This window comes from Blautia sp. HCP3S3_C12, assembly GCF_052064155.1.
In the GTDB taxonomy this organism is placed as follows: Bacteria; Bacillota; Clostridia; order Lachnospirales; family Lachnospiraceae; genus Blautia_A.
This window is the reverse complement of sequence record NZ_JBQHWC010000025.1, coordinates 1-48,146: the sequence shown is the minus strand read 5'-3', so window position 1 is coordinate 48,146 and position 48,146 is coordinate 1. Positions and strand designations below refer to the sequence as shown.

Below are 48,146 nucleotides of genomic sequence, written 5' to 3'. Positions count from 1 at the left end.
ATCATTAATTCGACAGCAAAATTTTACATATCTATTTCTTATCAGAAAGATTTACTTTCCATAGACACAAGAATTTTTACACCCTCTTTTACTACATTAAGTTCATCAATACATGTATTATAAAATGATGTATTTACCTCATTCCCTGCGAGATAGTGATTGAAAAATTCTTCTTCTGTCATTTCAAACACATATTTTAGTTTTCCGAATGTGTCACGTAACTCTCCATCAGGATTTATTCTCCATACATTTTTAGCTTTTAGTGAATACCCCGGTGCATGTACATCTCCAATGTGAATTAGTAAATCAATATCGTCTAACAACAAAGATTTACAAATCGTTTGCTGTGCCATAACATTAGCAAATACACGGTATTTTCCTTTGTAGTTACTTGTATGATCACAAAGAACTATACTATTATGCCTCTCGCAAAAGAAATCTACAGCTTCGGTAAGAGAATTGTTCCATTTCAAGTGAGAACCTACAAAAATCGCCACTCTTCCGTTTACTAAAGCAGGAAACTCGTCTTTTGCTTCGACCCTGTAAATTGCTCTAATATTAGGCAATTGTTTAACGGAATAATCTGTACTATAGTTTGTTTCAAGATTGATATGAACTGGGCCACACCCTCTATGATTCAACTCTAGTATTGCTTTATTGACCATAATTACATCATTCCACTCGCTTTCACGATCATAGACAAGTGGCACCTGTACGCTTATTTTCGCAACATCTTTTGGTAATTGAGTTCTATCTGTTACCTGATCTATATTATGTCCTATTCTATAGTTTCTTCTTGAACAGGTAATAACAAGGACTGGCAATTTTCTATAAAAAGCTTCTGTCATAGCTGGTAAATAATTTCTTGATGCAGTTGCCCCGGTACACGTAATAACAACAGGTTCACCGCTTTCTGCAGCTAATCCACATGCCATATATCCAGCTGAACGCTCTTCTGGAGCTGAGTACATTTCAAAATACGAATCTCTCTGCATACTTGAAACTAAACAAATATTTGTAGTCCCTGGGCTGGCTATAATCTTTCTAATACCGTGAGCTTTCAATAAAGCTATAACAATCTGTGCATTGCGTTCGTTAGTATAGTAATAAGGCATAAATATTCCTCCGTAAGTAAATTTTTACAAACAATTTCTAAGACCAAAATAAAACAATCCATCAACTGAAAATATGTGAACTCTTTCCTAGAACATTCACTGTGTCAGTCATCAATATTTATTACTATAAATGAGCATATTTTCAGTTTGCACAAAGGAAGACGCCATTTGTCCATAAGTAAAAGACAAATAATTCGCTTTAATCCTTGTATTGAAAACAAAATTGTGCAGTATCACAAATTTACTCATTTATAGTTTATTACTTTAGAATAAGATTCTAAAAGATTTCAGGTCCTAATTATTTGTCTAATATCATTTTCAAATTGATTATTCTTTGATTTAGCTAAGTATCCCATCTGTGGAAAATCAATATTAATTATATCTATATCTTCGGTAGCAATGCATTTTTCAACATCTTTAATAAATTCTGGATTAATTCTTGTTGAGACTGTATAAGGATATCTAATATAACTTATTAACAGCTTTACAATACTTTTTTCTCTTTTATACCCCTTTACGCTTTTGCAATGTTCATTTAGTACTTGACTAGCGTTTTTTTCATCCTCATTATTATAAAAATAAAACAAATAAATATCATTATCTTTCCACAACTGTTCCATTCTTTTATAAACGCCTACCAAACCTAATCTTTCGGTGCTGGTATTAGTGAAAATGCTTAGAAATAGTACATATAAGGTAGGGTGGGAAGAATGGTAAACCAATCTACCAGACCATTCTTCGCCAATGAAATGTAATCATTCCAACTACCCTCGCTACCATAATGGGTATTTGCAACACCATTTCTTCTATTGTTGTTAAAATCAGTTTCGGTATCCACCTCAAAAGACCCCCCATATTTTTCTCTGTATCTATGTATGCTGCAAATATCGTCAGTCCGATTTGCACCAAAGCATATCCGACAAACGCCACCGAAAAAAAAGGAAACATATTCTTGTCTATCAGCAAAACCGTATAAATCACCCAAAATATCGGTCCAAGTAATTCAACCATAAGCTGATAGCACATTGTTACGAGTCCCAATAGTCCATAGCGTGGGTTGGCAATCAAATTATGGTGCTTGATGAGACAATCCATCAAGCCTCTTTGCCACCTGTCCCTTTGATGCAATAATCTTTTGATGCTATGTGGCACTCCGGTATAACAGACAGCAGTTGGTTCATAAACAATCTGTTTCTTTGATTGCTGAAAGCCTTGCTTTTGCAATCGCAGAACTAGCTCCATATCTTCCCCAACAGTATCGATATCGTATCCATTCATTCCCAGAAGAGTGCTTTTGCGAAAGACCCCAAACGCCCCTGAAATCAGACACTGTGCGTTTAACCTGGCAAATATCCGCCTGGAAAGCTGAAATGCCTTCATATATTCACAGAACTGAATTGCTTCTAGCTGAGAAGAATCTTCTCTTTTGACGAGTAAGCGTCCACCGACAGCAACCACTTCATCATTACGGAAATGCTTTACCGCCTCAGAAAGAGCGTCTTCCTGTAAGACACAATCAGCATCAAGCACACAAATCAAATCATTTCTTGCATGCCTTATTCCTTCATTCAAGGCGTTTCCCTTTCCCTTTTTTCGGATATAAATCTCTCGCAGCAAAAAAAACGAATCCTGATAAAAGACATCTTTTTCAGCCACGTCTGTGCCCTGCGGAAGGTCTTGGATACCATTTCTGAGAATCAAAATCTCGCAATTCGGGCATTCCTGTCGCATAACAGATTCTATTGTTTCGTTTACGATTCTGAGTCCGGTTAAAGGAATCAGAATACTTACCGAAAAGCAGATTTATTTATCATCCTTATCTCCTCTGCTATAGTTTAACGACATTCCGGATCAAACAGTGGATAGGTTCTCCCCGTCCGCTATCATCATTTTCTCACACCGATCCATCCTTTCTAATCACCACCATTACTGTCTTCAGCAATATCTTCAAATCCAACCCAATATCCCAATTCTCAATATACTCTTTGTCTAACTTCACCACTTCCTCAAAATCCGTAATATCACTTCTTCCACTAACCTGCCACATTCCCGTAATCCCCGGCTTTATCGCCAGCCGTGCCCTGTGATGTAATTCATAGAGATTCGTTTCTGATATTAACGGTGGCCTGGTTCCCACAATGGACATATCACCTTTCAGTACATTGAAGAACTGAGGAAATTCATCAATACTTGTACGCCTTATAAAATCACCAACCCCCGTCTTCCGAGTCCCATCCGGCAAAATCTTATTCCCAATAACCCGAGGATCGAAATCCAGCTTAAACATTTTTCCATCCCCTAATTTGTTATCCTTCATCAGTTCTGCTTTTCGTTCTTCCGCATCCATATACATACTGCGGAATTTATACATCTTAAACTTCTTTCCGTTCTTTCCCACACGCTCCTGAGAAAAAAAGATGGGTCCCGGTGATGCAATGTAAATAGCCGGTGCGACAAAAACAAACAGGATGGCAGTAAAGATGCATCCTACCAGTCCTCCTGCTATATCCATCAATCTTTTTAAACAAAGCTGGCGGGCTGACGCATAATTGATGCTTGTAGTCAGTACTGTATAATTACCGATTTTTTCCACAAACTGCCGTTTCCCTGATTCGCTGTTGATCTTTGCCAGATTCAGGTGCACGGTCACACCAGTTTCTGAAAACTGTTCCAACAGTTTGTCCGGGTAAGGGATTTCTTCTGGTGTAACCACCAATACCTCATCGATCCATTCCCGGCATACGTATTCCGCAGCGTTTTCTGCATTAGCTACAACCTGAATTCCCGCAATCTTCTGACCAGTCAGATCACGGTCAAGCAGAACTACTCCGGAGATCACATATCTGGAGTAGTTCTGCTCCTGAACATTATGGATTACTTTTGAAGCCATCTTCTCAGTGGTTACAATAAGCAGAGAATGGTTTCCGACTTCCTTTCTCCTGCTCTGCAAAAATCTTTTCCACAGGATTCTGGTAATGTAAGCCAACAGAGTATACAACACAAATGTCGAAATCATAGCCAGTCTGGAATACATCTGCCCTTGCTGTATGAGGAACAGATAAAGGACAGACACAGCTCCCATCACGATACTCTGATAGGCGGTGATCAGAAACTCCCTGTAATACCCTCTCTTCAGCACATTTCTTAGAGTGCCAAGCAGAAAAAGAACTGCAAGGTCTGCCACTTCTATATAAATTGACATATTCCGATAAAGCATGGTCTGATAGGGATTAAACCCATATCCGCTTAATCCGTAAGCCAGCACAAAAGCCAGCTGCAGACAAATCATATCCAACAGGATAAAATCCCAATGCTTCAGCCATCCATCCGTATCTTTTCTATACACGTTTTCATATTCTCCTTCTTGTTACGTTTTCTCCCTCTTTATGATTGCGTCTGACACAGTCATTTAACTTTTGGAAATAATTTCCAGACCTACATAGAGTGTCTGTGTACCCTCTCCAGCCGGCACTTCCAGCCTGGCCAGTCTCTTGTGTCGGTCAATTTTCCTGATCAGGGATTCCTTGCCCTGCAGGGGTCCCTGGGTAACATAGGTCTGCCCCTCACGGATATGCCCTTTTGACAGTGACATATGCTTTTCCTCTCCACTTACACGGTGTGATTCTGACAAATTCAAGAATACCCCGGCATTCCTGCTGCTATATGACTAGAATCCTGCGCCAAATCTCACTTATGTTAGACCTGATTACACTATAAAAGGCACCCCCGCAGGATTACATTTCCTGCAGGCATGCCTCTGTGTTTTTCTCTTTATTTTTTTCGATAATCTCCAGCCCTACCTTCATATCCACCGTCCTCCCGAACATATCCAGTGACAGCACTGCAATCCGTTTGTGTCTGTCAATTTTCCGGATGGCTCCTTCCATTCCCTGGAGGGGGCCGCTTATGATATGTACCTGGTCGCCTTGGATGATTCCCTGGGAAAGCCGTACCAACTGTTCTTTGTCTCCGCCCATGCGGATAAGCAGCTCCACTTCCTGGTCTGTAAGTGGGACGATGGTTTCTCCTGTGCCGATGATTCGGGTCATGCCTATGACATGTTTCAGGTTTTCCATAAGGGGTTCCAGATTTTCGGCAATTAAAAAGACATATCCGGGAAAGAGGATTCTTTCCTGAATATGCCATTGGCCTTGAAATCGTTTTTTCTGTTGATAGTAGGGGATAAAACAGCGCTCTAGAATGCGTCTGTCTATAGTCCGCTGACATTGGCAGCGGATATTTTCTTCGGTGCCTGTGCGCACCTGCATCACATACCACATAAACAGTTTTCCTCCATTTTGGGTATGCTTCGCCATTTCGTCTGCCACAGGGCAGGCGAATCTTTTGTTCAAGATATGTCCATCCATACCTTTAAACGCGGCAAAGCGACGATTTAAAGAACATAGATTTCAGGATATGGACAGGAAGCTTTTCAGAACGATTCCTGTCACTTCATGTTGTATTATAATCATATTTGTATGATAATGCAACCTTTTGTGGAAAATTTGTGAACTTTTGCAGAATTCTGTATCATTATTGCCTGTGTTCACGTTCACTATTACTCCACAGTCACACTCTTAGCCAGGTTTCTTGGCTTGTCTACATCCAGGCCTTTGGCTACGCTGACGTAGTAGCCCAGAAGCTGTAAGGGAATCACTGCCAGTGAGGTGGCGAAGTGTTCGTCTGTTTTGGGGATGTATACGGTGAAGTCTGCGGTGTCTTCGATGTTGTAGTGGCCGAAGGTGGTCAGGCCCATAAGGTAGGCACCGCGGCTTTTGCATTCTACCATGTTGGAGATGGTTTTTTCATACAGGTGGTTCTGGGTCAGGATGCCGATTACCAGGGTTCCCTCCTCAATGAGGGAGATGGTTCCGTGCTTCAGCTCTCCTGCTGCATAGGCCTCTGTATGTACATAGCTGACTTCCTTCATTTTCAGACTGCCTTCCATACTGATGGCATAGTCAATGCCTCGGCCGATGAAAAAGGCATCCTTTGCATTGGCCTGTTTGGCTGCAAACCACTGGATCCGCTCTCTGTCATCCTCCAGGATCTTGCTGATCTTGTCCGGGATGGTCTGTAATTCTGTGATCAGTTCCTGATATTTTTCCTCGTCAAGCTCTCCTCTTACCTTACCGAACTGGATAGCCAGTGCATAGGCTGCGATCAGCTGGGTGCTGTAGGCCTTGGTGGTGGCTACGGAGATTTCCGGGCCTGCCAGAGTGTAGAATACGTTGTCTGCCTCTCTGGCGATGGAGGAACCTACTACATTGACAATTCCCAGGGTGCGCAGACCATGCTTTTTGGATTCACGGAGTGCTGCCAGGCTGTCTGCAGTTTCTCCGGACTGGCTGACAATGATCACCAGACCGTTAGGATCCAGGATGGGATTTCTGTAGCGGAATTCAGATGCCAGCTCCACACGTACCGGGATTTTGGCCAGGTCTTCGATTACATACTGAGCTGCTATTCCCACATGATAGGCAGAACCACAGGCTACAATATAAATCTGGCTGATCTTCTGGATATCCTCATCTGTAAGGCCCACCTCTGACAGATCGATAGCTCCGTCTTTTAATACGGAGTTCAGGGTATCCCGGACTGCCTTGGGCTGTTCGTGGATCTCTTTCATCATGAAATGCTCAAAGCCTGCCTTCTCTGCTGCCTCTGCATCCCACTCAATGGTCTTTTTCTCTTTCTGAATCTCATCTCCGTCCAGGTTGTAGAAGGTGATGTTACCTTTCTGTACACGGGCCATTTCCATGTTTCCGATATAATATACGTTTCTGGTGTATTTCAGGATAGCCGGCACATCGGAGGCGATGTAGGAGGCTCCCTCCTCTACACCCAGGATCATAGGGCTGTCCTTACGTGCCACATAGATTTCCCCAGGATAGTCCCTGAACATAATAGCCAGTGCGTAGGAGCCGCGGATGCGGACCATGGCGTGGTTGATGGCATCTACCGGTGTGCCCAGATATTTTTTGTAATAATAGTCTACCAGCTTGACTGCTACCTCTGTGTCTGTAGAGGAATAGAACTCATAGCCCTTGCGAATAAGCTTATCCTTCAGCTCCTGGTAGTTCTCGATGATTCCGTTGTGGACAGCTACTACATTGCCATCATCACTCATATGGGGATGGGCGTTGATCTCAGAGGGTTCTCCGTGGGTGGCCCATCTGGTATGTCCGATTCCACAGGTACCGGGTACGGATTCTCCATCGTTGGTTTTCTCTGCCAGAACCTTCAGTCTGCCCTTTGCTTTGATGATTTCTGTATTTTTGTCGCCGTCACGGACTGCTATTCCTGCTGAGTCATAGCCTCTGTACTCCAGTCTGGAGAGACCATGGAGCAGAATTGGCGCTGCCTGACTGTTACCTGTATATCCTACAATTCCACACATTTTTTATTCCTCCCTGTCTAAATTGAAGCGTGTTTGTAAAATCATTCCCACAAATTGTGACGCACATCTTGTGGAAAGTATTTTTCAAACATACTCTAGTCAAACCTATCTCGTTATTCGTATTCTAATTCTACACCGGATCAGATATTTACGATTTGTCCGATGGAAATATCGGAATTTATTCTATCACGTTGAAGTACAAATAGCAAGAAAAAAGCTCCGGAGTCCTTCAGGATTCCCGGAGCTTACCTGTTTCTTTAGCTTTTGCAAGCAGTTTTTTGTTCTTTTCATTCATTGTTCCGAAGTCTGTAAGTGGACAAAGTACTGCCTCACACTCTCCCATGATCTGCAGGGCCTTTTCAAAGTTTTCATCAGAAATGATCTCAAAAGGCTTCTCTGCCACTACGGTTCCTGCCAGTGCGCTGGCCACCTGATAGTCTGCATCGTTAGTATGAAGTACTCCTGCTGCAAATGGGATTCCCAGACGCTGCAGTCTGCGGTATACAGGGATGCCGCTGCCATTTCCTCCAATGACAAATACCTGTGGTTTACCTGTAGGCGGCTCCATTTCCACACAGCCGAAGGAGGCATTGTAGCTTCCCTTGGTGATTCCGTAGAGTCTGCGGATATATTCGGAAGTGAAAATTTCTTCAGGTGTACCGTATTTTTCTATATATTCTCCGTGTACGCAGATCACTTTGTCGGAGATTTTCTGAGCCAGATCCAGTTCATGGAGGGACATGATCACAGTAAGCTGGTTTTCCAGTACCATTTTTTTCAGGATGGTGAGAAGCTCCAGCTTGTGACGGATGTCCAGGAAGGAAGTGGGCTCATCCAGTACGATAATCTCCGGCTCCTGGCAGATTGCCCTGGCCAGAAGGATCCTCTGACGCTGGCCGTCGCTGATGGCTGTGAAATCCCTGTCCTTCAGATCCCAGGCATGGACGGTCTCCATAGCTGCTCTGACCTTCTCTTTATCTGAGGCAGAAAGAATTCCCAGAGTGCCTGTATAAGGATAACGTCCGGTTGCAACAATATCCTCGCAGGTCATAAGCTCCGGCCGCATGCGTTCCGTGAGAACTACAGCCAGCTTTCTGGATACCTCTTTGTTGGACATGCGGGCCATTTGCTGCTGTTCCAGATAGACAGTACCGCTGATGGTTGCCAGCTGTCTGGTAATGCTTTTGAGGATAGTAGATTTGCCGGCACCGTTAGGACCTATGAGTGTAAGGATTTCCCCTTTGTTCAGCTGGATATTGATCTCTCTGATCAGAGGCTTGCCCTCATAGCCTACAGTAAGCTGGTCTGTATGAAAAAAATAGGATTTATTTGTATTTTCCATAGTCTTATATCCTCTTCTGTCTGTGAATCATAATGTAAATAACCACCGGTGCGCCGAACACTGCGGTTACGGAGCTGATGCTGAGCTCTGTAGGTGCAAATACTGTTCTGGCGATCAGGTCACAGAACAGGCAGAATACTGCACCGCCCATAAAGCATGCAGGGATCACTAACAATGGTTTGGCTGTTTTTAACAGGCTTTTCACAATATGGGGCACTGCGATTCCCACAAAGGAAATAGGGCCTGCAAAAGCTGTGACACAGGCGGACAGTACGCTGGATAAAAGGATCAGTCCAATGCGGAAAAGCTTAATATTTACTCCCATATTCTGGGCATAGACTTCCCCCAGCTGATAAGCGCTGATGGGCTTTGACATGAAAAATACGATGATCATGGCCAGGATCACTACTGCCGCCATAACTTTCACATTTCCCCAGGACATACCGGAGAAGCTTCCCAGTGACCAGTTATGGAGATTGACAATATTGGAGTCATCTGCAAAGGTGACTACGAAATCCGTGATGGCAGAGCAGATGTATCCGATCATAACACCGCTGATGACCAGCATGGACATATTGTGGACCTTTTTTGCCACCAGCAGGACAAAACTCATGGAGATCATGGAGCCGATAAAGGCTGCAACGATCATGGCTGCGGATCCCATGGAAATGCCTCTGCTAAGGAAAAAGATCATAAGCATTGCCACTACCAGCTTGGCTCCTGAGGAGATTCCCAGTACAAAGGGGCCGGCTATGGGGTTATTGAAAAAGGTCTGCAGGAGAAATCCGGATACGGACAGGGCTCCTCCCAGGATGATGACAGCCAGGATCCTGGGCAGACGGATTTCCCATATAATATTGTAAGCGGTATCTGTTCCCTGATGCCTGAATATGATATTCAGGATCTCTCCCACTGACAGTGGGATGCTGCCGGCATTTACGTTCCATATGAAAAGGATCACCAGCAGCACTGCCAGGATAATAAAGGCAAAGCCGTACCGGGCTGTGCGTTTTCTGTCGTTCATAGGTTTCTTACTCCTGCAATTATTTAAGTTTATGCATATAGTTTAATTCATCCAGTGAATCATCCTCTGTGGTGAGAATGGTGTGAATGTCCTCAATCATGGTTCCCAGCCCTGTGGTTTCCTGGAAAAGGTTTTTGCCGGTACACCATACATTGCCATCTTTCACTGCTTTGAAATCTGCCAGCAGCTCGCTTTTTGCCAGCAGTTCACTGACAGAGGTCAGTTCTCCGTCAATGGTGCTGTTGTAGATAATATAATCTGCATCCTTTGCCTTGGCGTAAAATTCTTCCATCTGCATGTTCATAGTGGACAGGGCATTGTCACTTTCACCGGTATCAGGTACATAGGTGCCTCCGGCCAGATGGATCATCTCAGATACATAGTCATTGCTTTTACGCACATTGACTGCACCTGTGGAATTGATGTAAAAGAAAGCTACGGTTTTGCCGGTATCCTTGTCATCAGAGGACAGAACCTTGTCCAGCTTGTCGGTCTGTTCCTTGAATACCTTCTCTGCCACATCCTCCTTGCCCAGAAGGACTGCATAAAGCTTCATCCATTCTGTTCTGCCCAGAGGATGGGGCTCATAGCTGGAGCGCTCTACCATCACAGGGATGCCGAACTGTTCCAGCTTCTCCTGTACTTCCGGGTTGTGATGAATCATAGTGGACTCAATAGCCAGATCGCAGCCTTCGTTCAGGATCAGTTCGTAATCCGGGGCATTGTATTTGCCTGCGTAGATCATATGGCCGGCTTCCATGGCATCTTTGGCTTCCTGGATATACCAGCCATTTTCCTTGGTGCCTGAAAGACGGATATTGTCGATGCCGTCAATAGCCCGGAAAAGATCCATGGCTGAGGTTGCTACCAGATAAATATTGTCCAGTGGCTGCTGCAGTACTGTTATGTTTTTGTCCAGTCCCTCAGGGGCTTCTTTGCCCTCTGGTACCAGCAGGTACTGTCCCTCATCCACAATGGTGATCAGTGTATATCCGTCGTTATAATAGTCTACACTGAATTCCTGGGCATAGCTGAGCTCCATACTGTGGTCATAGGTCAGACCCGGGAGCTCTGCCGGGGTCTTGTCCTCTGCTGCAGCCTGTACGGTGAAGGTACAGGCACAGAGCAGAGTAATGGCTGTGAATAGGTATAGTAGATATTTTTTCATAATTATTCTGTATTTCTTGCTTTCGTTTATTCTTGATGATTTTTACTTTTCTGCTTTCTTATCTGCTTCCTTTAATGTAGAGGAATCAAAGTTCAGGGTATAGTCGATTTCATGAGGGGTGCTCATGGCTGTGGTATCGGCAGTTACTGCCAGCTCTGTATCGAAAGCACTTACCGGGATCTCGAAGGTGGAATTACCGTCCTTGTTTACAGGCTCGTATTTCTGGTTATCCACTATCATATAGTCATAGTTCGGGCTGCTCCATACGATGGTAGCTGTAGCCTTGTCGCCCTTGATGCTGATGGCTGCAGGAGAATCCACGGTGGCTCTGCCGGAACCGCCTGTGAGAGTTACCTCTGCAGTATAGTCTCCGTCCTCAACACCAAGATCTGCTATTTTCTTACCTGTATACTCTTTTTTGGAATCTTCGGCATCGCTGCTTTCTGCAGAGTCATCCTTTACAGGATCCTTGACGCTGACCTTGTGGTCATACCATTTTCCTTTTTCTCCAAGAATGGCAACGTCAAACTCCTCATCAATGGCAGGTACAGGGATATCGAAGCCGTATACTTCTTCTGTCATTCCGTCACTGTATTTTACAGTATCTGTGGTAGGATCAAGGATTTCGGCTCCGTCTTTGGCAGCATCTTCTGCAGATCCAGCAAAGAGGTTGACGATCTTTTTGGATACCAGGCTCACATGGATTGTCATTTTGCCGTCTTTTACAGTAAGGGTTCCCTTTTTGTCATTGGCTTCATTTACATGGAACATACTGCTGTCTGTATCAAACTCAGCTGTGTAAACCCCATCCTCCAGAACTGCGGAGTCTGCAGTATCCTTGGCATCACTGTCTTTGGTATCTGCGTCTTTGACATCTGTCTCCTTGCTGTCCGCTGCTTCTGTGGTTTCTTTTGTTTCTGCCAGTACAGGGCTGGTACCGATCAAAGCTGCTGACATGGTCAGAGCAGATAAAAATAATACGAATGAACGTCTTTTCATAATAATGTCTTCCTTTCTGTTACCTGTCTGTTACATAAAATGTCTGGGTAAAATGTATCCGTCCCAGACTTTGCCTCAGACTTAATATCTACATAATACATCTGCCCGGAAACTATTGCAAGTATCCGGGCAGATTCTGTTGCCTGTACCGGTTATCCGTCAGGCCTGATTTTATTTAATTTGATTATTCAGCATCTGCTTCTTCTGTTGCTGTTTCATCTGCTGTTTCATCTGCTGCTTCATTTTCTGATGCAGTTTCATCATCTGCTGCTTCAGCGTTCTCATCTGCAGCTGCATTATCTGTTGCTCCCAGGGAGTCGATTGCTGCTTTTGTATGAGCTACATACAGATCTTCTACTGCTGCAATTCTTCCAAGTCCTTCAATCTGGTAGTCAACACTGTCGAAATCTCCGGATGCTACAAACTGGCTCTTCCAGGAATCTTCATCATCGCCGGCCATATCGTTGTTTGCATGGTCACCTGCAACAACCATCAGAGGACGAAGGATTACATTCTTGAATCCTGCTTCTTTTACCTTTTCAATTACTTTATCGCATGCGGTATCTTCCGGTTCACCTTCAACAGTACCGATGAAAGCGTTTGTGAATCCAAGATCATCCATCTGTGTCTGCATCTGGTCGTAGGTTACATTTGCTGTATGGGAAGTACCATGTCCCATGAATACAAATGCTGTACCAGCATCTGCGGCTGCCTTCATATCATCGAATCCGGCTACCTTGCAGGCTTCATCTGTAATTGCCTGGGCAACTGCTTTCTTGTCATCGTTGATCACGGTAGCGTCATCGCCAACTTCACCAAGCATTGGCTCTGCGATTGCTACAGATTCAAATTTATCTTTGTATCCATCAATTGCTTCTGTCATTTCATCGTACTCAGCACCATGCATCAGATGAGTAGGCTGCACAACCAGGTTCTTAACACCGTTAGCTACTGCACGGTCCAGTGCCTGCTGCATGTTGTCGATTACTTCGTTATCTCTTGCCTGTACATGGTTGATGATGATCTGTGCTGTAAAAGCTCTTCTTACAGACCAGTCCGGATATGCTGCTGCCAGTGCATCCTCAATACCTTTGACATCTTCTGCACGGCTGTCGTTAAAGGAGGTACCAAAGCTTACTACTAAAAGCTCGTTTTCACCGATTTCATCCTGGTTGCGTGGATCATCCTTGGAAGCATCTCCTGTGTCACGGCCGAAGTAGTCAGGATCTGCATTCTCGCCAGTTACCAGTTCCTTCTGTGCATCTGTCAGCTTATCCCATGCTTCTTTGGCTGCCTTACAGTCATCATCTGTTGTGTCTGTTCTTTCCTGAACATAGATTTTATCGATCAGTGCGCCAACCTCATCAGCTGCCTTCTGGTCATCGGAAGAAGCATCAGCATCTGCGGAAGCATCATCTGTAGCTTCTGCAGCATCAGCTGCTGTATCATCTGTAGCTTCTGCGTCATCTGTAGCAGCTGCGTCATCGGCGGATTCTTCTGTAGCTGCGTCCTCAGCAAATGCAACTGTGCCGGTAGCTGCTGTCATAGAGCAAGTCATTGATACTGCTAACAATAAGGCTAACATAGATTTTCTTTTCATGGTGTTTATCCTCTTTTAATAATTAAATATTTCCGGACAGATGTATGCAAAGAAAAACAGCCGCATCTCTGCAGCTGTTACTTTTCTCATTATACACGGTTTGTATCGGATTTCGTAAATACCGGACATAACATAAACATCCGGCAGGATACGATAAGAACTATGTAAGTCATGAGAACAAAGGTACTGTAAACCGCAGACCCCAAATTCCACGTCAAGGCAGATCTCCTGACTTCGTTCATCGCTGCTTATCCCTTCCCGGTAAACCAGTGGTTCTGAAAAACAGCTCCCTTACACAGTGACGGTATCGTTCCGGATTCTCACCGGATTCCCTTTTGCACATCCATTAGGATGTAACCTTAACGTTATAACTCTTGCACATATTCAATTCGGATACTCTTTTTTTACCACAAATTTTACAGATTGTCAAGAATAAGACGAAAATTACCAAAAAACATTTCGCATTTTTCAGACATTTTCAATCCTGATACAATGGCTTGAAAAAGCAGGTTCGGTTTCCGGTGTGGCAGGCAGCTCCTACCTGGTCTACTTTTGCCAGGATGGTGTCGTTGTCGCAGTCCAGGGTAAGGGATTTCACATATTGGAGATGTCCGGAGGTCAGACCCTTGGTCCACAGTTCATTGCGGCTTCTGCTCCAGTAGGTCATTTTTCCTGTCTCCACAGTGGTATTGTAGGCCTCTTCATTCATATAAGCCAGCATTAGTACTTCACCAGTCTCATAGTCCTGTGCGATTACAGGTACCATTCCGTCGCTGTTCAGCTTGAAATCTGCCCAGGTAAAGGCCTTCTCCTCAGATTGTGCAGGATGGATTTTCTTATTCATATGTGCCTCCTTTATGCCAGACTTCCCTTTGTGGAAAGTACATCTGTGATCCGTGGGTCATAGGAGGTAGCTGCGTCCAGTGCCTTGGCGAAGCTTTTGAACATGGCTTCTGCCACATGATGATTGTTGCCGCCGCTTAAGACTTTGATGTGCAGGTTCATGCCGCAGGAATAGGAAACAGCGTAGAAAAACTCCTTCACCATTTCTGTAGACATATCTCCGATCCGGTCAGCGGTAAACTCTGCATCCCAGGCAAAATAGGGTCTGCCGGACAGGTCAATGGCGCAGAGCACCAGGGATTCATCCATAGGAAGGATGCAGCTTCCGTAGCGTTTTATGCCCTTTTTGTCACCGATTGCCTCTTTTAATGCTGTTCCCAGTACAATTCCGGTGTCCTCAATGGTGTGGTGGTCATCTACCTGCAGATCTCCCTTTACTTTTACGTTCAGGTCAAAAAGTCCGTGTCTGGTAAAGCCGTCCAGCATGTGGTCAAAAAATCCTACGCCTGTCTCAATATGAGAACATCCGGTTCCGTCCAGACTGATCGTTAATTTAATCTTTGTTTCTTTTGTATTTCTCTCTACCGAAGCTTCTCTGGCCATTGTATGTCTCCTTCTGATTAGTTTTCTTCTTCCTCAAAACGTACTGCAATGGAGTTTGCATGTGCAGTCAGCTGTTCAGATGTTGCAAACTGGACAATATCCTTGTGGATGTCCCTGAGTGCAGCTTTGGAATAATAGACAATGCTGGATTTCTTGATAAAGTCATCTACAGAAAGGGCGGAGAAGAATTTGGCAGTTCCGTTGGTGGGAAGTACGTGGTTTGGTCCTGCAAAATAATCTCCCAGAGGTTCAGAGCTGTATTCTCCGATAAAAATAGCTCCTGCATTCTTAACCTTCATCATATCCTCAAAGGGGTTGGCTGTAACAATCTCCATATGCTCCGGTGCAATCTCATTGGCTGCCTCAATAGCCTCATCCATGTCCTCTGCGATCAGGATGTAGCCGAAATTATCCAGGGACTTCTGGATGATCTCTTTTCTGGAGAGAACTTCTACAAAGCCCTTTACTTCCTGGTCCACCTTATCTGCAAATTCCCGGCTGGTAGTGATCAGGATGGCGCAGGCCAGCTCGTCATGCTCAGCCTGAGAAAGAAGGTCTGCTGCCACATAGCGTGGGTTGGCAGTTTCATCGGCCAGCACCAGGATCTCACTTGGACCTGCAATAGAGTCAATGCTTACATAGCCATATACTGCTTTCTTTGCCAAAGCTACGAAAATATTTCCAGGGCCTACAATTTTGTCTACCTTTGGAATGCTTTCTGTACCATAAGCCAGAGCTCCCACTGCCTGGGCTCCTCCAACCTTGTAGATTTCATCTGCTCCGGCCTCTCTTGCTGCTACCAGTGTGGAAGCACATACTTTGCCGTCCTTTCCCGGAGGGGTGGTCATTACAATATGGGGTACTCCTGCAACCTTGGCAGGCACAATATTCATAAGTACAGAGGAAGGATAAACTGCCTTTCCGCCTGGAACATAGACACCTACGCGGTTTAAGGGAGTTACCTTCTGTCCCAGCATGGTTCCGTTTGTAGTACTTGTAAACCAGCTGTTCTGGATCTGTTTTTCATGGTAGGTACGGATATTTACCAGTGCCTTGCGGATCACATCCAGCAGTGCAGGATCAATGGTGTCATAAGCTTCCTTGATCTCTTCTTCTGTAACGCGGATGGTGTCCTTATTGATTTCTACCTTGTCAAACTGCTTTGTATAGGCGAAAAGGGCTTCGTCCCCTTCACTTTTTACCTTTGCCAGAATTTCTGCTACTGCAGATTCAAATTTTCCGTAATTATTAGGGCTTCTTTTCAGCAGATTTCCCAGAATATCTCTGGTAGATTCTTTGGTTAATGTTACTTTACGCATTTTTATTTTCCTCCTGCAGGACTTTACGCAAGTCGTGGATCAGCTTGCGGATTCTCTCATTTTCCATTTTCATGCTTACCTGGTTTACTACCATTCTGGCTGACAGAGGGCATACCTCCTCCAATACCTTCAGACCGTTTTCCCTGAGGGTGCTTCCTGTCTCTACAATGTCTACGATCACTTCGGACAGGCCTACGATAGGTGCCAGCTCAATAGAACCATTTAATTTGATAATGTCTACCGTCTGGTGCTTTTTATTATAGAAGTAATCCTTGGCAATGTTTGGGTATTTGGTTGCCACACGGATCAGCTGGTTATTCTCCAGTACTTCTCTGGCGCTTTCCGGACCGCAGACACACATTCTGCATTTGCCAAAGCCCAGATCCATAACCTCATACAGCTTGCGGCCTTCCTCCAGAAGGGTATCCTTTCCCACAATTCCGATGTCAGCTGCACCGTACTCTACATAGGTAGGTACATCCGGACCCTTAGCCAGGAAAAATTTCATTTTCAGTTCTTCGTTTACAAAGATCAGCTTACGGGTATCCTTGTCCCGGATCTCCTCACAGGTAATTCCGGCTTTTTCAAGTACATCCATTGTTTTATTGGCTAGTCTGCCCTTTGTAAGGGCAAATGTCAGGTATCTCATTTATCTGGCCTCCTTTTTCAAGCGTAATGCCACGCTGTGTCCCTCTGCACGGAGCTTCTGGGCTTTTGCAATGGCTTCGGTCCGGTCTGCCGGTCCATATTGGATCACTGACCGTTTTTCTTCTTCTTCGGAAATGATCTTCTGGCTGGAAAGAGCCAGAAGCAGGTTGTCTACCTCAATGGCAAAGCCAATGGATGCGGCAGGTTTTCCAAAGTGCTTCATCAGCCCGTTGTAACGTCCACCTTTGATCATAGGTTCTCCGGTTCCATAGGTATAGGCCTGGAAAATAATACCTGTATAATACTGATACTTGCTCAGCATGCCGAAATCAAAGGAAACATATTTTTCGTATCCATAAATTTTCAGGATTTCATAAATCTCACGGAGTCTGGCTACTGCCTCCAGAGCCCTTGCATTGTTGGTCAGCTTTCTGGCTTTTTCCAGAACCTCTGTGGAACCAAACATCTGTGGGATCTCCACAAAAGCTTTTGCTATGCCTTCCTTTAATTTCTGTTCTTCTACAAACTCCTCCACACCAAAGGCATTTTTCTGGGAGATCAGGGAACGGAGACGTTCTTCAGCCTCTGCATTAAGCTCTGCCTCCTTCAGAAGGGATTTGAAATAATCCACCTGTCCCACACTGATCTGAAACTCAGTCAGACCTGCAGCCAACAGGCACTCCACTGTCATTGCCAGAAGCTCTGCATCTGCATCTGCAGATTCGTCACCAATACGCTCCACACCCATCTGGGTGGTTTCCTTTAATCTGCCTCTGTAGCTGGAATTATTAATAAAGGTATTGCCTGTATAGCACAAACTTACCGGCTCCTGGTCCGGTGAAAAGTAAGTGGCACAGGCTCTGGATACGGAAGGGGTAAAGTCCGGTCTCAGCACCAGGGTATTGCCCTCCCTGTCAAAAAATTTATACAGCTCTCTGGATGGAATAGTTCCCACCTCCCGGCTGAAAACTTCAAAATATTCAAAGGTGGGTGTCTCTATATCTTCGTAGCCATACTGATGGAAAACACGGTGGATCCTCTCCTGTACCTTCCTCTTCTGGCTGCATTCGCCATTGTAAATATCCCTTACACCCTCTGGTGTATGAAAAATACGCTCCATTGCGTGATCCTCCTTGTCTTCCATTCTACTTTAGTATGCTACCATGCTACTACAATGATGCATAAACTAGATAAAATTATACTGGTTTATTCTGAAAATGTCAATCCTGTATTTTGTTATTATTATTGTTACTGTTTATTGTTACTGTGAGCGGAGTGAACAGTAACATCAGTCTCTGTGATCCAGATCTTTCTGCAGACCCTCCAGATAGGGAACCAGAAATCCCCCTCTTTTTTCCAGATAATATTCCGGAGATAATTCTTCTCTGCGGAAGCTTTTCCTGCCCCCATCCTCCATCCTCTGCCAGAAAACCATCAGATCCCGCAGGGGCAGATAATAGAAAAGATTTTCATGGCTGAAAAAGATAAGAAAAAAAGCCACCCCTCCCTGCTTCTCAAAGCTCTCCATGAACTCTACCTGATGAGAATGGATATTTGCCAGCGGAAAGGTATCCGTACAGCATTCTTTGGCATCAAAGCAGACAGGGATTCCCTGTACTGCTCCGATATAATCCACGGTACTGCGCTGTTCAAAATATGCCAGGGTGATGTGCCTGTTTTCCTTGTCCATGCGGACAGGGGTAATGGGAGTGGGGATTTTCTGAATCAGTGCCAGTCCCTTTTCCCTGTATTGTTCATTTGTACGGTTTACCAGCTCCTCCAGAGTGGAGCCGCGCAAGCCTCTGCTGTTCCAGGTTGCCAATGGTTTTTCCTCGTGATTTTATGTATTTTTTTCTGCAGGTTTCCCAAGAATCTTCAGGGAAGGATAATAACGGAAAAATGCCTTTCCCACAAGTTCATCCCAGGTTACATAGTTGCTGGTCTTCCAGAGCCGGGAATCCTTGGAATGATTCCGGTTGTCCCCCAGGACAAAATAGCTGTTCTCCGGCACCTGATATGGTCCGAAATCTCCCTTGGGTGTTTCCGGTACAAAGCTGTCATCCAGCGGTGTCCGGGAATCGTTAATATATACCTTTCCATCCAGGATCTGTACCTTCTCCCCGGGCAGACCGATCACTCTCTTGATGTAAAGCTTGCTTTCATCATCTGGATACTTAAAGATCACGATGTCAAATCTTTCCGGATCTCTGAATTTCTTTGTATAGTTATGTCCAAAGAAATCTATATTGATACCATAGGCCAGGCGGAAGCCAAAGATCCTGTCACCGGTCATAATGGTTTTCTCCATAGAAGGTGATGGAATTTTGGCATTGATCAGAACTATATTATTGACCACAGTTACGATCACCACTACCAGGATGATCATCCTGGCATACTCCCACACTAATTTCCAGATTTTCATAATAGCTCCCCTTTAAATGCTCCTCATTTAATATGCTTTCAAACAGCTGTGGTACTTTTGCCAAAAAGGTTTGTCCTGTCTGTGGTATTTCCAGCTTGTATGCATGGAGCAGCTGATTTCTGACTCCGAATTTTGTGTAAGCTCTGTTAAAATCTCTGTCCCCGTATTTGGCATCTCCCAAAAGGGGATGTCCGATACTTCCCAGGTGGGCACGGATTTGATGAGTTCTTCCTGTGATCAGTTCTACTTCCAGCAGGGTTACCCGTCCATTACTCCCCAAAGGACGGTACCCTGTCTCTATAGGCAGAGAATCCTCAAACTGTTTTTCTGACACTGTCACTTTATTTGTTTTTTTGTTTTTATGCAGATAGCCTTTAATATGTTCCCCTTTTTCAAGTCTGCCCTTTACCAGGCAGAGATAATATTTATGGAGACTTCTGTCATGAAAAATCCCGGAAAGAAACTGAAGACCTGCCAGGCTTTTGCCTGCGCACACCAGCCCGCTGGTATTGCGGTCCAGCCTGTTGCACACAGATGGTCGGAAGGTCTTTAACTGTTCCTCAGTAAGCTCTCCCTTTTTCAGCAGATAGCCGGTCACATATTCTACCAGTGAAGGCTGTCCGTCATCTGCAGGCTGGGACAGCATACCAGCAGGTTTGTTGATGATAATAATGTCCTTGTCCTCATATACTACGTCCAGATGGCAATAGGCCCTGGGCACCTGGGTATTCCCTGCAAATTTCTCAAAGGTTTCATCACTGAGAAAAAATTTAACAGTATCCCCCTCCAGAAGCTTTTCATTTCCGGTAGCCTTTTTGCCGTTCAGGGTGATATTTTTCTTACGGAGCATTTTGTAAAAAAAGCTTTTGGGTGCTTCCTTCAGCACCTTTGCCAGATATTTGTCAAAGCGCTGTCCGGCTTCGTTTTCCTTTATAATTAATTCTTTCATATATATAACTTTCTTCTTATACAATTATAATCAATTCTATTATGCTGAATTATATGATGGAAGATCTTCCTGTTTCTGTTTTTTAGTTACTGTTCACTCCGTTCACAGTAACGTTTTTTACAGGCAAAGTGCAAGAATGGTCTGTCGGATCAGTTCATTTCTGTAAAGCTCAGGATATTTCTCATCAGGAGTAAATTTGATTCCCTCTTCCAGGGTATCCTTATGTGCATTCATAGAATCCAGTCTTTCCAGAAAAGGTCTGAGATCTGTAAAAATCTTTACAGTAGCCTTGTATCCGTTTTTACGAACAACCTTCTGACAGTTTTCCTCCATATAGGACGCATGGATCTTTGGGTCACTGCTGTAGGCAGCTACTGTATTTCCGCAGACTGCCAGTGCATCAATATAGGCACTTTTTTCATAAAAGGTCATATACATCTCATAGGCCATGTCCAGCTCTCCCTGGTGTTCCCGGATCTGTTCATAAAGCTTTCTGTCCATAGGTCTGCATTTCAGGATCATGATCAGCCCCACCAGAGATTTACAGGCAGGGAGACATCCCACTACCGTAACCACTGTCCAGATGGTCATTCTGGTTTTGAAATAGATCCATGATGTAAAAAAGATAAAAAGAGGTACAGCAAAAAGAATGGCTGTAATGATTAGCTTTCGCTTCTTTTCACTTTGAAAATATCCCAAATCTCCTTTTTTCACTTTCTTTTCTGAGGTATTCTGTCTGCTTTTGGTATTTTGAGTCATCTCCTGCCTCCCCTGGTTTTCTTTTTTTCTGCAGTGTTCTTTCTAGTGTTGGTTTGTGTTCTGACATTGGCTTGTTTCCCACCGATTCTGTTCTTTCTGTCTGCAGTCTTGGTTTTTCCGGAATATCTGCGGTTTTTGTCAGAACGGCTTTCGGAAGATGTATTTTTACGGTGTTCCCGGATAGGACGTATCAGACATTTCGGTCCGTAGCCTACCAGATCCATTCTGCCTGCCATTTTCAATCCTTCCAGCACCAGTTCCCTGTTCTCAGGATTTTTGTACTGCATGAGAGCCCTCTGTATGGCTTTCTCATGAGGATTTCTGGGTACATAAACCTTCTCCCCTGTGAGAGGATGGATCCCTGTGTAATACATACAGGTAGAAAGGGTGGATGGGGTTGGATAAAAATCCTGTACCTGCTCCGGTGTAAATCCCAGGTCTCTCACATATTCTGCCAGCTTTACAGCTTCCTTCATGGTACAGCCCGGGTGGGAAGACATAAAATAGGGAACTGCATACTGCTGTTTTCCGGTCTTTTTATTGGCGGCATCATATTCATGAAGAAAATTCTCATAGACGCTGTGGCTGGGCTTTCCCATATATTTCAGCACCTGGTCGGAAACATGCTCCGGTGCCACTCTCAGCTGGCCGCTTACATGATGTTCTACCAGCTCTCTCAGGAAGGTCTTATCCCTGTCTGCCACTACATAATCAAAACGTACTCCGGAACGGATAAATACTTTCTTTACTCCGGAAAGCTTTCGCAGCTTACGGAGAAGTGAAACATAATCCGAATGATCCACAGTAAGGTTTTTGCAGGGTTCAGGGAAAAGACACTGTTTATTTTTGCACACGCCCTTTGTCAGCTGCTTCTGACAGGAGGTCTGGCGAAAATCTGCAGTAGGACCTCCCACATCATGGATATATCCCTTAAATTCCGGATCCTTTGTCATTCTCTCGGCTTCCCGGATCAGTGACTCATGGCTTCGGGTCTGGAGAATCCGTCCCTGATGAAAGGTAAGAGCACAGAAATTACAGCCTCCGAAGCATCCTCTGTTGCTTGTCAGGCTGAATTTAATCTCCTCCAGAGCAGGAATACCGCCCAGTTTTTCATACATAGGATGAATCCGCTCTGTGTAGGGAAGGGCATATACATCATCCATCTCTGCCTGGGTCAGAGGCTTTGCCGGAGGATTCTGCACAATATAGCCTCTGCTTCCATAAAATTCTGCCAGTGGTCTGGCTGTGAAAGGATCTGTATTCTCATACTGGACAGCAAAACTTTCTGCATAGGTTTTTTTATCCTCCTTCACTTCATCAAAGGAAGGAAGCAGAATAGGTTCATATACTCTGCCCAGATCCTTGCATTTAAAAACAGTTCCTGGAATATAGGTAATCTCCTCCACAGGAATTCCGCTTTCCAGGGAATCTGCGATCTCCACAATAGAGTGCTCTCCCATTCCATAGGAAATCAGATCAGCACCTGAATCCAGAAGTACGCTGTGTTTAACCTTGTTTTCCCAGTAATCATAGTGGGCAAGCCTGCGCAGGCTTGCTTCAATACCGCCCAGGATAATGGGCGTTTTTTTGTAGGTCTGACGGATCAGATTGCTGTAAACGATCACAGCACGATCCGGTCTCAGCCCCATCTTACCTCCAGGTGAGTAAGAATCCTTTTGTCTGTGCTTTTTGGATACCGTATAATGGTTCACCATGGAATCCATATTTCCGGCAGAAACCAGAAATCCCAGCCTGGGTTCCCCAAAGACCTGGATACTTTCCTTTTTTCTCCAGTCCGGCTGACTGATGATCCCTACCTTATATCCCCTGCTTTCCAGCAGCCGGCTGATAATTGCCGTACCGAAAGAAGGATGGTCCACGTAGGCATCCCCTGTCACATAGACAAAGTCTGCCTGTTCCCATCCTCTCTCTTTCATTTCTTTCCTTGTTACGGGTAAAAAATCCTGCATTTATATTTCCTCGTATGTATACTTATGATTTTATCTAATCTGCCCTGAGAACGGTTTATACATGATGATAAACTGCCTGTGCCCTGTAACCCTCAGAAATGATATCCAGCTGCCTGTGGAAACGCTCCAGCTGCTGCAGATCCTTGGTACGGAACACTCGCAGGAACTCATCCTGAATCTTCATGATTTCCCGCTTATTAGCAATCTTATACAAGTTCTCAATATTGATCAGAATATCCTTCACCAGATTGGACTGCAGCTGAGATGAATTCTGGGCATCCATAATCTCATTACGCACAGAAGACATCTCCCGGTCCAGGGCGTTGATAGCATCTGCAGCCTTGCTCAGACGCTCTGCCACATGCTCCGGCATATCCCCTTTATATTTATATTGCAGGGAATGCTCAATGGTAGCCCAGAAATTCATAGCCATTGTACGGATCTGAATCTCAGCCTGCAGCTTCTTTGGGCCCTTTACCGTATCAACGGTATAATAAATGATCAGATGATAGCTCCGGTATCCACTCTGTTTAATATGCTTCAGATAATTCTTCTCACTCTTTATGGTCATATCGCTGCGCTTCTGTATCAGAGAGGCTACTGTCTCAATATCCTCCTCAAACTGACAGATAATACGCACACCGGCAATATCCTCAACTTCCTCTTCCATGCGTTCCATGGGAATCTGCTTACGCTGCATTTTCTCCAGAATACTGCTGACACTCTTCACCCTGCCCTCAACCTGCTCAATGGGACAGTAGATATCATTTTCCTTGCATTCATCAATAATATGGTTAAATTTCACTTCCAGCTCTCTCACAGCCAGCTCATAAGGGCATAAAATGCTTCTCCATAACTGTATTTCCATCTTAAATCGCTCCTTGCATTTCATACATTTTTTTATTATAACATAGAATTTCAAAAATATCTTCTGAATCTGAATAGTTTATAATTTTTTTCGAAAAGCCTTTGGTACCAGGTGGGGCATTCTGATATATACTATGCAGATTCATGATAGGATAGAACTATATTTGTTATTTTAACGGACGCAGGAGAAACATAGGGTGGGGGACTCGGTTTCCGGACGCTAAGTGTTACTAGGTTTGGGAAAATCGGCTAAATACGTTCAAAATTGGGCCAAACTCGCTTCGCTCAAACAGTGTCCCAATTTTGAACAACGCCGATTTCCCCGAACTAAGTATCACTAAGCATCCTCCAAAATCGTCCCCCACCCTATGTTTCTCCTGCTGGCACTTCAAGACGGAAACTGGAAGTAAGCACAGCATGAACCGCAAAAAAAGCACCCTGCCATCACCAACATGTGACAGCAGGATGCCCCTTACAATCAGTCTTTCAGTGCCTCCAGCACCTTTATCAGATAGTTCCATACTCTCCGTGTAGAAGAAATACCCAGCTTCTCCTCAGAAGTATGAATATCAATAATATCCGGTCCCAGGGATACACAGTCCAGTCCTTCCATCTTTTTATAGAAGAGTCCACACTCCAGCCCTGCATGGATTGCCACCACCTTCGGCTTCTCCCCATACATCTGCTCATAAACCTCTACCATTTTATCGCGGAGAGGAGAATCCTTACGGTACTCCCATGCAGGATATGCCCCCTTGATCTCATATTCTCCACCCAGAAATTCTGTCAGATATTCCAGTTTATCAGAGAGATTCTTTCCGGCAGCCTCCACAGAACTGCGGATACTGGAGCTTGCAGTTACTTCATCTTCAGAAGTAACCAAAATTCCTATATTAGAAGAAGTCTCCACCAGTCCGGAGATGGTTCCGCTCATCTTCTGAATACCAAAAGGAACATTCATCAGATAGAATACAACCTTTTCCCTGCTGGTGGGATGAAGAACTCTTGCCTCCTGTGCTCCTTCATCTGTAAGGAGTACTGTAATTCCTTCATCTGTTCCGGTATATTCTTCACGCCATGCTTTCTGGAGCTCTGCAGCAAAGGTCTTTACATTCTCCAGTTCCTTAGCATCTATCAGAAGCTTTGCTTCCGCTTCTCTTGTAATGGCATTATCCTTCTGTCCTCCCTGTACGGAGATTAGTTCATAATCTGTTGTTTTTCTCAGGCTATAGAGGAAAGTTCCCAGTAATTTATTGGCATTGGCACGGTTTTTGTCAATTTCTGCACCTGAGTGTCCACCCATAAGTCCGGTAATCTTTACCATAACTTCCTCACCCTTGGCATCAACTCTGGCAACCGGAATGTGACTGATTCCGGACATTCCGCCTGCGCAGCTGATCCACAGACTTCCTTCAGCTTCAGAATCCAGATTGATGAATCTGCGGCCCTTCAGCACACTACAGTCAAATCCCACTGCTCCCAGCAGACCGATTTCTTCATCTACAGTGATAAATACTTCCAGAGGAGGATGAGCAATGGTATCACTGTCCAGAATTGCCAGTCCATATGCCACAGCAACACCGTCATCTCCACCCAGGGTAGTTCCGTTTGCAGAGATATAATCGCCCTCTACAGAAAGCTTAAGGCCATCCTTTGTAAAGTCATGGACTACATCCGGACGTTTTTCACAGACCATATCCATATGACCCTGGAGAATTACAGTAGGAGCATTCTCATATCCCGGGGTTCCGGGCTTGTAGATCACCACATTATTCATTTCATCCTGGATATACTTCAGTCCACGATCCTTTGCGAACTGTACCAGATAATCACTGATCTGTTTTGTGTTCCCTGAGCCATGGGGAATCTTGCAGATTTCTTCAAAATAATGAAATACGTTTTTAGGCTCACAGTTTTCTAATACTGCCATAATATTACCTCCAAATTTTCCTGATGTGAATTTTTTATTATTGTACAGCATATGTTTTACAAAAAAAGGTTTGCTTATGAGATCAATTCTACTTACCGCCGGAACCGGGCTCCTCCTTGTGTTTCTACTGCTTCATCCCGGAGAGGGGCTGGCTTCTGCCAGAGCAGGAATGACTTTGTGGCTGAACACTCTGCTTCCTACCCTTCTTCCCTTTATGATTCTGACAGGTGTACTGATCCATACAAAGGGAATCGAAAAAATCCTATCACCTCTGAAACCTGTATTCCGTTTCTTCCTGGGAACAGATGTCTACGGTGGCTATGTTTTTATCCTTGGAATGGTCTGCGGTTATCCAATGGCTGCCAGGCTTGCGTCTGATCTGTATGAGACCGGCAGGATCAGCAGAACAGAGGCACTCTATCTTACAACCTTTTGCAGTAGTGCAAGTCCTGTATTTATCATCACCTATCTGGGACATTTATGCCTGAATAACAGGATTCCTGTTCCTGTACTTTTTTTCATTTTGTTTTCCGGGAATATGGCTGCTATGGTTATTTTTCGGTTTGCAGTTTTCCGGAATCATAAAATTTTTCCTTCCAATGTCACAAAAAAAGCCAAGCCAGACACCTGTTATGAAAAAAAAGAGACATCCGAAGCCGACTCACCGGGAGTCATTCTTGATGTCTCTATTATGAACGGATTTGAAACAATTACCCGCCTGGGCGGTTATATTCTTCTGTTTTCTATTCTCACAGGATGTATCCGATATTACAGACCTTTTCCGGCCCTGATCCAATACATATTTCTGGGAATTACGGAAATCACTACAGGCCTCTCTCTGTTTGCTTCCGCTGATATCCCCTGGACTTTACGCTGTGTCCTGTCTGTCACAGCCACAGGTTTTGGCGGACTGTGCATTCTGGCTCAGACCAGAAGCATTCTCCATAAGGATCTGAGTCTGATCCCTTACCTTTCAGCAAAATGTATCAGTGGATTGCTTTCCGGAATTCTCATGCTCTGTTATCTGAATTAGTTCTCTCCCAGATCGTCTAACAGAACGTCATCATCCTTGTCACTGTCATCATGATAAGAACCTGTGATCGCTGCTGCCTGTGCGGTCTGCGGTGCCAGCTCCTGACGGTTGTGGTTTACAACTTCCAGACAGCTCTGCAGAGCATCGATAAAGGATTTATATTTTGCACCGGCATCCTCAAGTGTTGTGTTGAGTACGCTGCCGATATTTGCCATCATATCATCTGTATAAGTGATCGCACTGAGACGAATGCTGTTTGCATCCTGTGTAGCAGAATCCAGAATCTCCTGAGCCTGTTTGTTAGCTGCATTGATGGTATCATTTGCCTGGGCATATGCTTTCTGCATGATCTCATGCTGCGTTACAAGCTCCTGAGCCTTTGCCTGGGCATCTGCAATCAGTGCATCTGCTTTGCTCTGTGCGTCTTCAAGAATGGCATCCTTGTTATTGATGATCTTCTGATAACGTTTGATCTCATCAGGTGTTTTCAGGCGGAGTTCTCTCAAAAGCTCCTCAATTTCTTCTTTATTTACTACGATCTTGGTAGTGGATAATGGCTGGAATTTACAGCTGTCCACATATTCCTCAATCTCACCGATAATCTGTTCAATTCTGCTGCTCATTGTACTCTCTCCTTATTTTCTCTATTTGTCTGCAAGAAGCTTCTTCTTGACTGCATCTGTTATTTCCTTAGGTGCAAATTTACTCAGATCGCCATTAAAATATGCCACTTCCTTCATAATAGTAGAACTTAAATATGCATATTCCAGGCTGGTAGTCAGAAACACTGTGTCAACATCCGGAGCAAGTACACGATTGGTCTGAGCCATCTGAAGTTCATATTCAAAATCAGTTACCGCCCGAAGCCCACGGATGATCACCTGAGCATGGTTTTCTCTGGCGAAATTAACAGAAAGACCCTCAAATGCTTTTATTTCAACATTAGGGATATCTTTTGTCGCCTTTTCTAATATATTAACACGTTCTTCCACAGAAAACAACGGACTTTTTGAAGAATTATGCAAAACGCCCACAATTACTCTGTCAAAAGAGAGGGCTGCACGCTGGATTACATCCAGATGGCCGTAGGTGGCCGGATCAAAGCTGCCCGGATATACTGCTGTCTTCATGTATTTTACACTCACTTTCCTCCGCACAGAATGTATGAAAACCATACATCCTCCGGAGCATATTTACACACACTCCAGAAATACATGCTTGTTTGTTTTATATTCTTTGGAACGAAGCTGCCTGTATCCAAGAGATTCCAGATAAGCAAAATCTGTGTGCAGATCTGCTTCCACAATAATAAGTGTATTCTCATCCACAACAGTACTATCACGCAGATATTCAAGTACCTGACGCTCAAGCTCCTGATTATAAGGGGGGTCCATGAAAATAATATCAAAAGCGCCCTTACCCTCAAGAGAACGAAGTGCCTGCAGCACGTCCATGTTCAGCAGTTTACCATTTTCAGCAAGTTTTGTAAATGAAAGATTTTCCCTGATGCAGGAACAGGCTTTGGGATTTTTCTCTACAAACACTGCATAAGAGGCTCCCCGGCTCAATGCCTCAATGCCTATTCCGCCGCTTCCGGAAAATAAATCCAGAAACCGGCAGTCCAAAAGCTGGGGCTGTAAAATATTAAATAAGGTTTCCTTGATCCGGTCTGTGGTTGGTCTGGTATCCATTCCCGGAACTGTTTTTAAATTTAATCTTCTGGCTTTCCCTGCGATCACTCTCATTTCAGATTCAATCTCCAATCCAGGTCTCCACGGGCAAGTCCTAAAATAAGAAGCTCTGCTGTAGCAATGTTGGTAGCTACAGGAATATTATACTGGTCGCATCTTTTGACGATATTCATAATGTCCGGTTCTTTGGGGTCAATCATTACAGGATTGTAGAACAGGATTACCATGTCCAGATCCTGTCTCTCTACCATTTCCATAAACTGTTTATCTCCACCTATGCTGCCGGCTAGGAATTTATGCACATGAAGGCTTGTCGCTTCTTCAATTCTTCGACCAGTGGTACCGGTTGCATAGACTTCATGTTTGGCAAGTATATTTTTATACGCAATGCAAAAATCTTCGATCAGTACTTTTTTGCTGTTATGTGCGATTATACCTAAGTTCATAGTCTCTCCTCTCCGTTTCTTTTATTAATTTCTACATGCATTATAACAAATTACTAAATAGAGTTCAATTAAAACTTCAAAAATATACAAAATTCATGATTTATTAATAAATCAACGATTTTTATAGAGTTTTCCATAGAATTCCACCATATACGAAAACTTCCAGAGTATTATTTCCCCGTCGTCATATACTAACATCGTAACACTAAACAAGCAATAACAACCAAGGAGGAAATGAATATGTCAAACACAAAATCTTCTAATCAGGCAGCTGTACCGGAAGCAAAGGGTGCATTAGACCGTTTCAAATTCGAGGTTGCAAACGAACTGGGTGTACCGCTTACTGATGGCTACAACGGAAACCTCACTTCCAAACAGAACGGCAGTGTTGGCGGATATATGGTGAAGAAAATAGTATCAGAACAACCAGAAATCCCAACACAGAGGCTGTACATCCGGCTTTCATGCCAGGGGAGAAATGTTTTAATCCTATCTGATGCTGTCCTTTGCTGATCCTTGCACCCAGAAACATTCTGTTGGCTTTATTTGTCTCCTGTTTTTTGCCATCTACATACAAAGTCCAGCCATTGCTGTAGGGAATAGAAAATACTACTTCTTTATCTTCCTTCAGATTTATACTGCAGGTAATATTTCCTCCATCCACCTTTAGATCTTTCGGTGAATCTTCGCTTCTTTCTTGAGACAGTTCTGTAATCCCATCCATTGCCTGAGTGCAAATATCTATATTGTCTATCTTATATTTTCCTGGGACTGTGAACTCAAGAGTAATCTCATTTAAGGCGTCTTCATTATATAGAAGATTTGCTCCATAATTGCTTCTTCCGCTGCCAAAGTTGTTTTTGGAAGAAAGTAATTGCAGCTGCTGCAGGCGGGATATTTGCAAGATCCACCAGTTCCAGTCTTAGGGTATTGGCCACTGCTCCTATCTCGGCTGCTGCAAGTTCCAGTGCAGGCGGGGAATAGAGACCATGTGTTTTTTCAATATTATCAAGGAAAGTATGCAGCTGTTCTCTTGACATATGTTTTCCTTCTGCTTCAAAGTTCCGGATGAAGTGTTCCAAACGGTTTAACTTTAATGTATTTACTCCGGTATTGGTCAGGCATAGTGACTGGGTAAAGCCCTTTTCTCCGTCATAGCATGTATATTCAATAGACATCAGACCAATATCTGCTGTACATGTAATGCCAAGTGCTTCTGCTAATGTGTTCATGCCAGGCAACATCCATATGATTTTTTTGATCACTTCCTGCGGCATTTTACTCACTTCCTTATTTTTAGGGCAGCAGACTGTCATTTCCTGCTTTTCGCAATGTCAACGTAAAAAAGGAGATTTTCTAATATCAATTTTGCATAGATGTAAGCTAAAAATTATATAAAAAAGACATTCCATCCTTCTGACAGGATAAAATGTCTTTTCTGTAACCTTTTTATGGTTTTTTAATTAAAAATCGACCTCTGCTCCATAATAAGTGCATGTAAGAAGTTTCTCCATATTTGCAGGATCAATTGCTCTTGGGTTAGAGCCTGTGCATGCATCACCAACTGCAAGTTCTGCAATTTTGGCAACTTTTTCTTTAAATTCTTCTTCCTGGATTCCAAAGTCTTTCAGTGTTTTTGGAATATTCAATCTTACATTAAACTCGTCAATCTTCTCGCAGAGACTATTGATCAGAGCCTGCTGGCAGGTTCCTTCCAGTCCCATTCTTCTTGCAATCTCAGCATAACGTTCTGCTGCTGCAGGATTTTTTGCATTGTATCTGATCACATAAGGAAGATAAATTGCATTTGCACATCCATGGGGAATATGTCCAGTGGAGAATGCTGCACCTGTCTTATGTGCCATAGAATGAACAATACCAAGCAGAGCATTGGAAAATGCCATTCCTGCCAGACACTGTGCATAGTGCATCTGCTCACGTGCTGCCATGTTCTTATTATAAGATGCCGGCAGATATGCCAGAACCATCTCAATGGCCTGCAGTGCAAGCGGATCTGTATATGGACAGTGGAGTGTAGAAACATATGCTTCAATTGCATGTGTTAATGCATCCATACCTGTATATGCTACCTGTTTTACCGGAAGTCCCTCAACCAGTTCCGGATCAACAATTGCTACATCCGGAGTGATATTAAAATCTGCCAGAGGATATTTAATTCCTGTATTATAGTCTGTGATTACTGAAAAAGCTGTAACTTCTGTAGCTGTTCCTGATGTAGATGGAATTGCTGCAAATTTTGCTTTTTGTCGTAATTCAGGAAAACCAAATGGTGTGATAAGATCTTCAAATTTTGTATTCGGATATTCATAGAATGCCCACATTGCCTTCGCTGCATCGATTGGGGATCCGCCGCCCATGGCTACAATCCAGTCCGGCTGGAATTCCTGCATTACTTTTGCGCCTTTCATAACAGTTTCTACTGATGGGTCAGGTTCCACACCTTCGATCAGCTGAACTTCCATTCCGCCTTCTTTTAAATAATTAATTGCTTTATCCAGAAATCCCTGACGTTTCATTGAGCCGCCGCCCACAACAAGAACTGCTTTCGTTCCTTTTAAATTCTTTAATTCTTCGAGGCATCCTTTTCCATGATAGATGTCTCTTGGTAATGTAAATCTTGCCATTGCTGTTATCTCCTTTATAAATTATGTCTGTTTACATGTTACTGCAGAAGGCACTCATTTCTTCTGTTCGCTTGCATTATATCATTGTTAAATTTATAACGCAATAGTTTTTTATATCTTTTTGTATTTTGGTGTATTTTATTATTTATTCCTATATTATTTACTGTTTTTCTATATATATTTATTGTTTTTTATTATTTTACTTATATTTAATGTTATTAATTTAACATTATATGTCAGAAGATATTATAAGCTTCCTGCAAAACCAGACCCTCCGATAAAATTACAGTACCTTCATTTTTAAGAATCACTTGCTCTGCACTTCAGACGTACATCTCCACTATTGGTCTGGATCACCAGATTTCCTCCTGTTCCTTTTTGTGTGTAGGAAATATCGCAGTCGTCTTGGTCTTCCATCCTCTTACCAGTCAGCGCATCATCAACATTGATATCTCCCATATCAGTTTGCACTTTCAGATTATCAAAATCGCAATTTTTAAAGAATACATCTCCTGAATCTGTCTGAACAGTTCCATTTTCGATTTCGCATTCATTTAGCAGTATGTTGCTCATATCCGATTTAAACAATAAAAAAAGTCCCAGACTTATCATCTGAAACTCTTTTTGACTATTTTTCATTTACATAGCTTCTTTATCCGTTCCACCTCAGCCTTATAAACCGATTCTGTGTGAGAATCAAAAAGCACCCATTCTACCAGGTCAAATTTGTCCGGATGATCCTGCAAAAATTTATTTACAGTATTTACCGCTACCTTTGCTGCCAGTTCGACCGGAAATCTGTATACTCCTGTTGATATGGAAGGGAATGCAATAGACCTGATTCCATTTTCACTTGCCAATTTCATGGAGTTAAAATAACAGCTTGAAAGAAGTTCTTTTTCCCTGTTTTTACCACCATTCCATATAGGTCCTACAGTATGGATCACATACTTACAGGGCAGATGATATGCCTTTGTAATCTTTGCTTCTCCAGTCTCACATCCGTGGAGTGTTCGGCATTCGGCAAGCAGCTTTGGACCAGCGGCTCTGTGAATTGCACCGTCTACGCCACCACCTCCGAGAAGCGAATTGTTTGCAGCATTTACGATTGCCTGTACGTCTGTTATTTTTGTTATGTCATTTTTTATTGTCTTTATCAAATACATTTTTCTTACCTGCTTTCTAACTGAAAAATCAGTATTTTTTCCATTATGCATAATTGTATCATTTGGAAAAATGATTATCAAGGTAATATAAAAGCCATGCCTTTTTCTTTATTTTTTAGCCACCATAGGAAAAATAAACCAGATAACATCCTATTATCAGTCTGATAACATCATCTCCGGCGTTTTTTTCACTGCTATTTACAATCATTTTGTTTTCTTTTATCTGTAGTTTCATTGTATCTGCAAGCTTTTCAACCTGCTGTATGTGGTATTTTTTTTCATTTGAAAGGATAGAATCCTCATAAATTTTCAATTCTCCGGTTTTATCGTATTCCATTTTCAGATGTAGCTCAGGGAGTTCTCCGGATTTAAGGATAATTTCACTGTATGTCATAGATTGCTTTATTTTTGTGATTCCCTGTTTTACTGTGGAGATGATCCATTCATCTAAGGCAGGTCCTTTATACATAGTAGGACCATATTGCAGATGTAATTGTGCCGACTTGCTGATGCATGCGTTTCTGGTTCGACCATTGAAACGCTTGTAAACATTGCTGCCCTCAGTTGGATAGTATTTCTTCAGCATTTTTTCTTCGGCTTTTGTCCATGGATCATTATTTTTTGTACTTAAACCAAGAGTCATTGCTCTGTATCTGCATGCCTGAGGAGATCTTTCAGGAATAAGCCTATGCACATATCCGGCTCCTTTTTCTTCATAATATCGGGTAATGATAGCGTCTTCTTCCTGAGTCCACGGAATTCTGTTATTGTCTGATCTGACGTTTAAATACTTTGCTCTGGACTGACAGGCGCTCAGTGTTCTTCCCTCTAATCTCTCTGCTACTTTTCCCCCTTCAGCTTTATAATATGTTTTTATAATTTCATCCTCTTCTGCAGACCATTTTTTTCTTCCCTGCATACGGAGACCTAATTTGGCGGCTCTTTTATTACATGCCTCTTTGGTTCTTTCATGCAGTCTTTTTTGAATTTCAGACCCTTCTGTTGAATAATACTTCTTTAGAATTTCATCTTCTCTGCTGCTCCATTTTCTGTTTGCCCCGGAATAAACAAGTCCTAATGAAGCTGCTCTTCCTCTGCAGGATTCCGCAGATCTTTGATTCAAACGGCAACGTACATTACTGCCCTCTTCTGCATAATATTCTCTGAGTATTTCATCTTCTGCCTTTGTCCATAATCTGATATACTTACGATCATCCTGTATAATAGCAGAAGAAATGTTTTTGGATATTTTCATTTTTGATGCCTGAATCCTGCAGCTTTTAGCAGTTCTTCCAGGCAGTCTTTTAAAGACGGCATCACCTTCTGTGGGATAATGCTTTTTTAATATTTCAATTTCTTCGGTTGTCCATCTTTTTTTAGTATTCGCCATATCTTACACCTGCTACATTATTTACATAATAATTCCTGAATGCATAACATACTCATATCCAGTCTCCGTAATATAAGCTTTTTCCTGTCCCAGTGCCGGAATGACAGCATCAGAGCTATGCAGACTTCCGCTTTTAAATACGATCAACACCTCTGCTTTCTTTTCATTTATGGGAGTGATTTCTATCTTATGAATGGTGTTTTCAATCATAGATCTGGTTATATCCTTGGTTTTTACGTAAGAATATTCTTTTGTATAATCTAATATCTTATCCATCTGATCCAGTAATTCTGCTTTAGATAAGGGCTTTGTATTTTTCAGTTGTTCCAGATCCTCCTTTTTTTTCGCAATCTGCTGTGTAAAAGTCTGGTTTCTGCTGAGAAATTCTGCATCTGAAATATAGCCGCCCATATTGTAATCCAACAACTTATCTCTCTTCTGTTCCAGTGCTGTTATTTCATGTTGCAGGCTGTGTATTTTTTCTTCTGTTCCTTCTGATTTGTTAAGCTCTTTCTCATAAAGCTCCAGATATTTGTGCAGTATATTTTTATTGCTTTGAGCCATATCATTATAAACATCCGATATCATTTTAAGTAGGAGCTCCTCTTTTATCGGTTTGGATTTACAGGAAATTGCCCCATGTTTTATACGATGACTGCATACCCATGTCTTTGCATCTTTTTCACGGACAGTTCTGACTTTCAGCCAATATGCAGCCCCATCTTCGGTACAATGGATAAGCCCTGTAAAAAGGTTGTTCTGCTTATAGGAAGTTTTTTTCGATTTAATATTTTTACTTCTTTCTTCCAAAATCCTGTTGGCATTTTCCCACAGTTTTTCATCTACGATTGCCGGGACATGGGTGCCATCGTCTTTATACATTATCCATTCATTTTCAGGCAGAAACTTCTGCTTCTTAGTAAAAAGGTCAACTATTTTTACTTTTCCGCCAACATAATATCCCTTATATTTAGGGTTTCGGATAATATTGGCAATCACATGGCTGTTAATTCTTCCTCCTTTGTAATTTCTGTAACCGCATTCCCATAAAAATTGTTCCAGCGAATGGGTAGACCAGTTTCCCAGGGCATATTTTTCAAAAATAAGCTGAACCATTTTTGCTTCTTCAGGATTTAAAAACAATTTCCCATTTCGTTTGTCCCATCCGTAAATATGGGAATTGCCAAGAACCACACCATTCTGTATGGATCTGGCATGACCAAAACGTACTCGGCTTGAAAGTTTTCTGCTTTCTTCCTGTGCAATACCAGACATGATTGACAGTCTGAGTTCAGAATCCTCATCCAATGTATTGATGTTGTCGTTCTGAAACCATACGGCTGTTCCGCAGTCCAGCAGTTCTCTTGTATATCGTATACTATCTAATACATTTCGGGCAAAACGGGTAATCTCTTTGGTAATGATGAGGTCAATTTTTCCATCCTTTGCATCCTGGAGCATTCTCTGAAATTCTTCTCTGTGGGTTACAGTAATGCCGGAGATTCCTTCATCTATATAACCATCTATAAATTTCCAATTTTTCACCCCCGAAATTAACTGCTCAAAAAAAGTCCACTGATGCTCAATAGAGGTTTTCTGTTCCTCCTTGTCCGTACTGACACGCGCATAATACGCAACCTTCAGTTCCAGATCAAAGATGCTTTTCTGCCGTAATTTCAGTTCCTCGCGGGTTGCATAGATGTCCATTTTGTTCCTTTCCAAGTCAATCGGATATTCGTAATTGAAGCAGGGGACTTACTTGATTCGGTTAACTGATTCGTTCATGGTATTGGTATGAACTGTTTATCTGTTCTTCCCTCTTCATGGCTGCAGTGTCAGATGCAATCAAAGAAAAGATGTCCTTCTGAATACTGCTGTGCAGTTTTTCGGAAATCTGTCCATTATCCAGCATTTTGTCATTAATCATTGTCAGGACAACCTGTTCCAAAGTCATAAGACTACCTCCTTTCCTATATGCTATCCTTTACAATTTTGAATGGAACTATTCAAAATTTATAATCTGCATTCCCGCAAATAGCGAAGCGGATGATTTTATCCCCTTGACTTATTTTTGAGTATTCACAAACAATTCTGGAGTGATACCAATATACAGAGAAACTATTATTAAATAATATTATACAAAGAAGGCGTAAATCCGAATATGAATTTACGCCTTCTTTTTTCTGCTCGAGTCAAGCGGATGAAATATCACAGCCAAACCTTTTGGCAATGAATGGGGGTATTACTGGAATATTAATGAATTATAATTATGCAGAGGTGACTCCACCTGTCCAAACCACTTAGAAGGAGCTTTGTAGTTAACAGGTTTCCTGGTTGTATGATATGATAGGGAAATCTGGTCGCAAGATGTAAGGTTAACTGTGGAGCCATTTTTGATTTTCTTGTTTGTATATTTTCCATTTTTAGAAGAAAGCATATCTATGGAATCTAATACATACCCTGGAGCCATTTTTACATATATTTTTTTCTTGCCCTTCATTGGTTTTTCCTTAACATACATATATCCATTAAAATAAGATGCATAATTTTTGGATCCAACCGTAAGTTTAGAAAACGGAGATTTTTTCTCAGCTACTTTAATCTTACAGGACAGCTTATACTGCTTTCCATTCTGGGTTACCCGGAATGAAATTGTGGAAGAAGCTCCGGCAAGATCAGTCTCATCAAAAGGCATAAGAGTAGAAGAAAGTTCCAGAGCATTTAAACCTTCTCTTTTGGTTGCCTTAATTTTTTTGTTGGAAGATTTGATATTTGTGATTTTGGCATTAGAACTCAGGTTTCTAATGAAGATATAGCATTCCGGAATATCCAAAATAGTTTTTGCTCCACCATTTTCGTTAGGTCCTCCAAAAGCCCCCACTACACGTACTGTTTGTTTGGCTGCACAGGTGGGTACCTTTGCTTTTGTGGCAGCCTGTACCTCAACAACTGAGTTTATTGGTGTGGGAATCCCTGTTGGACAAAAGCCTGCAATAACCAGAGAGGCAACCAGTATCTTTGCAAAACGTTTCATTTTCTTCTTCATGTTCATGATGAAAATCCTCCTTTGCATTCATCTGATTTTGCTTTCGGTTCTACGAAAACATTATATATTGATATAATTAGAATACTACTCATTTTCGGACTTTTCAATGGCCGCTTAGAAATTTCTTAAAAAAATAAAAACCTGCTAAAAAGTTTTTAACTTTTCTTAGCAGGTTTTTGTTTTACTAATCCGTCAGAATATTTTGCAAGGTATTGATCAATTCCTCTATAACAATTGGTTTGGATAAGAATCCATTCATACCACATGTCAGTGCTTTCCTTCTGTCTTCGTCAAAAGCATTGGCAGTCATGGCAAGGATTGTAATTCCCGCCAGTGAAGGATCATCCAGTGAACGGATCTGCTCAGTAGCCTCATATCCATTCATTACAGGCATCTGCACATCCATAAGCACCAGATCATAATCACCTGGTGTTGAATTCTTAACTTTCTCCACAGCCTCTGCTCCATCTTCCGCTGTATCAACCCGAAAACCATATTCACTAAGGAGCGCTACTGCAATTTCACTGTTCAGTTCATTATCTTCCACAAGCAGTATGCGCCTGCCTCTGAAATCTGAACTTGCTGCCGGAAGAATATTATCCTCTGCCTCAGCCTGCTTCTGGCCGATAGCAGCCATCAGAGTCTCTCTGATATCTGACATAAACATAGGTTTGGCACAGAACGCAGTTACCCCTGCTGCCCTGGCTTCCACTTCAATATCTGACCAGTCATAAGCAGTCAGGATAATGATCGGCGTATCGTCACCAAGACTACGGATCTGACGGGTAACTTCAATGCCGTTCATATCCGGCAGACGCCAGTCAATGATATAAGCATGGAATGCATCACCCATTTCCATAGACTGTCGTGCGCGGAGAACAGCCTCCTTACCGGAAAGTGTCCATTCCGAACGCATTCCAACCTTTACAAGCATCTTAGTCACACTGTCACAGGTATTGAAATCATCGTCTACTACCAATGCCTTCAGGCCTTCCAGCTCTGCGATTTTCTCTATACGTTGATTCTCAGGCTGGATCCGCAATGGCAGGCGGATAATAAATTCAGTACCTTTTCCCTGTTCTGTCTGAACTTCAATGATTCCACCCATCATATCCACGATGTTCTTGGTAATAGCCATGCCCAGCCCTGTACCCTGAGTCCTGCTTACAGTGGAAGTCCGCTCTCTCTCAAAAGGAGAAAAGATCTTCTGTACAAATTTCTGACTCATGCCGATTCCGTTATCCTTTACCCGGATTTCGTACAGTTCACAGCCTCTCTGTGTACCCGGATACTCTCTCAGCCGGACAGAAACGGTTCCGCCTGCAGGAGTAAACTTGATCGCATTGGACAAAAGATTCAGCAGCACCTGATTCAGCCTGGTCTTGTCACAATAAACATCCTCATTGGTAACATCCATGACATCCATGTAAAGCTCCAGCTGTTTCGCATGGATCTGTCCGCTGATAATGGTTTTCAGATCATGAAGAACCTCTGACAGACTGACTTCCGTTTCTTCCAGATGAATCTTTCCACTCTCAATACGGCTCATATCCAGGATATCATTGATCAGTGAGAGCAGATGATTACTGGAGGAAAGAATCTTACCCAGATAATCCCGAACCCTTTCTTTATCATCAATGTTGCTTACAGCCAGTGTGGTAAAACCAATGATCGCATTCATTGGTGTACGGATATCGTGAGACATATTGGAAAGAAAGGTGCTCTTTGCCTTGTTTGCAGTCTCCGCAGCGCGGACCGCCTCAGAAAGGGCCTGATTCATTTTTCTGTCAGAGGTACGATCTGACAGAACCAGGATATATTTCTTTTTCCCGTTTACCTCGCTGCCCATTGCAACGTTATGAAACCAGCGGTGTTCTCCTGTTTTCTGATGAACATATTCAAAATCCCATTCCTGCTGCTCATGAACCTGGATTTCTTCCAGATAATTCTTCTCCGGATTTTCAACATCCCCGGAATGCAGTTTCCCAAGGACACAAATATCTTTACGGATCTGTTCTACTGTAATACCCAGCAGTTTTTCCACATTGGGACTGACGTAATCTACTTTATACGTTTTAGCATCCAGCAACAGGAAAACGTCATCCACATTCATTGAAAGCTTTTGAAACAGTTCGTCCTTATACAGGATCTCCGTATCCTTTCTCTTCAGGTTTACCCTGTTTTTTTGGAGAATAAATCCAATAAAAAGACCGGCAATACACAATGCTACGGCACTCACAAGCATTATAGTACTGCGCTGCAGAGCATTCATACTGGCATTGACGATATCAGCCTGGACAAGTCCCAGAAAGATCCAGTCCTGAGGTTTGGATTTCTCATAGACCAGATAGTAATCCTCTCCATCCAGATTTATCAGCATTGCATCTGTATGTCCTTCCTTAAACTCTTCTGAAAGCTTAAGGATCTCTTTTTCAGACAGAGTAGAATGTTCTCTCAGAATCCCAAAGAAATTATACACCTCTCCCCATGCCTCAGAAGAATGATCCACAACAACACGGCCATCCGGATGAACCACATAACTCTGGGCATTTCCATTGAAAGCAGAAATATTCAGCACATTTACGATATCAGAGTTTTCATAGGCAATGGCAATAGCATCATATTCAAAGCCCTGATAACTTCCATGAGGCCTGGGAGTAGCAAAAACAAGGAGCTGGGATTTTCCGGGAACTGTTGCATTGGTTATCACATCATTTCCCTGCCGGATCTCATCTTCAATATTTTCCTGCAATCCCAGATACCCGGTTTCACCTGTTGCCATCTTATAGTTCCCGTCCGCTGACAGGAAATAAAAATCTAAAAAGCCTGCATCTTCCTGTGCTTTCTCTATATACTCACGAATTTCACTTTCATCGGAAGTGTTCTGCAGATATTCCCCCCATATATGGAGATAAGTCAGATTCTTATTTGTCAGCTCACTTAGCATATTATCAGACAGATGAAAAATTTCTGTCAGGTGAGAAACACTTTCCTCATAAACAGTCTTCGATACAAACCCCAAATATCGGAAAACAGTCAAAAGGATTCCAACGAATAGGGCAATAAAAATTGCCGTATTCCATCGTTTTCTCGCAACCCGTTTCTTTCTGTTTGTATTATGATTCTTAACATCCATTCTTCTCACCTCAGAGTAATGTAGTCTTCAGGCTCTGCAAGAATGGCATTACCATCTGAAACATATGTTGTCCAGGTATCTTCCACAGAGGTATCCCCTCCATCAAATACAATATTTTCCTCTGCCGGATAAGCTTCCATATATTGTGGTGCTGCAAGACAGGTCACAGTAAAAGTATCCTTGTCCTGAATCTGTTTTCCATTCTTTGAAACTTTACTCAATGTATAACCATTATCCGTTTCCTTGATTTCTACAGAAATACCACTGAACACAGGCAGAGAGCCGCGGTTAAAGGGGATAAAGCCTCCCTGGTAGCCTTCTACGAAGTTTCTGACCATTTTCTTCAGTTCTGCCCCACTTATTTCGCTGCTGTAAGCGGAAAGCTCGTTTGGCATGATCATGTTGCCCGCCATTTTTTCTGTATAACCGGCCTTCAGTACATTTCCCGTAAAGCTGTTTCCTGTTGCAATCAGCACATCCGTCCCATAAATACCGCGCAAAGTGTTTGCCATAACAGAATAGGCTTCATTGCCTCCGCTGGTATGGAAACGATTGGAATAAGTTTTCTTTGAATCCAGCACAATATCCTCAGAAGTGGATTTTTCTTCAAGAAGCTGGGAATTAAATGACTGATAAGCCTGCTCTGCATTATATTCTCCTGAGATCATCTTGGACACCACATCTCTGGAAACGGAGAAAAAGTCATTTGACGCAATACGGATATACATATGGTTTTCTTCAATCACAGGTTTCACATCCTTCAGATATTCCGTAAGCTGGAAATCCACATCCTGGCTGTAGCTTAACAGATCCTGCCCATCATAAATAATCCGGTTCTGCGCATCCTCTGAAAGCATTGTGTTCAGTACCTTCATTGCTTTCTGCCGGCGTGTTTCATCCTTTGTCAGGTCACGGTTTAAAGCTATCTGGAAATATGGTGTAGTCATCAGCCACTTTTCGCCGTTCTGCTGAAAGAATGGCAGGAATGTTGTGTTAATGCCCTGATCCTGGAACATTTTTACACCGAAAGAACTGCCGAAATACATGGCAAGCTTGCCACTTTGGTACATCTCAACCACATCATCATAATTCATATCCAGATCATCCCGGCTCAGCCCTGTATCCTGAATAAACTGCTCCATACGTTCAAAAGCCTCCGGCCAGACGGTACTGTCCAGACCTTCTCTCTTTGTATTGTCCGGGTCACTGTAGATAGTACGCCACTTACGTCCATCCACAGAAGACAGCTCTGATGCAGACAGACCCTGCAGTGTTTCCATACAGGTATAATCATAGTAATAGTCTGCAGTAAACCCACGGATACCCACCTCATCAAATGCCTGGCAGGCAGAAACGAAGCTTTCATAATCCGTTGGAAGAGGAATATCATACTTTTCAAAAAGATCTTTGTTCACTACAAAGCCATGGGCATCTGCACACACAGGAAGCCAGTTTACACTGCCATCCTGATTTTTGAAATTGTTAAGGTAGGTATCATAGACAGCACCTGCAGCATTGGTTGTGGAAAGATCCATCAGACTGTCCTTCAGGGGGCTTGCATCATGGAGGGAAAACCGGCAGCAAGTTATAATATCCGGCAATCCACCGTTTTCGTTCAGAAAACGATAGAAATCCAGATCATTATTGCCTACTACAAATTCAATGTTGATATCCGGAAGCTGTTCCTGGATGTATGATGCGTATTTTTCATACAGATTTGTGGTCCATAGATACACTGTGATAGTTTCCGCGTCTTCTTTTTCCGTACTTTTCCTGCCGCAGCCAGACAGAAGTGACATGACTGTCACCATCACCAAAAGTACAGAAACTAACTTGTTCCATTTTTTCTTTTTCATTATCACTTCTCCCTCTGATTGCGTTTTACTAACTCATTGATCACTTTTACTAATAATTTCCTATCAACAGGCTTGGCAATATGTTCATCCATTCCTGCTGTTCTTTTCTATTGTCCCTCAAATTTAACCGAATCAGGTAAGTCCCCTGCGGAGATTTCAAATATCCGCTTGAAGCAAAAAAAAATTCCATGTAAAAAATTTTTACAGGAACTTTTTCCATAATGCCCATTTAACATTTTACCTTTTATTATTACTGAGGCATGATGCAACCGGCTGGCATGGCCAGATTTCAGTCTGACTTTAGCTCCTTCTGGCTTTGCGTCCCGGCTTTTCAACCGGCTTGCTAATAAATATGCCATAAAAAATCTTTTTTTATTATAGCACTCATACTATATCATGTCTATAAGAAAATATGTTACTGTTCACTCTGTTCACAGCAACACGCTTCGCGATGCACAGAATTTATGCTAATCGCATAAATTCGCGCAGTATGTCTCGGGTTTTCTGTGACCTTCGCTCACAAAAAACACCTCGCGGGATATTGCCAGTGAACAGTAACGAAAATATACCTCTTAACATACAAATCCAGCTTCCCATCAAAACTTAAGAGAAATTTACCGGAATGAAACTCCTTCATCAACCGGCCATGATTTTCTAAGTGCACCATAGGAGATCAGAAAATTCGCAAGCCAGCCGGCCGGTACAGCAAGCCAGACAAATGCAATTCCATAACGCGGTGCAAAGATCAAAGCCACTGATAGACGGATTGAAAGGTTTACCATATTGGCAATAAGAAATGGCCGCATGATTCCAAGTCCACGAAGGACTCCATCTGTTGCCATCTTAATACCCATAAAAATAAAGAAATAACCCAGCCATTTCATATAATCCCCGGATACCTGATATGCCAGAGCAGTTCCATCTTTTCCCAGGAATAAGGAAGAAATTGGAGTGTGCAGTGTTTCAATGACTATGAAAGCAAGGACTGCGAAACACAGATCCAACACCAGTGCAGCGCGATATCCTTTTTTGATACGTTCTATTTTCTTTGCCCCAAGATTCTGGGATACATAGGGCGAAACCGCATTACCAATGGATACAAATATCAGTGAAAAAACATTCTCTACTCTCATGGTTGCCGCATAACCTGCCAGCGCCTGTGTACCGAAGGGATTTACAACTGCCTGTACGATCATCATACCAATTGACACTGTGGATTGCTGAAGAACCGATGGTACTGCAATACGAAGCATGGAATGTAACTCCTGCCTGTCAAACCAGTGAAATCGGCTTTTATATCGACGCATCCGGTTAAAGAAAATCAAAAGGGAAAACACTGCGGAAATCCCCTGCGCAATGAGAGTTGCAAGTGCGGCACCGAACACACCCAGCCCTAAACCTGCCACCATCCAAAGATCCATAACAATATTCAAAACAGAAGAAAATATCAAAAGACCCAGCGGGATCTTAGATTCGCCGATGGAGTTGAACATCGTTGAAAGGATATTGTACATAAACAGAAAGGGAAATCCAACAAAATAAACACGCAGATACAGTACTGCTTCATCCAGTATGTCAGCAGGTGTTTGTAATAAACTCATCATAAAATGAGAAAAGCCAAAGCCAAAAACCCCCAGAAGTATACTCAGAATCAGAAAACTGATCAACGATGTTGACACAATTGTTTTCATTTTGCTATAATTCTGGGCTCCAAAATAGCGGCTCACAAGTACACCTGCTCCTACACCTGCACCCAATGCTACACAGATGAATACATTGGTCAAAGCAGCACAGGCTCCAACTGCCGCAAGTGCCGAGGACCCCACAAACTGACCAACAATAATGGAATCAGCCATATTATATACTTGTTGAAAGAAGCTGCCCAGAATCATAGGCATTGCAAAAACAGTCAGTGCTTTAAGAGGGGCATCTGTGATTAAATATTCATCTTTTGACATTCTCCTTTTCCTCCATAAATTCCTGCTTTTTATCCGAAATCACGATCGTATTTCCAAAATGTAAGTTTTAGATTTCGTTACGAAACAATTATATGCAGTTACAGTAAATAAGTCAAGCAGCTGTTTACTTTTAGTAATATAAATGATATGATATTTAAGAAAATCTGCTACCAGACGGACATTATTTTATATTATTTTACAGGAGGGAACTTATGTATCTGGACGGTTTAGATGAAATGGATCAGAAAATTATCCGGCTGCTTATAGAAAATGCACGTATCTCCTACTCTGCTATTGGTGAAGAAACCGGTATTTCCAGAGTGGCAGTAAAAGTCCGTATCCAGGCTTTGGAGAAAAGAGGCGTAATCGAAGAATATACAACAATTATTAATCCGCAAAAAATCAGTGGGGCTGTATCATGCTACTTTGAAATTGAAACAAAACCGGAGTACTTGTCGCAGGTAACAGATATATTGTACAAAAATGATACAGTCACTCAGATTTACCGTGTCACAGGAAGAGACAAGCTTCATGTACATGCAGTTGCTTCATCAGGTGATGAAATGGAATACTTTCTGCATAATGTCATTGATACATTGCCCGGAATTATCAGCTGCAGCTGCAACACAATCTTATCACGCATTAAAGATATTAAGGGATTACGGCTATAGAAGTCTTTATTCTCTTTTCCGTCGCTTTTTAACCAAATCAAGTAAGTCCCCTGCTTCAATTGCGAAAAGCAATAAGCAGTGGGTGGGGACTTTTGTATCAGGAGGATTTTAATAATGTACACACATAAGGTTCAATACTACGAAACAGACAAAATGGGAATTACCCATCATTCCAATTATATACGATGGATGGAAGAGGCCAGAATTGACTTTTTGGAAAAATCCGGATTTTCCTATGATAAGCTGGAAAAGGACGGAATAATTTCACCGGTAATATCGGTCGAGTGCTCTTACAAAAAAACTACTACCTTTTCTGATGAAATCAGTATTGAAGTAACAGCACTTGCGTTTAACGGTATAAAGCTGAAGCTAGGATATGTAATGAAAAATGTAGAAGGCGTGACGGTATGTGAGGCTTCCTCCTGTCACTGTTTCCTGAATACAGACGGCTATCCCGTCCGCCTGAAAAAAGAATTTCCAGAATTTTATTCTACGTTAGCCTCATTAGTTTAATAGCCACTTTTTCGAGACAAAGCCGGACGATCATTCGTCCGGCTTTGTCTTATTATTTCACTATATGATGACATGCCACAGCATGCTCTTTTTCTATTACCCGAAGCTCCGGCAGCTGTTTTCTGCATATTGGCTTTTGATTTTTCTACCTATAAAGGAAGAAGAATTTTTGCTATATATTATGTTAAATATCATTCATTTTTTCAACAATAACTTTACATCTCTTTTTATAGAATGCAATGCCGTAAAGAGCAATATCTGAACGACCGTCATTTCTCAAATATTCGTAGTATCTTCTGTCTTTGATCTGTTTGATCGCTTTTTCACATGCTTTTTCCAATCCAGCTGCTTCTTTTGAATATTTAAGCTCAATTACGATACCGGCATCTGGATCTTCCGGCTCAACAAGGATATCTGCAAAGCCTTCTCCGGCTTCTACATTTGACCGGACCACCCAGTCAGAATTTCCTGTTAACAAGCCAACCAAAAGAGTGTGATAGGAATTTTCTTTTTCTGTCTCCTGCGCCTTTGTGTCGAAGACACTGATCGAATTACTCAGAGTCCAGTTGAGATAGTGTTCTATCTGCTTTGTTTTCCCTTCTTTCATGGAATTCCAGAAATCTGTTAAACGATCTGTATTGCATCCAATGTTGTCTTTAAACCACTCCTGTATCTGAAAACGAAAAACCTCCCGGACTTCCTTGTTTGGGATAACCAATTTATAAGCTCCTTGTTCTGTCATTCCCACCTGAGTCAGATATCCGGTTGTAAACAGTACGCTCCAGATATTGTCAATGCTGTTATCTATCTCGTCATATGTTAATTCCAAACGAACAAACTTTTCGATGGGTTCACCTGCTATCAAACGTTCGATTTCGTCTCGGGTTGTACGGTTCGCTATGGATACGAAACGTTTTACAAGCGCATTACCACTGCTGTTGATCCAATAACATTGTGGCAGTTCCCCCGGCTTTTCACAAAGCAGATCCACGTGGTTGATCACATCCCAGGGACAGTAGATATCAGCATCTCCAAAGCGATATCCATTATACCATTCCTTTATTTCCGACAAATGTGATTCCAGATGGTAATCTTTTAACAATTTTTCAACTTCAGCTTCCGTGAATCCAAATTGTTCATCAAAGCGCACGTCCGTAATGGAGAGAATCTTGAAATTGTTAAGACCGGTAAATATGCTTTCCTTTGAAACCCGCAGGCATCCGGTCAAAACTGAAAACTGCAAAAATTCATTAGTTTTTAAAGCATCACCAAATAATGACCGGATAAGCGAAACCATTTCTCTGTAATAGCCGTTCTGGTATGCCTTATCGAGGGGAACATCATACTCATCTATCAGTATAATGACCTTTTGACCATAATGTCGAAATAATAACTCAGATAATGTCTGTAACGAGGACTCCAGTATGTCTTCATCCATAGAATATTTTCCATTATCCATACGGATCAGGGCAAGGTATCTTTCTTTTTCGTTTTCTGTCAGATTATCACTGTCTTGTAAAAAACGAAATCTCTCTGCTTCCCGTGCAATCAAATTGATAAGTTTTTGTGTTGCTTTTTCAAAGAAAAGACCATCTACACCCTTCAGGGTGAGGAAGATAACCGGAAACTGTCCGAAATATTTATTACATAGATCTTCTCTCAGCATGATATTCAGACCATCAAACAATGACTGGTCAGCACCAATTTCAAAGAAGCGGTGAAGCATGCTCATATTTAAGGTTTTTCCGAAACGTCGCGGCCTGGTAAAAAGATTTACCTTTCCCCAGTTGTCAAGGAGCTGTTCGATCAGTTTTGTTTTATCTACATAATAGAATCCGGCACAGCGGATCTCTCGAAAATCTTCTATGCCAACTGGTAATTTCAACGTCATACAATCACACTCCTTTCCGAAATTGTGCATAATTTACGTTGTGCGTGTATTGATTGTACCATTTTAAGAAATGATTATCAAGGTGTTATGTTTACCTGTTCAGCAACGGAGAAACTACAGGTTTTCCATCTCTATCCAGCAACGGAGTTATTCCGCCCGCATATCCTGATGCAATATCCAGGCAAATGCTTTTGCTGTTCTCATATCCGGCTCCCGGTAATGATTACCCGAATTCCATTCCAATGTACAATCTACGCCGCATTCCTTAAGCCAATCATACCCGCTCCGGATGCAGTTTCCGACCTGTGCCATAACCGGATTTCTCGTCTTTTCCTCTTTGTCACCCAGACTCAGATAAACAGTTTTGCTCTTAATTTCATGTTCCCTCATATAATCAATAAATCCAGGAAACCAGACGGACGGAGATACCGCAGCAATTCCTGCAAACACATCAGTTTGGTATGCTGCCCATAAGGAAAACAGTCCTGCCAAAGAATAACCGCCAATATAATATTTCTTCTTATCTGACCAAAGCATCAATATTTTCTCCAGCGTTTTAACTGCGCCTCCACCAAAACCGCCATCCTTAAATACAGCCGGTGCCTTCCACGGCGAAAGCTCATCGTTCCAGTCATCAATTTCCACTGCAATGTATTTGAATAACTGCGCGTCGCATTCTCGTTACTTTCAGTGATGAGTTAGACGCGCAAATTTTTTTACTAAACAACAGAACAAATGTTTACATA

The 48,146-nt window shown here is 42.5% G+C and carries 44 protein-coding genes, 3 pseudogenes and 2 riboswitches; of the genes and pseudogenes, 4 read left to right on the top strand and 43 right to left on the bottom strand.

Going from position 1 to position 48,146, the window contains the following annotated elements; genetic code table 11:
• Positions 1–41 precede the first annotated feature (41 nt).
• From ACTNDS_RS15275 to ACTNDS_RS15160, 24 genes and pseudogenes are all read right to left on the bottom strand, one after another.
• Positions 42–1,115: a thiamine pyrophosphate-binding protein gene (locus tag ACTNDS_RS15275; RefSeq protein ID WP_441036683.1), complete on the bottom strand. Its 1,074-nt coding sequence runs from the start codon at positions 1,113–1,115 to the stop codon at positions 42–44.
• A 287-nt stretch (positions 1,116–1,402) separates the two neighbouring features.
• Positions 1,403–1,735 (bottom strand): hypothetical protein, encoded by a 333-nt coding sequence (locus ACTNDS_RS15270; protein WP_441036682.1) that lies wholly within the window; start codon positions 1,733–1,735, stop codon positions 1,403–1,405.
• Between the two features lie 103 nt (positions 1,736–1,838).
• Complete coding sequence (locus ACTNDS_RS15265) at positions 1,839–2,873, bottom strand: glycosyltransferase (protein WP_441036686.1); 1,035 nt, start codon at positions 2,871–2,873, stop codon at positions 1,839–1,841.
• 136 nt (positions 2,874–3,009) lie between these two features.
• Positions 3,010–4,461, bottom strand: a complete 1,452-nt coding sequence (locus tag ACTNDS_RS15260; protein ID WP_441036681.1) for a sugar transferase — start codon at positions 4,459–4,461, stop codon at positions 3,010–3,012.
• Positions 4,462–4,524: 63 nt separating this feature from the next.
• A complete protein-coding gene (locus tag ACTNDS_RS15255) occupies positions 4,525–4,707 on the bottom strand; it encodes a hypothetical protein (RefSeq protein WP_441036680.1) in 183 nt (60 codons plus the stop codon).
• A 142-nt stretch (positions 4,708–4,849) separates the two neighbouring features.
• Positions 4,850–5,467, bottom strand: coding sequence for an antiterminator LoaP (loaP, locus tag ACTNDS_RS15250; RefSeq protein ID WP_441036679.1), 618 nt, complete (start codon positions 5,465–5,467; stop codon positions 4,850–4,852).
• Between the two features lie 206 nt (positions 5,468–5,673).
• Entirely contained in the window at positions 5,674–7,515 is a 1,842-nt protein-coding gene (glmS, locus tag ACTNDS_RS15245) for a glutamine--fructose-6-phosphate transaminase (isomerizing) (RefSeq protein WP_441036678.1), read from the bottom strand.
• 229 nt (positions 7,516–7,744) lie between these two features.
• Positions 7,745–8,857, bottom strand: coding sequence for an ABC transporter ATP-binding protein (locus ACTNDS_RS15240; RefSeq protein ID WP_441036677.1), 1,113 nt, complete (start codon positions 8,855–8,857; stop codon positions 7,745–7,747).
• A gap of 4 nt (positions 8,858–8,861) precedes the next feature.
• Positions 8,862–9,881 carry a FecCD family ABC transporter permease gene (locus ACTNDS_RS15235; RefSeq protein WP_441036676.1) on the bottom strand — a complete coding sequence of 340 codons (1,020 nt, stop codon included), beginning with the start codon at positions 9,879–9,881 and terminating at the stop codon, positions 8,862–8,864.
• Positions 9,882–9,900: 19 nt separating this feature from the next.
• Complete coding sequence (locus ACTNDS_RS15230) at positions 9,901–11,049, bottom strand: ABC transporter substrate-binding protein (RefSeq protein WP_441036675.1); 1,149 nt, start codon at positions 11,047–11,049, stop codon at positions 9,901–9,903.
• Positions 11,050–11,091: 42 nt separating this feature from the next.
• On the bottom strand, positions 11,092–12,048 hold the full coding sequence (locus ACTNDS_RS15225; protein WP_441036674.1) for a hypothetical protein: 957 nt from the start codon (positions 12,046–12,048) through the stop codon (positions 11,092–11,094).
• Between the two features lie 184 nt (positions 12,049–12,232).
• The gene (locus tag ACTNDS_RS15220; RefSeq protein WP_441036673.1) at positions 12,233–13,648 is read right to left on the bottom strand and encodes a sirohydrochlorin cobaltochelatase; all 1,416 of its coding nucleotides are present in this window, start codon (positions 13,646–13,648) and stop codon (positions 12,233–12,235) included.
• Between the two features lie 201 nt (positions 13,649–13,849).
• Positions 13,850–14,025, bottom strand: a riboswitch (cobalamin riboswitch).
• 101 nt (positions 14,026–14,126) lie between these two features.
• Positions 14,127–14,447, bottom strand: a pseudogene (gene hisI / locus ACTNDS_RS15215) (phosphoribosyl-AMP cyclohydrolase); the annotation flags it as partial.
• A gap of 56 nt (positions 14,448–14,503) precedes the next feature.
• Entirely contained in the window at positions 14,504–15,094 is a 591-nt protein-coding gene (gene hisB / locus ACTNDS_RS15210) for an imidazoleglycerol-phosphate dehydratase HisB (protein WP_441036672.1), read from the bottom strand.
• Between the two features lie 17 nt (positions 15,095–15,111).
• The gene (hisD, locus tag ACTNDS_RS15205) at positions 15,112–16,413 is read right to left on the bottom strand and encodes a histidinol dehydrogenase (RefSeq protein WP_186994205.1); all 1,302 of its coding nucleotides are present in this window, start codon (positions 16,411–16,413) and stop codon (positions 15,112–15,114) included.
• Complete coding sequence (hisG, locus tag ACTNDS_RS15200) at positions 16,406–17,062, bottom strand: ATP phosphoribosyltransferase (RefSeq protein WP_019161778.1); 657 nt, start codon at positions 17,060–17,062, stop codon at positions 16,406–16,408. The genes hisD and hisG overlap by 8 nt, the downstream gene beginning before the upstream one ends.
• Complete coding sequence (hisZ, locus tag ACTNDS_RS15195; protein ID WP_441036671.1) at positions 17,063–18,181, bottom strand: ATP phosphoribosyltransferase regulatory subunit; 1,119 nt, start codon at positions 18,179–18,181, stop codon at positions 17,063–17,065.
• A 168-nt stretch (positions 18,182–18,349) separates the two neighbouring features.
• Positions 18,350–18,883, bottom strand: a complete 534-nt coding sequence (locus tag ACTNDS_RS15190; protein WP_173742359.1) for a Holliday junction resolvase RecU — start codon at positions 18,881–18,883, stop codon at positions 18,350–18,352.
• An 18-nt stretch (positions 18,884–18,901) separates the two neighbouring features.
• Positions 18,902–19,483, bottom strand: a complete 582-nt coding sequence (gene lepB, locus ACTNDS_RS15185) for a signal peptidase I (protein ID WP_441036670.1) — start codon at positions 19,481–19,483, stop codon at positions 18,902–18,904.
• Positions 19,407–20,432 (bottom strand): RluA family pseudouridine synthase, encoded by a 1,026-nt coding sequence (locus ACTNDS_RS15180; RefSeq protein ID WP_441036669.1) that lies wholly within the window; start codon positions 20,430–20,432, stop codon positions 19,407–19,409. The genes lepB and ACTNDS_RS15180 overlap by 77 nt, the downstream gene beginning before the upstream one ends.
• 117 nt (positions 20,433–20,549) lie before the next feature.
• Positions 20,550–21,191, bottom strand: coding sequence for a hypothetical protein (locus ACTNDS_RS15175; RefSeq protein ID WP_441036668.1), 642 nt, complete (start codon positions 21,189–21,191; stop codon positions 20,550–20,552).
• On the bottom strand, positions 21,188–23,161 hold the full coding sequence (locus tag ACTNDS_RS15170; RefSeq protein WP_441036667.1) for a YgiQ family radical SAM protein: 1,974 nt from the start codon (positions 23,159–23,161) through the stop codon (positions 21,188–21,190). Before ACTNDS_RS15170 ends, ACTNDS_RS15175 begins: the two co-directional genes overlap by 4 nt.
• A gap of 55 nt (positions 23,162–23,216) precedes the next feature.
• Complete coding sequence (locus ACTNDS_RS15165) at positions 23,217–24,029, bottom strand: GTP pyrophosphokinase (RefSeq protein WP_019161785.1); 813 nt, start codon at positions 24,027–24,029, stop codon at positions 23,217–23,219.
• A 477-nt stretch (positions 24,030–24,506) separates the two neighbouring features.
• Positions 24,507–25,958 (bottom strand): aminoacyl-histidine dipeptidase, encoded by a 1,452-nt coding sequence (locus tag ACTNDS_RS15160; RefSeq protein WP_441036666.1) that lies wholly within the window; start codon positions 25,956–25,958, stop codon positions 24,507–24,509.
• A gap of 76 nt (positions 25,959–26,034) precedes the next feature.
• Between ACTNDS_RS15160 and ACTNDS_RS15155 the strand changes: the two genes are divergently transcribed.
• Complete coding sequence (locus tag ACTNDS_RS15155) at positions 26,035–26,991, top strand: nucleoside recognition domain-containing protein (protein ID WP_441036665.1); 957 nt, start codon at positions 26,035–26,037, stop codon at positions 26,989–26,991.
• On the opposite strand, the gene ACTNDS_RS15150 is transcribed toward ACTNDS_RS15155, so the two are convergent.
• The 4 genes from ACTNDS_RS15150 to ACTNDS_RS15135 all read right to left on the bottom strand — a co-directional run bounded on the left by ACTNDS_RS15150 (position 26,988) and on the right by ACTNDS_RS15135 (position 29,128).
• Positions 26,988–27,614: a vacuolar family H+-ATPase subunit H gene (locus ACTNDS_RS15150; protein ID WP_019161789.1), complete on the bottom strand. Its 627-nt coding sequence runs from the start codon at positions 27,612–27,614 to the stop codon at positions 26,988–26,990. The two genes, ACTNDS_RS15155 and ACTNDS_RS15150, sit on opposite strands and share 4 nt — an antisense overlap.
• 21 nt (positions 27,615–27,635) lie before the next feature.
• A complete protein-coding gene (coaD, locus tag ACTNDS_RS15145; protein WP_026076975.1) occupies positions 27,636–28,121 on the bottom strand; it encodes a pantetheine-phosphate adenylyltransferase in 486 nt (161 codons plus the stop codon).
• A gap of 63 nt (positions 28,122–28,184) precedes the next feature.
• The gene (gene rsmD / locus ACTNDS_RS15140) at positions 28,185–28,736 is read right to left on the bottom strand and encodes a 16S rRNA (guanine(966)-N(2))-methyltransferase RsmD (protein WP_441036685.1); all 552 of its coding nucleotides are present in this window, start codon (positions 28,734–28,736) and stop codon (positions 28,185–28,187) included.
• Positions 28,733–29,128 carry a methylglyoxal synthase gene (locus ACTNDS_RS15135; protein WP_441036664.1) on the bottom strand — a complete coding sequence of 132 codons (396 nt, stop codon included), beginning with the start codon at positions 29,126–29,128 and terminating at the stop codon, positions 28,733–28,735. The genes rsmD and ACTNDS_RS15135 overlap by 4 nt, the downstream gene beginning before the upstream one ends.
• Positions 29,129–29,368: 240 nt before the next feature.
• Here ACTNDS_RS15135 and ACTNDS_RS15130 point away from each other — a divergent pair, with 240 nt between their 5' ends.
• Positions 29,369–29,641: a small, acid-soluble spore protein, alpha/beta type gene (locus tag ACTNDS_RS15130; RefSeq protein WP_441036663.1), complete on the top strand. Its 273-nt coding sequence runs from the start codon at positions 29,369–29,371 to the stop codon at positions 29,639–29,641.
• Here ACTNDS_RS15130 and ACTNDS_RS15125 read toward each other — a convergent pair.
• From ACTNDS_RS15125 to ACTNDS_RS15070, 12 genes and pseudogenes are all read right to left on the bottom strand, one after another.
• Positions 29,637–30,032 (bottom strand): annotated as a pseudogene (locus ACTNDS_RS15125) (YfhO family protein); the annotation flags it as partial. The gene ACTNDS_RS15130 and the pseudogene ACTNDS_RS15125 overlap by 5 nt on opposite strands.
• Positions 29,938–30,360: pseudogene (locus ACTNDS_RS15120) on the bottom strand (threonine/serine exporter family protein); the annotation flags it as partial. The pseudogenes ACTNDS_RS15120 and ACTNDS_RS15125, both read right to left, overlap by 95 nt.
• A 231-nt stretch (positions 30,361–30,591) precedes the next feature.
• Positions 30,592–31,773, bottom strand: a complete 1,182-nt coding sequence (locus ACTNDS_RS15115) for an iron-containing alcohol dehydrogenase (protein WP_441036662.1) — start codon at positions 31,771–31,773, stop codon at positions 30,592–30,594.
• 300 nt (positions 31,774–32,073) lie between these two features.
• On the bottom strand, positions 32,074–32,412 hold the full coding sequence (locus ACTNDS_RS15110; RefSeq protein WP_441036661.1) for a DUF4097 family beta strand repeat-containing protein: 339 nt from the start codon (positions 32,410–32,412) through the stop codon (positions 32,074–32,076).
• Positions 32,409–32,939 (bottom strand): O-acetyl-ADP-ribose deacetylase, encoded by a 531-nt coding sequence (locus ACTNDS_RS15105; protein ID WP_441036660.1) that lies wholly within the window; start codon positions 32,937–32,939, stop codon positions 32,409–32,411. The genes ACTNDS_RS15110 and ACTNDS_RS15105 overlap by 4 nt, the downstream gene beginning before the upstream one ends.
• 115 nt (positions 32,940–33,054) lie before the next feature.
• Positions 33,055–34,329 (bottom strand): hypothetical protein, encoded by a 1,275-nt coding sequence (locus ACTNDS_RS15100; RefSeq protein ID WP_441036659.1) that lies wholly within the window; start codon positions 34,327–34,329, stop codon positions 33,055–33,057.
• Between the two features lie 21 nt (positions 34,330–34,350).
• A complete protein-coding gene (locus ACTNDS_RS15095; protein WP_441036658.1) occupies positions 34,351–36,036 on the bottom strand; it encodes a recombinase family protein in 1,686 nt (561 codons plus the stop codon).
• Positions 36,037–36,097: 61 nt separating this feature from the next.
• On the bottom strand, positions 36,098–36,283 hold the full coding sequence (locus ACTNDS_RS15090) for a hypothetical protein (RefSeq protein WP_441036657.1): 186 nt from the start codon (positions 36,281–36,283) through the stop codon (positions 36,098–36,100).
• Between the two features lie 288 nt (positions 36,284–36,571).
• Complete coding sequence (locus tag ACTNDS_RS15085; protein WP_441036656.1) at positions 36,572–37,381, bottom strand: hypothetical protein; 810 nt, start codon at positions 37,379–37,381, stop codon at positions 36,572–36,574.
• A 178-nt stretch (positions 37,382–37,559) separates the two neighbouring features.
• Complete coding sequence (locus ACTNDS_RS15080; RefSeq protein WP_441036655.1) at positions 37,560–40,511, bottom strand: response regulator; 2,952 nt, start codon at positions 40,509–40,511, stop codon at positions 37,560–37,562.
• A gap of 5 nt (positions 40,512–40,516) precedes the next feature.
• Entirely contained in the window at positions 40,517–42,367 is a 1,851-nt protein-coding gene (locus ACTNDS_RS15075; RefSeq protein ID WP_441036654.1) for an extracellular solute-binding protein, read from the bottom strand.
• A gap of 261 nt (positions 42,368–42,628) precedes the next feature.
• Positions 42,629–42,722, bottom strand: a riboswitch (cyclic di-GMP riboswitch).
• Between the two features lie 259 nt (positions 42,723–42,981).
• Positions 42,982–44,325 (bottom strand): MATE family efflux transporter, encoded by a 1,344-nt coding sequence (locus tag ACTNDS_RS15070; RefSeq protein WP_441036653.1) that lies wholly within the window; start codon positions 44,323–44,325, stop codon positions 42,982–42,984.
• Between the two features lie 212 nt (positions 44,326–44,537).
• Between ACTNDS_RS15070 and ACTNDS_RS15065 the strand changes: the two genes are divergently transcribed.
• Together ACTNDS_RS15065 and ACTNDS_RS15060 are read left to right on the top strand one after the other, a co-directional pair.
• A complete protein-coding gene (locus ACTNDS_RS15065; RefSeq protein ID WP_441036652.1) occupies positions 44,538–44,996 on the top strand; it encodes an Lrp/AsnC family transcriptional regulator in 459 nt (152 codons plus the stop codon).
• 114 nt (positions 44,997–45,110) lie between these two features.
• Entirely contained in the window at positions 45,111–45,509 is a 399-nt protein-coding gene (locus tag ACTNDS_RS15060; protein WP_441036651.1) for an acyl-CoA thioesterase, read from the top strand.
• Positions 45,510–45,693: 184 nt separating this feature from the next.
• Here ACTNDS_RS15060 and ACTNDS_RS15055 read toward each other — a convergent pair whose 3' ends face one another.
• From ACTNDS_RS15055 to ACTNDS_RS15045, 3 genes are all read right to left on the bottom strand, one after another.
• Positions 45,694–47,400, bottom strand: coding sequence for an AAA family ATPase (locus ACTNDS_RS15055; protein ID WP_441036650.1), 1,707 nt, complete (start codon positions 47,398–47,400; stop codon positions 45,694–45,696).
• Between the two features lie 91 nt (positions 47,401–47,491).
• Positions 47,492–47,551: a hypothetical protein gene (locus tag ACTNDS_RS15050; protein WP_441036684.1), complete on the bottom strand. Its 60-nt coding sequence runs from the start codon at positions 47,549–47,551 to the stop codon at positions 47,492–47,494.
• Complete coding sequence (locus tag ACTNDS_RS15045; RefSeq protein WP_441036649.1) at positions 47,548–48,045, bottom strand: esterase; 498 nt, start codon at positions 48,043–48,045, stop codon at positions 47,548–47,550. The genes ACTNDS_RS15050 and ACTNDS_RS15045 overlap by 4 nt, the downstream gene beginning before the upstream one ends.
• Positions 48,046–48,146 lie beyond the last annotated feature (101 nt).

Coding starts and splice junctions, on each gene's coding strand:
- ACTNDS_RS15275 (WP_441036683.1), bottom strand. CDS start 1,115: ATGCCTTATTACTATACTAACGAACGCAATGCACAGATTGTTATAGCT.
- ACTNDS_RS15270 (WP_441036682.1), bottom strand. CDS start 1,735: ATGGAACAGTTGTGGAAAGATAATGATATTTATTTGTTTTATTTTTAT.
- ACTNDS_RS15255 (WP_441036680.1), bottom strand. CDS start 4,707: ATGTCACTGTCAAAAGGGCATATCCGTGAGGGGCAGACCTATGTTACC.
- glmS (WP_441036678.1), bottom strand. CDS start 7,515: ATGTGTGGAATTGTAGGATATACAGGTAACAGTCAGGCAGCGCCAATT.
- ACTNDS_RS15240 (WP_441036677.1), bottom strand. CDS start 8,857: ATGGAAAATACAAATAAATCCTATTTTTTTCATACAGACCAGCTTACT.
- ACTNDS_RS15235 (WP_441036676.1), bottom strand. CDS start 9,881: ATGAACGACAGAAAACGCACAGCCCGGTACGGCTTTGCCTTTATTATC.
- ACTNDS_RS15230 (WP_441036675.1), bottom strand. CDS start 11,049: ATGAAAAAATATCTACTATACCTATTCACAGCCATTACTCTGCTCTGT.
- ACTNDS_RS15225 (WP_441036674.1), bottom strand. CDS start 12,048: ATGAAAAGACGTTCATTCGTATTATTTTTATCTGCTCTGACCATGTCA.
- ACTNDS_RS15220 (WP_441036673.1), bottom strand. CDS start 13,648: ATGAAAAGAAAATCTATGTTAGCCTTATTGTTAGCAGTATCAATGACT.
- hisB (WP_441036672.1), bottom strand. CDS start 15,094: ATGGCCAGAGAAGCTTCGGTAGAGAGAAATACAAAAGAAACAAAGATT.
- hisD (WP_186994205.1), bottom strand. CDS start 16,413: ATGCGTAAAGTAACATTAACCAAAGAATCTACCAGAGATATTCTGGGA.
- hisG (WP_019161778.1), bottom strand. CDS start 17,062: ATGAGATACCTGACATTTGCCCTTACAAAGGGCAGACTAGCCAATAAA.
- hisZ (WP_441036671.1), bottom strand. CDS start 18,181: ATGGAGCGTATTTTTCATACACCAGAGGGTGTAAGGGATATTTACAAT.
- lepB (WP_441036670.1), bottom strand. CDS start 19,483: ATGAAAATCTGGAAATTAGTGTGGGAGTATGCCAGGATGATCATCCTG.
- ACTNDS_RS15180 (WP_441036669.1), bottom strand. CDS start 20,432: ATGAAAGAATTAATTATAAAGGAAAACGAAGCCGGACAGCGCTTTGAC.
- ACTNDS_RS15175 (WP_441036668.1), bottom strand. CDS start 21,191: ATGACTCAAAATACCAAAAGCAGACAGAATACCTCAGAAAAGAAAGTG.
- ACTNDS_RS15170 (WP_441036667.1), bottom strand. CDS start 23,161: ATGCAGGATTTTTTACCCGTAACAAGGAAAGAAATGAAAGAGAGAGGA.
- ACTNDS_RS15165 (WP_019161785.1), bottom strand. CDS start 24,029: ATGGAAATACAGTTATGGAGAAGCATTTTATGCCCTTATGAGCTGGCT.
- ACTNDS_RS15160 (WP_441036666.1), bottom strand. CDS start 25,958: ATGGCAGTATTAGAAAACTGTGAGCCTAAAAACGTATTTCATTATTTT.
- ACTNDS_RS15155 (WP_441036665.1), top strand. CDS start 26,035: ATGAGATCAATTCTACTTACCGCCGGAACCGGGCTCCTCCTTGTGTTT.
- ACTNDS_RS15150 (WP_019161789.1), bottom strand. CDS start 27,614: ATGAGCAGCAGAATTGAACAGATTATCGGTGAGATTGAGGAATATGTG.
- coaD (WP_026076975.1), bottom strand. CDS start 28,121: ATGAAGACAGCAGTATATCCGGGCAGCTTTGATCCGGCCACCTACGGC.
- rsmD (WP_441036685.1), bottom strand. CDS start 28,736: ATGAGAGTGATCGCAGGGAAAGCCAGAAGATTAAATTTAAAAACAGTT.
- ACTNDS_RS15135 (WP_441036664.1), bottom strand. CDS start 29,128: ATGAACTTAGGTATAATCGCACATAACAGCAAAAAAGTACTGATCGAA.
- ACTNDS_RS15130 (WP_441036663.1), top strand. CDS start 29,369: ATGTCAAACACAAAATCTTCTAATCAGGCAGCTGTACCGGAAGCAAAG.
- ACTNDS_RS15115 (WP_441036662.1), bottom strand. CDS start 31,773: ATGGCAAGATTTACATTACCAAGAGACATCTATCATGGAAAAGGATGC.
- ACTNDS_RS15110 (WP_441036661.1), bottom strand. CDS start 32,412: ATGAAAAATAGTCAAAAAGAGTTTCAGATGATAAGTCTGGGACTTTTT.
- ACTNDS_RS15105 (WP_441036660.1), bottom strand. CDS start 32,939: ATGTATTTGATAAAGACAATAAAAAATGACATAACAAAAATAACAGAC.
- ACTNDS_RS15100 (WP_441036659.1), bottom strand. CDS start 34,329: ATGGCGAATACTAAAAAAAGATGGACAACCGAAGAAATTGAAATATTA.
- ACTNDS_RS15095 (WP_441036658.1), bottom strand. CDS start 36,036: ATGGACATCTATGCAACCCGCGAGGAACTGAAATTACGGCAGAAAAGC.
- ACTNDS_RS15090 (WP_441036657.1), bottom strand. CDS start 36,283: ATGACTTTGGAACAGGTTGTCCTGACAATGATTAATGACAAAATGCTG.
- ACTNDS_RS15085 (WP_441036656.1), bottom strand. CDS start 37,381: ATGAACATGAAGAAGAAAATGAAACGTTTTGCAAAGATACTGGTTGCC.
- ACTNDS_RS15080 (WP_441036655.1), bottom strand. CDS start 40,511: ATGGATGTTAAGAATCATAATACAAACAGAAAGAAACGGGTTGCGAGA.
- ACTNDS_RS15075 (WP_441036654.1), bottom strand. CDS start 42,367: ATGAAAAAGAAAAAATGGAACAAGTTAGTTTCTGTACTTTTGGTGATG.
- ACTNDS_RS15070 (WP_441036653.1), bottom strand. CDS start 44,325: ATGTCAAAAGATGAATATTTAATCACAGATGCCCCTCTTAAAGCACTG.
- ACTNDS_RS15065 (WP_441036652.1), top strand. CDS start 44,538: ATGTATCTGGACGGTTTAGATGAAATGGATCAGAAAATTATCCGGCTG.
- ACTNDS_RS15060 (WP_441036651.1), top strand. CDS start 45,111: ATGTACACACATAAGGTTCAATACTACGAAACAGACAAAATGGGAATT.
- ACTNDS_RS15055 (WP_441036650.1), bottom strand. CDS start 47,400: ATGACGTTGAAATTACCAGTTGGCATAGAAGATTTTCGAGAGATCCGC.